Here is a 40,663-nt window from a genome sequence, read left to right as displayed (position 1 = left end):
TTCGGTGCAATGCCTCGTTGCTCTTGCTTGAGTTGCCGTACCCAGCGATCCATTGCTGATTGACTTACATTCATTGCTTTAGCGGCTTCGATAACCGAATAGCCATGCTCTGTTACTAATTGTGCTGCTTCAAGTTTGAATTCCGCACTAAAAGTGCGTCTTGTACGATTTGTCATAAAATCACCTGTTTGTCTCTGAGGTGTATCTTAACACCTCTATTCAGGTGGCCAAATTCACTGTACCACTACATATGAAACGCGCAACCCTTTCGACGGTCTGGAATCTAACCAAAAAGATCTGTTCGACAATATTCGTCTAAAGTTAGGTTCAGAATACGATAAGGTTTCACCTGATATATTGAAGCTGTCAGATGAACTGATCCAAAAGAATAGTTTGGTCAATCAATATCTTTCGGACTCAAGGACTAGTTTGTATATATCTATCGCTTCTTTAGCATTTGGTGTCGCCATTCCTATGGTCGGGGGGGTATTAAAGCGTCGTAACTCAAAACGCAAATTGCGATTTGAAACCTAACAAACTGTTTAAGAGTGATTCGCAACGCGTGGCATTTTCACTATGCGTTGCGTTTAGTGTTTAAGGTAGTATACGGCGGCTTCGGTATTGCGTTGCTCACACCTTAACAGGGCTACATGGATTCCCCCGGTTGTCAAACATCCGCTAAACTTCAAGTGATGGGTTTTGGACTGCCGCTCTACATTCGGTCTTTATATCGATGATTCGCAACATCGTGACCCTGATGACTTTGCGCGACAGCGGTGCCTTATTCGTTAGATGACATCATATGTGTCCGCCGCATTAACAGGCTCTCCGCTAGTGGTCTTAACCTATCTCCATCCATTGCGTCTGCTATGACCCGGTGGGTGAACTCTTGTTACGCTGCTTGGGTTATGGTTTCTTAAGCAGCGTAATTCTCATATTCCGTTTGGTTGTGTAATAGCGACCAGATAATTCGAGCATTCTTTGCTGCAAGAGCGACAATAGCTCGGTTCATTCCTCGTCGTTCCAATACGCCTCGACACCACTGGCTGAGCCTGTCTTGTTTATCACCTAGATTAGCAATGACCGTTCTAGCACCATGGACGAGTAAGGCGCGTAGATACTTGTCTCCGTGTTTGGTAATTCTGCCTAATCTGGGTTTGCCGCCTGTTGAATACTGCTTTGGTACTAACCCTAGCCAAGCGGAGAAGTCTCGGCTTTTATCAAATTGAGAGCCGTTACCAATAGAGGCAAGAATAGCAGTTGCTGTTTGTGGACCAATGCCTCTGACTTTCATAATTCGTTGAACATTTTCACTCACCCTTGAAAAAGCCTCGAACACTTGTTCAGTATCTACAATACGTTGGTTGAGTTGTTCAAGATGGTAGTATGCGTCAGCAATAACGGTTCGCGCTAAGTGTGGAAGCTCGTTTTCGGCATCTTCCAGCATAAGAGGTACTTGTTTCATTAAAGAAGAGCGTCCAACAGGAATAATGAGACCAAACTCAGAAAGCAAGGCGCGAATACGGTTCATTAGAGCAGTACGTTCACGAACCCAATGCTCACGCATTCGATGAACAGAGAGTATGGCTTGTTGCTCTGGAGACTTTACAGGAACAAAACGGGTCGATGCATGTTGGACTGCTTGGCAAATAGCTACTGCATCATTGAGGTCGTTTTTGCCTTTAGTTCTATGTGGAACAACATACTTAACCGCCATAATGCGAGCATCATGTCCTAATTTATTAAGCGTTCTTGCCCAATAATGTGCACCGCCACACGCTTCGAGTCCTATACGCATGGGTGGCATATTTGCTATTGTGGTTAGTAGCTTAGAGCGAGTAACCGATTTATGAAGAGTCACTTTACCTTGTGAGTCAACGACATGAATACTAAAGTGGTTTTTAGCTAAATCGATACCGCCAAAATAAGAATAATCAGACATGGTGCCTCCAGTGCTAATAAGTACCACGTAAGTGTGGCAGATCCTCGGGAGGGGGAATCCATGTCATTCGTTAACTGGCAGAAGTAAAAATGAGTAAAAATAGCAAACAAAAAAGAATGCAAAAGCAAGCTAAAGCGAAAAAGGTAGCGAACCAAAAGGCTGAAGCTAGTCGTAGAAAGCTAAGCTTAATTCCTACTATCTATTTCGATGAGTCGGGGAACACGGGTTCAAATCTACTGGATAATGACCAACCAGTATTTACGTTGGCTAGTTGTGATTTTCCCCAGAAAGAAGCCGATAGACTTCTTCAGTTGATAGGCTCCCGCGCAGAGAGTGAACTTCATTTCAAAAGGCTTAAACGAAACAAAGCAGGTCAAGATGGCATTATCCGAATGTTGCGTGATCCAGCGGTTAACCCTACTAGTGTGAAGATGAATGTTTTCTTAAAACGATTTATGGTCACATCAAAAATTGTAGATTTATTGATTGAACATATGTTGCACCTTAGAGGAATCGACTTATATGTAAACGGTCAAAATATCGCCTTGTCAAATATGTTGTTCATTTGTTTACAGTCATTCTGCTCCGAAGATTTGGTTGATGAAATGTATAAGCTATTTGTCAACATGATCAAGGAACAAACGCCAGCTTCAATTGAAGCATTTTACTCAAGCGTTGAATTGGTTAAGGCGTCCTCTTCAAGCGAAGGCTTTAAGTCTGATATTGATCAGATTCTTGAAACTAAACAGGTAATTGATAGCGCACTGGCGAACTTAGACAAATCAGCACTTGATCCGTCAATTCCCGCTTTATTTGCACAATGTATTCAATGGGGTAAAGAGTATCCTAAAGGCTTCCATTTAGTTCACGATGACTCTCATAGCGTTGAAAAACAAAGAGAGATGTTTGCTATGTTCATGGATTGGACTCAGGAAAATGTAGAACTGGGGTATGATCGCCGTAAGTTTGACTTGCCGCTAAAAGGTAAGTCCCTCAAGTTTGCTGACTCAAAGAAACACAAACAAGTACAAGTCGCGGACATTATTGCAAGCTCATTTGCGTATTGGGCTGCGGGTGTGTCTAGAGGTGAAACGGAGGATTACTTCTTTCTAGAGTTAGATAAATTGAATCTAGATCGCTTTATTGGACACAATAAAATTTGGCCAACTGCTGATGTTGACCCTAAAGATTTAGGCACAGTTCACGATGGTGGTCTAAATGCAGCAAATCATATGCCGGAGTTTTTAGCTCAAGCAACACCTAATCCAAGGGTTGCAGAAGCAGCCAGTTAACAAAGCATTTAAGAGTGATTTCTAACGCATGGCGTTTTTCATTCCATCGTTGGGTTTTGTGATTAAGGTGGTGTACGGCGGCATCGGTATTGCTTTGCTCCTCTCTTAGTGGGGCTTAGAATAATTAGGAGTAATTGTGAAAGAAGAAAGTGCTATGCGCCTTTTTGTTAGCGCAAATAGCTACAGAAAGGCAGGTGCAATACTTTTCAAAGACGGTGATCTTAACTTGTTCCTGCCTGCGACAGTAAACCAAGCATTGTCTCTTGAGTTACTTTTAAAGTGTTTGTGTCACGTGTCTGGTAAGGACCAAATTCAAACACATAGCCTCAAAAAACTGTTTGTTCAATTGGATCAACAAACAAAGAAATCGTTGACCAAAGACTTTTCAGATTTTATTTCACAACCTGAAACCCAACAACAAATAAAGAACATGGAAGTAGCATCGAACATGTCTATGCCAAAGTCCTTGGTTGATGCTTTAAAAACTTGGGGTGATATTTTTGTTAATGCAAGATATGAACATGAAATTGATGGTAAGCAACTGACAATGATGTTCTATGATTTTCTATTTGAGCTTTTTGCAAAAGAAGTGAAAAAGCTCAGAGAGGATTGGTAGAAAATTATTCTAACAACCGCTTTAAGACGGATTTGCAACGCTCGGCGGTTTTGGTCTGATTTGGCCGAAGTTTCCAATCACGCTATTGTTGATCTCAGTTTGAAATGACTCGGATAGATATCAAATGGAACGTTGTGGAAAGTGTAAGCAATTTACGCGAACGAAAGAAAATAATAAGGATTTGTGTGGTGCTTGGGAACAGCCAACCACAGCAGATAGACAAGCTTGTCAGTTTTACATTCCAAAGAATCTGAGCTTTTTTCAAAACAAAGAAAATTCAAAGTTGTAGTAAGCCAAAAGCACGGGCATAAAAAGCATAAACGTTGCCTCTTGACCATCGGACACTTTTCCCTTAATATTTCCCATACTAGCCGTTCTTATATAGAGCGGCTTTTTTATGCCTAATTTTTGGCATTTCTCCTATCAATACCTCTTTCCGAACCTAACCTAAACGGTCTACAAAATGAATATTGAAGTGTCTCAAGTAGCATTAGCTACTCGAGTAAACGCCTCTTTGTTTGATGGTTGCATGCGCGCCTCTCAACAAAGGGGCGTTTCTCGTTATATGGCAGTATGGTTACTGCTGAAATCTATGGGTGAACGAATCCCTGTTAGTTATCTAGCCTATACACTGGCGACGGTGTACCACGAAACAGCTTACAAGATGCAACCTGTTAGTGAGATAGGCAAAGGTGAGGGATATGACTACGGCATCCCCGATGAAGAGACAGGACAAACGTATTACGGTCGTGGTGATGTTCAGGTGACGTGGAAACGAAACTATGAACGTTTGAGTTCTCAGCTTTTTAACGTGGGAACATTGCAAAGAGGCATCGATTTAGTCACTCAACCCGATCGCCTACTCATTCCAGTTTATTCTACACAGGCTGCGATCATCGGGATGAAAAGTGGATTGTTTACAGGAAAACAGTATTCGGATTACTTAGATCAGGAAGAGCCTGATTATGTCGGTGCGAGACAAATCATTAATGGCCGAGATAAAGCGGAAGTGATTGCCGGCTATGCCAAAGAATTTGAACGTGCAGTTAAACTCGCCTTTGGTGGCTTTATCAATCGGGCAACACTTTCCCAAGGCTCTCGTGGTGCTGATGTGCGAGAGCTGCAACTCAATTTAAACCAACAACCTGACGGTATCTTTGGTGTGAAAACTAGAGATGCCGTTATTGCTTTTCAGGAGAAAAACGAATTGGAACCTGACGGGGTAGTTGGTCGCAATACGTGGAAGCAAATCGAAAATGAATATTACTGGGGCTGAGTATGGATAAGTACCTAACAGCATGGCGCTTTACTTTAATCTGGTTGGTATTTTTCCTTTTCGGGCTAGCTAGTTTTATTGATTCAATTAGATGGTGGTGAAAATGAAAACGATGACCATCGCACTGCTTGTATTCGCTATGAGTGGCTGCACATCGGTGGCTTATGTAGAAAATGGGGCTAATGGTAGTGAATGCGAGAATACCGTTAGTATTAACGAAACAGGGCTTAAGGCTGTGAGTATTTGCAAAGGAGATAGCCAATCAAAAGAATGAAAAAATCAATTTATATCTTAGTGCTGGTGGCAATCACTTTTGTAGGCTGCACTAACTACCATATTGAGCAAAACAGTCGAAATGGCACCACTTCTTGTGATGATAAGGATTCCAAAGGTGTGGTGCTGAGCGTTTGCAATATTAAGAAGTAAGAGAAGCCCATCGGTTGATGGGTTCTCTTTTGGGTTTAAACCAAAGTGCAAATTTAAGTTTTTGCGCTTTGTTTTAACTCTATGAAAAGTGGGCGACTGCAAGATGTTGGAGCATCTAACAGCCACCGTCCCACACGTTCGGTCATGGGATAGATTTAAAGCCCACTGCGCCTCTGCAGAGATGCGGTGAAAATTCTAGGTAGTCACCAGGAATCAAACCATGACAAAAATCGTAAAAAACGGAAAATCTGAAAAAGCGCACGAGTATATTCTCAAGCCAATTAATGAGTTAGTTGCAAACGAGAATAATCCCAACATTCATAGTGCTAAAAACATCGAAGAGTTATCCAAGTCAATTACCGAATGGGGTTTTACCAATCCTATCTTGGTTGATGAAGAAAACGAGATTGTTGCGGGTCACGGGCGTTGGGAAGCGGCAAAGCTTCTTAATATCGAAATTGTGCCGTGTATTGTGCTTAAAGGATTAACCAAAACGCAGAAACGAGCTTATGTCATTGCCGATAACGCACTGCCATATGGTTCTGTATGGGATGACGAACTTCTCAAATCAGAAATTGAAGCGTTAGAGTTGGAAGATTTCGATTTAGAGTTGATAGGTATCGATTATCTCAGCTTGGATGATTTTGACCCTGACGCATTATCGGATGGTCACGTTAGTGATCCAGATGGTGATATTGAAAAATCAGGGACCAAATTACAGATAGGGGAATACTCGGTAAAAATCCCTCGTGAGATTTACTTACAATGGCACGATGACATTCGTGGAGAAGTGGGATTTGAGAAATCAGATGTGATTGATGAAATTACGAAGAGGCTAGGACTATGCTTAGACTCGTAAACATCGATGACATTGAACCATCAACGTATAACCCACGTAAAGCCGACCCACGCAGACTTGAGATTCTAGAATTATCGATTCGTAAGCTTGGTTTCGTGCTTCCACTGTTCTGCTCTGAAAATGGTGAAATTCTCTCGGGGCACCAAAGGCATTATGTATCAAAAACAATGGGGATCGATAAGGTCCCCGTTTTCTTTACAGGACCTATGGATTTAGCCGACAGGAAAGCGATAAACATTGCGTTTAACCGTGGTACTAACGATTTAAGACCGGAAGATACCCCCGATAACATTACTGATGCGTTATCGAGAGTGGACTTGGTTCAGCTTAGTCAGGGTATCGAAGACAAAAGCGGTAAAGCGTTATATCGCTGTATGCACACAACCAAAGAATCGGTTTCAGAGTTGGTGAAGATTAATCGTGGCCACTGGATTAACTATTCCAGAAACATGGCTCGATTACTTCACGGTAAAGGAATCGATATGCCTTTAGTGTGTACACCGGATAAGCGAGTGGTTAACGGAATAGGACGATTACAGTATTTTGCTGAGAAAGGCTTTGAGCACATCGATGTGGTTTACATCAGTGACGCAGAAGCCAAACTCAGTGATGCCATGTTGAATCTTCTCAGTATGGATTTTGATATTCATAGCCGATATGAAGAGCTGCTTCGCTACAACTCATTTCGTCGCGCTCGTCGCCAGCGTTCTGAACTTGGGCAAGGTTTCGTTTTTGCGGTTGCACCGAATGCACGTTCTAAAGAGTTCGATATCCTTGAACCGAAAAACAGCAAGAAGTGGAAACGACAACACGGTACCTCAGTGGTTGATTTCGGAGCCGGGCATTTAACCGAAACGAACTTACTGCGTTCGGTTGGTGTATCTGTCAGCCCATTTGAGCCATTTCGTTTGGGTGAGAATGACACTATCAATATTCAAGAAAGTATCGAGATAGCTAAAGCGTTTATTCACGATATCAAATCGAAAAAACGCTATACCTCGATATTCATCAGTTCGGTGCTTAATAGTGTGCCTTTTGAACAAGACCGACAATACATTGCTTGTTTATGTGCTGCACTGTGTAGTGAGAAAACAAGGTTATACGCTTGTGCGGTTTCTGTAGATTGTGCCAGTTATCGGTTTGTTGAAGGTGCTGATGGATTAAGTCAAAGAGAATCCAAATACGCTACATTCAAACTGGATTACGAAAGCGGTATTACGATTGGTGATTTCAAAGAAAAGCCCAAAGTACAGAAATACCATTCACCGAGCGAGTTCTACGCCTTATTCAAGCGCTATTTCGATGTCGTGAAAGTCGATAACAAGCTCAACAACGTTCGGGCGATATGCGCGAAATCAAACCGCACTCGTATTTTGCGTGATTTAAAAGCGGCGATTGAGTTTGAATTTAATCTGCCGTATCCGGATGGCTCTCGTATGGGGCTAGCAAAACAAGCACTAGATGCTTACAGCCATCGTTTGGGGGTATCACTATGAATATTCCAGATGAATGGACGTTTAAAGATGAGCAGATAGCGAAGAGCTTTGATAACCACGTAAGAGAACAACTTCCTTGGTACAACATAGCAACGAGCATGACAGTACACTTCATTCGTAACTACTTACCACAAGGCGGTGTATTCGTAGATTTAGGTTGTGCAATTGGCAATGTGACTAACAGTGCTAGGGAAGTACTTCAATCAAGAAAAGCCCGGGTCATCAATATCGATAATTCTGCTGAAATGAAAAAGCAGTTTATCGGTGTGGGTGAGTTAACCGTTGAGGATATCGAGAATTTCAAAATTCCTCGTTTTGACGTCTGTGTTCTGTTCCTGAGCTTAATGTTTGTTAAACCCAGCTATAGAGAAACACTCATTATTGAATTGATGAAAAACGTCAATAAAGGCGGCTGCGTTCTCATCATGGACAAAGTGGAATCATCAATAGGTTATGCCGGTACCGTGATTAATCGGATGAGCCTACATAACAAATTAGCCGCTGGTTGTGATGCTGCAGAAATTCTCAAAAAGGAATTATCGCTTTCAGGAGTACAAAGGCCAATAAAACCAGAATTGCTGAAATCGTTTCAAAAGTGGTTTCAGATAGGTGAATTTTGCGGTTATTTGTTTGAAGGTTAGTAACACAAACGGTTAATGGGATAACAAAACAAGTAATTCTGGAAATAATCGAAAATAGAAAAATCGCTTTTCAGTCTCTTTTACCAAAGGGATTGTGGCGATTTTTTTTGTTTTCATTTCGGACAATTTGGATTCGATAGAATGGTTGAAAATACGATTTTAAAAATCGGGAGGTAGTAATGTCTCGCAGAACCAAAAGAACGCGAGCGCGAGACAAGAAGTTTTTTGAAGCTTTAGAAAACGGTGGGCTAACAATGACAGTTGCTAAAGCAGCAAAGTTAGCAGGGTATTCTCGTTCTAGCGTTTATGACTACAAAGATTCAGATCCAGCATTTGCCAAGCGTTTTAATGAAATTATGGAGGAACGCTATGACGAGCTAGAAGCCACTGCCTACGATATGGCTGTGAATGGGGATACTGACTATAAAGTCGTTGTGGATAACAATGGTCAAAAAAAGACAGTTCCAGTTAAAAAGCGTCATGCAGGAATTGTCATGTTTTTAATGTCTGCCAATCGTCCAGCGAGATATCGAGCAAACTATAAGGCTCCAGTTATTGATGAAAATATGTCAGAGGATGAAGTCGAAAGCAGACTGGAAGAAAAGTTATTAGCACTTCTTGAGGTAGGTCTGCATGACTCTGACGATAAAGAATAAAAATTTATATGATTGGGTATGCAATATCACCGAAAAAGACATTCAATTAATTTTGTCTAAATTGACTTCAGATGAAGAACGGAAGGAATTGGATTTTTTATTTACGCAATACGCAAAAAATTCATTTAAAAAGGTGGCGAATAAATTCAGCATACCACCGCTTTACCGAAAATTGTTTGGTGATGCAGCTGCTAAGTACATCGTTTTAAAAGGTGGCCGTGGTTCAGGTAAAACCTTTGCGATTATCTGCTACATGTTAGAGCAATCATTTGACGAGAAATACCGCGATTCACTCTTTTTGATCCTGCGTGAAATCCAGAACTCAATTGAGGATTCGGTATATTCGGTCGTTGTCGATTTGGTTAAACAGGCGGGACTCGAAGCGTATTTCAAAATCACCAACAACAAGGTGATAAACAAACTGACTAATGTTGAATTTGCTTTTACCGGATTACGAGCAACGGGTGGTAAAACGGCTTTTAGTCAGGTCAATAAAATCAAAGGTAAGCACAAAGTACGTATGGTGTTTATGGATGAGGCTCAAGATGCCTCTGAAGATTCGCTTAACGTGCTCTTTCCTACGGTTAACCGTTCTGGTCAGGTTTCCTTTACCGCTGAATATGAACGGCTGCTAAAACTAGCTTTCGGTGATGAAGAGGTTGATGTCACCGAGGCGCGATTCTTCTTTGCAATGAATCCCAACTTCGCAGAAGACCCGGTTATCACCAAAGTGCGAACTTTTGGCGAAAACGCTCGAATTGAGCATATCAACATCTTCGACTTACCCGTTCGTTATCAAGACCTGCAATTACTAGCTCAGGCAAAAGCGGAAATGGGTGAGGTGTATTACGACCACGTATGGCTAGGTAAACCATCACCCAAAATATCGGGTTACCCGTTTATGGATACTCCGGTAATTACTGCAGAAAGTAGTGATGAACCACCACCTTGTATTGCGTTCCTAGACCCGTCTTTCAAAGGCGGGGATTTTACTGCTTTAACGTTTATCGCCCAATTGCGTGGCTATGTGTTCGCATGGGGTTTCTGTTTCCATCAATCATGGAATGCAGCAATTGATCAACTTGCAGAACGGATAAACCAATTTCCGGTTGTTGAATTTTATTACGAGGACAACGGGGTAGGCACAGCACCTCAAGACTATTTCGCTGTTCGTGGTATCGATGCAACGCCAAGAACAACGTTAGGAGATAAGCATGACCGGATCTTTAGGGTAGGTGCATTTCTAGCAATGATGCGGCTCAGATTTGTTGAAAATTGGTCGAATCAAACATGGCTAACTCACTGCGTCAAATTCAACAAAGATGCTGAATACGATGATGGTCCCGACTCACTGACTAATGCAGCAGTCAGAGGCGGCATTGTTTCAGACAAAATAAAAATAAGAGGTAGACATTAATGGCCTTATTCCCAGAGGAAGAAGAGAAAGGCGCTGGTGGCTCTGAATCGCCTCCTGATAAAAAACAAGATTTCGAAGCGTATTACAAATTTCTTCGGGCTAAAGACCCGCGACTATTGCCCGTAATTACCGAGTTTGACCCGTTCTCAATGGCGAGGGCTCGATATATCGAAATCGCTATTCGTGAGCTCTACTCACGCATTATGTATGTGACATTAGAAATAGTGGCTATACCAGATGCCGTTGGAAATTCAGATTTTTCGAAAACGATTTTTGATACTCACTCGCCAAAGCTTCGACGTGGGCTTATGTATCACATTGTTGAGGCTATGGCGGATGAAACTAAGGTTGTTTTGCGGAAACGCCCGGTACCAGGACGAAACCATGCATTCTTTTTTGAAGAACGCACCTATACCGTTTTTGATAAAAAAGAGAACAAGCTTGATTTGGTTGAACTGGATTTTGAAGAGTTTCATCGTACTGAGTTATTAGAAGCCTATTTCGGAATGGTGTTTGATGCCATTGTCGGGGCTGCTAAGTTGATTCGTGTCGGTGGGGCTCTGTTATTCAAAATCGACAAATTGAATGAGCTGATTTCTGATCGAGAAGTGTTGCTTGCTGTTGAGACTCAGATCAATCAAATAAACACTGCATTAAAAGAAAGTCGTGGTGCGTATATCGATTCTCAATCTGATGTTGAGATGCCAAAAGTGGATATGAAGCCAACTAAAGAACAATTGGAATACGCTTACTCGCTTATTTGTAACGCAACGGGTCGTCCAATGTCGTTCATTAACGGTCAGTTGGTCGGTTCACTGAATTCAATCGGTGATGGTGACCGGAAACAAAATCGCCTTGCTTCAATCCGTGATTTTAATGAAGTGTTACGGGGCGTGTTTGAATCGGTATTCGGCTCTGATTTCCAAATCAAACCAGATATTGAGCAACTTCCAGAAATATCTAATTTCTTAAATTCGATCGAAATGAGTTCTCTATTTACTCAGGACGAAAAGCGAAAAATGGTTGAAACCGTTTTACCAATGGCTGAGTTGGGGATTAGCAAAAAACAGTAAGGAGGGCATATGTATCTGTTCCCTTACGTAATGGCTGAGAACCTGCTTGATTGGTTTGGGATTGACTTTGACCGCATTTATAACGAAAGAGGAGGAATGCAGCGTGAGCAATTAAAGCTCATCAACAAATATTCAGTTCTCATGGGCGCTAAATCTAATGCCTACATGACTATCAAACGGCTCGAAAATTCGAAAAACAGATCGAATATCGACTTCGCAGCCAATATCAAAAATACCATGACCGGCACACTCAGCAGCGAGATAACCAAAAGCCTTGCTGATTCTGAACATGCCGACGAAATGATCATTGAGTGGCAACCATCCTCAGCAGAGGAAGAGCGCGCCACACACGCTTTACACTACGGACAACGTATGACTATCAAACAGGCTGAAAAACTCGGGCTTGGGGTTGAGTACAACTGTCAGTGCGGAATGAAATTTATATCCGGGCAACAACACGCCCAACCCATTATCAACAAAATAAACCGAGGTAAATCATGAATCCCCAACAACTACTTGCGCTGCTATTGGGTGGTAACACACAAATGTTCGGTATGAACCAGCAAAACAACCAAAATCCACTTTTGCAGCTTTTGACTGGTAACCAACAACAAGACCCAACGCAACAACTCATTGCAATGTTAAGCGGCGTTACTGGTCAGCAGCAAAACGCTATCAATCCTCAAATACTGCAATTGCTCGCAGCCGTTGGTGGTCAACAACAGCAACAAAACGGGATTAACCCTCAGATGCTGCAATTACTTGCTGGTATGGCAGGTGGTCAGCAACAACAGCAAACAAGCGGTTTAGATATGGCTAAATTGCAAGAGCTTTTGCAAAAAGGCAGTGGTCAGAAAAAAGAGAAAACCATTGAAGATCAAATTGCTGAAATGCTAACGGGCAAAAAGCCAGAAGGTGATGGCGATGATGATGTTCTTGCTCGAATGCTTAACAACTTCAATAAGCAAAATGAAGCTAAGGACACGGAAGCGGATCTGACCGAAGCGATCGCGTTTGGTTATGAGTTCGACAAATTCATCGAAGAAAACGAAGAAATGCTTCCTGACTGGTTCAACATCAAAGAAGTAAAAGAAGATGTTGATAAGTGGGCTAAGACTCCGACTGAGCGTTCTCAGGGACTTGCGGCAGCGACAGTACGAGCGTTCTTTAAAGATGAGAAGATGCTTGATTTGCTAGAAGAACGTGACCGTACAGCGGTTAAAGACAAAATCCTAAAAGAAGGCATTAAGTCACACGAAATTGATCGCAAGTTAGCGTGGCCTTTAGTCGAGCGTGCACTTTTCAACAAAAACAAACTTGGTGAATCAGGTTCTGAAGTAACCGGCTCTAAAGAAAGCAAAGCCATGGAAGATTACGGCTCCATTTTCGAGCAGGGTAAGTTGCCAAATAATGCGGCAGCAGGCTCTCAAGCAGCGTAAACAACGCAATTCATTTTTAACAAAACAGAAATTTAGAAATATAAGGAGAGCATAATGGCTCGTAAAATTCCACTAGGTGCAACTCGTTATGCGGGCAATAGCGATGTTGTATCGGCTTGTGTGTTTGAAGGTGAACTTGTTGCTGGTGTGGCGGTATCTTCTGTAGCAGTTAGTGGTAGCCAACCAACGGTTACCACATATAACGGAACCGCGTTTGCAGGTTTCGCCGTTCATGACTTGTGTTCTGTCCGTAAAGTAACAGGAGTTATTGAACAAGGTAAAAGCATTTGTTTACGTGTGAAAGAGGGTGAAGCCTTATCGGTTGGTAACGCTTTTGCTGTCGATAACGTAACGGGTGAAGTTGTTGCTGCCGGTGCTGATGGTTCAACAACCATTATGGGTAAGGTTGATGAAATTGATGTCGTTGGTTTGGATGAAAACAGCGAGGAGGTAGAAAATTGCGTTTTGGTTACTGCTTATGGTGGTACCGCTCCGGCAGGTACTGGTGGCTCTACTGGAATTGAGGAAGCGCCAGTTGATGGCACTCCGTACAATCGACAAGATGCCAGTTGGGTTGCGGCCTCAGCTGCTGCCGCTGCCCCAACTCCTGAAAGTGCATCATCAAAAACAGCTAAAAAATAACTGATACCAAACTCCATGTTCTGCAGAACGTGGTCAACAACAAAATGATACTAAAAGGGCTATACCCAAATGACCGGTGTAGCCCTTTTTGATTCCAGAAGGAAATTGAAAATGGCAACGAACGTTGTATGTAAAACTAAAGAAGAACGCCGCTATAACGCAAAAATCATGGGTAGCAACAAGCGGACTTATATTCCGTATACCCCAAACTTAGCGGCAAATGATGAAAACTATTCTGACGGAAAGCTGCAACAAACTACGGTTACTGTCATTAGTTATGATGTAACAGGACGCTTCCCTGATGACAAGTTTGCCGAAGCGTTAACTCCATCCACTACTGAGCTTGCTCAAGCCCATGCGAAAGAAGTTGAATTTTCTTACCATCGCCAACCTACTCACATTGAGTTCCGTTTATCAAATATGCAGAGCGTCAATGATGTAAACATTAACGCAGGCATCTTAAATCGTCTTTTGATGCAGTATGACTATGAACAGTTCCATGGCTCACATGGCAACACAGGTATGATGCAAAATAAAAATGCGGTGGAATACGATTCTACGGTCGTAGCTGTTTCGGATATCAGTTCTGTGTTGACTGTGATTAACGCTCTGTATGAAGAGCAAACGACACGGTTGGGAACTGGTGAAGCTGAGCATATCAATATGACATTGAGTTATACCGCTGATATTGCCGCGATTATGCGTAAGCCGATCACATCTTCGGGTGGTGATGTTGTAACCGGTAAATCAGCAGTGCAACGTGCATATGAAAATGTGAAAATGGTTGAAGTACCTTCTATTCTTGGTACCGAATCTCACATTTCTTTAACGTTCCGTCCTTCCATCAATAACCACCATGGTTCTATGCCCGGTATTTATTCAAAGGAAACAGGCTCTCACGGTCTAACACAAAAGAGTTTGTTTACTTACGAAAGTGCGGCTAACGAACTTGAGTCAAAAGGCGCGTACTGTTACCAGTTAACAGAAACTGCCGCCTCTAAAGCATTAAAAGCTAAGACCTTGGCTAAGAAAAAATAAGAACCTACGGGGAGCGATACGCTCCCTTTGTTTTAAGGAGTTTTTATGATTTCAGAAGATGCACAAATCACCATTGATACGATTTTGCGAAATTGCGGAAGTCAGTCGATGACGCAGAAAGAAATCGATTTTGCTAATGCTGTGAACGCAAACCCAGACGGTGAAGAAGAATGCTATCAGTTTGCTCAAAAGGTGTTACTTGAGCGAGTGTCGCAAGATAGCAATAAGCGCTTCATGTTGGTTCGCTTAAAAGCCTTGGCTGAGGCAAATGGTTATTCTCTCTCGGATAAACAGCCAACCGTTAAGCCTGCTCGAATTCCTATAATCGGGGGTGGCTTATGATTGAGTTAGATATCGAGCTTGATTTCACTGATTTGGAAGAAGAGGTGAAAAAATTCAATTCACATCATATTCGTATTGGTGTTTTGGACAAAAACAAAACGGCAAAAAAAACGGATAGAACGGAGCCTCTTAAATCATTTCAGGGAAAAGAAGCATCAAGGGTCAAAAAGGGCAATGCTGGTAAGTCCACTCTTAAACTAACCAAGCTTGCCGAGTACATGGATACTCGTTACGGGGTATTCACGAAAGCGGAAAGTCATTTTCTTAACCAAGATGTTGTTCGAGTAACTAACGAATTAATCAAAGTGTTCGGAGTTGATCATCCAAGTCCGCAAATGATTAGGCGTATCGAGAGTGGCGCAAGGGCTTTGATTCGAAACCCAATCATGCGAAAGGATTACGGTAGTAACTCTACAGCTACGATTAAGGGCGGCATTGGTTACAACGGACATCAAGTTCAAGGCAAAGGCTTTGACTGGCCGATGGTGGACACCGGAACGTTCTTTAACTCGATAAAGGCTCAATATGTTTAGACAAGCGTTACACGCTGAGATTAACAACATATTTAATCTTAAGGCTGTTGATTGGGCAGGGGCGTTACACGATGGGGCTGATATCGTTTATGTCGAATACCTAAGTGTGCGTGAACAATATTTTTCTGAATCACATATTCGTTTTTTTGGAACCATTCGATTATCGCTAGCTGATATGGGGCGAGATAAACCTGTATTTGGCGTATTGGGGAGTCGTTTTGATAAATACAAAAAGCGGAGTGATAACAAAAACTCTCTTGCGTCAGTGAGTATGGAGGCTGAATCGGATTGGCTCTCCGTGGGCGTTCTTTCTGTGTCTAAGGAATTTCATTTTGCGTGTGAAATCGAGTTCGATAAAACGCGCGAAACAGTTAAATATTTCAAGTGGGTAGATTATGAGTAATACACTTATTTTTGATTATGCGGTGGGGATTAGTGAAGCCCAAACCGCGACTGAAGTGGACTATAGCTTTTTGAAAAAATGCTTGGTCATGGTGGCGGGGAATTATATTAAAGGCGAGCCTAAAACTGCGAAAGCGGAGAATGCAAAAGCTATCACTAAGGTCAAATTAAAGAACGTCAAAAAACAAGTTGAAGTTAAAAACTTAAAAACGGGGAAATCTGCGATAGCGACTCGTGAATTTACGGATCCAACGCAGTTTAAAGTTGCGCCAATTTATGATGCTACAGATTTTGCTAAATATACGGATAACACAGACGTTTCATTCTTTATGACTGGTGGTCTGTCTAAAGTGTATCTTTTGGTTCTTGCGACAGAAGTCGATCCGGCAGATGAAAACGTTATTGATTTTGACCCTACGGATTACTTCACACTGTGTTTTTCTAGCGATATCGATATTGCAGATGCACAGTCGGTTGATTTCGCAGATTTCAGTGGTGTTAAAGCCTATGCGACAGCCGATAAAGCGTTAGCTGAAACTTTGGCAAAATCAGACACTGTATTTCTGGATGATAATGGTTGTTATGCGGGGTGCTATGAGGCGTTTGGTCGACTCTTGTCTCAAATGTACTGGCGCAACTGTCAGTACTACGTGCTTGATAGTGATAATCCGACCACGACGATTAAAACAGTTAGTGAAGGTAGTGATTTATTCGACAAGCGTATTTCGTTTTTCTTAAATGGCTCCGCAGGTCCAACTCTCGGTTTTTTCGGTAATACTGGTAATGCGATCACTACCGCCTATGTAAAACGACTAATTCGCTTGCAAACTCAAGAAGCGATCACTTCATATATTCAGGTTAACCAACCAAACAATACTTCGGTTCAGCGTATCAATATTGAAGAAGCAGCAGCAGACGTTATTTTGCAATACGAAGGCTACCCATATTTCTATCTTGATAGTGACGTTGATAACTATATCAACATTGTGAAATCGGATGAAACGTATTACGTGAACGGTGAGGCAGCGGTGAAAGATGCAGAACCGATTTGGCGTGCAAAAATTGAAGTTAGTGAGGCTCAATAATGTCTGGAAGTGCTTTTCGAATCGGTGAAATGGAAACCACCGTTGTTTATGACGGTGAGGAGTACAGCTATATTTCTGTATTAGAGTTGGGGCGCAATAACCCCAAAGTGGTTCAAATGTTCTGCGATCCTAACGGATACGGTGACGGTGAAATTGTTGGCTCTGGTCTAACGCAACCTATTGAGCTAAACGTAAAACTACGCAATGTTTCTCAGCAGCATCTTGATTTGTATTCAAAAATTTTTGAAAACGAAGAACGCTTCCAGTTCACCTCGTTTAACAAAAAAAATGGACGAACCCTAACTGCTAAGAAAGCTATCTTAAAAAATGATCCGCACAACGGTACTGCTAATGAATCTGAATCAACGCTTGATGTCACCCTCGTTATTCAGGTTGCTCCTAAAAACTTCAAAGATTCATTTAAATCGGTGGCGTAAATGATTAATAAATTTAAAGGCACGAAAGCTTGGAATGCATATATGGCTTACTGTGGGTTTGTTCTTCATCTTTATCGTGCTCGAACAATGCGGCAAAACGAATTAGTCACTGAAGAGCAATGCAAAAATTATTTCTTATCTCTCGATACGGATGGGCGTAAGAAAATTCTCATTGAGCTAATGGGTGTTCAGCGAATCGATTATTACGACATGTTGGCTTTAGTCAGTGTTCATGAAAACAAACATGGTATGTCAATTGATGCATCGTCTATCGATAACTATGAGCTGCCAAGACTTGCCGAAATGGTTGTTGAAACATTGCTTCACTGCTCTGGCATGAAAGACGCAGGTCTTTTTTTTTAAGTTCCAGTGAATTGGACGAATTGGCGCGATATCGAATCGTCGGTGATGGGTTTGCTGCTGAAATTATCGAAAATACACCCGATATTGACGGCAGCGATCTGATCGCCCTCGTACTACGAAAAGCATATAGAGCAGTAAAGCAACATCAGGAGGCACAGCAAAATGACTGCTAGTTCAGAGTTTATTCTCGCCCCCCGTATCGATGAACAGAAAATGCGAAAAGAAGCCGAGAAGATGGAAGTTGAACTGCAACGGACATCACGACAGGCTGCTGATGATTTTGAGTATTGGTTTGGTAAAGGTTTTGAAGACGGTGCGGATAAGGGGATTCGTGGGGTAAAGCGGAAGTTAACCGACTTACAAGCCTTTCTGAAAAAGATGGGATTTGACTCAATGTCTAAAGGTGTGGGGGATGTAATCGCCACTCCTGCGAAAGGAGCCATTGCAGCAGCCGCAGCCGCGCTTGGGGTAAGTTTAGCCGCCGAAAAAAAAATACTGGAAGATCCGGTTGGTTATGCTCAGATTGCGCGTGAGCGCATTAATGATAATTCAGAACTCAGTGACAACGCCGATGCTTTAGGTATCGATAGAGGCCGTTATGCTGCACTGAGCTCTGCTGGTATCGCTGCTCGATTAGATCAGTCTGATATTAGAGGGATAATGTCAGGGTTCATCGGTGCGTTAGAACGTCCGGAAATGGCGTTATACAAAAAGGCCGCAGAGGAAAAAGGTGTTGAAAATTCATTTTTGGATTTTGTGGGTACCATGGCGAAAATGAAGCCAGAAATCGCGGCTCAATACATGAACCAAACTTTCGGTGATGAAGATGCATTGAAAGTGTCACGCTTTATGAAGCCATTTCAGAAAATCATTAAAAATGGTGGTGATCTAACTCTTCAAACTGTTGTCGATACGATGTTAGGGCGGCACGTAAGAACGCAGGAAATGGGGGATGCTCTAAATAGAAATGACAAGGCAGCCAATACCTTGGCTAGGGGGGCGTCTGACCAGTTTGAGGATAAGGTTATTAATGGTCCTAATGTCGCTCAAGCAGAAACCGTTGTTGCTTCAGATAAATCCTCTGAGGCTGTTACACAAAAACATCTTGAGGTTTTAGATCTAAAGGTCAAAGGGCAAGTTATCGCCGATAAAGCTGAAATCGCTGTAATTAGTGGTGGTGAAGCCGTTGTTCGTGATGTTTCAACATACTCAGAAGGAGCGTCCAGGCGATGGCGTGAACTGGTAGATGCTGGAAACTTGCCAATAAACAAGCTCGACTCATGGAAACAATTTGGTCAAAAAACGTGGGATTTTGGTACGTATAACCCGGTCACAGCCGCCACTGGTAAAAATGCTTGGCGACATATGTTGGATTTTTTTGATGCAAAAGGCGCTGAGATTAACCAAACAATGATTTCGATTGTTGAGCAAGATGCCGAAAACAATAAAAACCGTGGCGACACGGGTGCAAAAGCGATGAAATGAGGACATATGCCAAAGCTATTCCCTGATTTATTAAAAAAAGCGCCTCCGGTTTTTGTGTTCTATTTGGATCGGACTTTATCTGATGAAGAAACACAAAAGCTCATGGAGTTAAAAGTAAAAGCAGATCCTTCAGATGAGGAAAAGGCGACAATAGCTGAGCTTACAGAAAAGCTTCATGATCTACGCTCAACCACTCCTATACCTGTTCCTTTGGTTGGTGATTTAATCGGAGCCATACCTGACGGATATAAGCAAGGGATGGTCAAGAGCATTGATGTCATAGGTGATGGTGAAATCGTCTTAAAAGGCAACGTCAATTCAGTAACTATCACACTAAAAACTAGTGATAGCACTTTCATTAACGCGCTTTTCGGTTTTGCTAGTTTGATGTTTTCCAGAAAAGACGCATTGCCCAGAGTTTCATTTTTTAGCAAAGAAATGGTCATCATTGGCGGCACGTTGATCAATATGGCTAAAGCGTCGAAAGCAGACACGACAGAGCAAGTTATAACTCTTGAGATGCAACGGAAGGAGCGTGCTTTAGTAAAGAAAAAAGAGGCACCCAAAGAAGCTGAACCGATACCCAAAGACACGAATATAACGGAGTAAGTATGCTTGGAGATTTAAACCAAAGTGATTTCGACTGGTATCGTGTGGAGAGTGTTGATGCATTAGTTGAACGTGGTCTGCCTCAAATCATCAATGAATACACAGTAGACGGTGACAATATAACTATCAACGTTATTGATAATGAAGTTGTGCCGGATTATGACACGATGAAAGTCGCTTTTGTTTTCAGAAACCAGTTTTTGCCTGTTTATGAAAACGGTGAATTTTACGTAAAACCGGATGGCTCATACGCGACGCTAAAGCGCAGTAACGGCTATGCGTTATTAGGTATTAGAAATGAGAGTTAGAGCTACGTTAGATAGTGACTATCTGTTTTCGATGGAATACTGGGAACGGCAGCATTTGAATGCAGCGTCACTTCCGGTACTTGTGCCAACGTCACTGGGTTACTCGTTTGCCAAATATGCAGAAGTACCAAAGCAAATGATAGAAGGGGCTGCGTTCTTAGATGAAGTACAACCCCGAACGCGAGCGGTTTCTTGTGCTAATGATTTTCTTGAAGAGCTTGGTTATACGTTTGACGTGAATTGCGGTGAATTTGTGAATACTGAAAAAATCACAGAACGTGCAGATAGAACCATTCAATTAGATGTGTATCGATACGTGTGCAACCATATCCCCCAGTTGAATTACCCGCATAACGGTCGGCGTATCGTTGCTATAGATGGGGATTTTGACTTGGCAACCGGAATATTCAAAGGTGTGCTTTCTTTAGAGTGATACCATTTTCGTCGGTAGCATTTCTGCAGCAACGGCAGCTTGATACCAAAAGTAAACTTTTCTTTTAGGGCGAAAGCCACATTTTGATACCAACCACCATCACGGTGGTTTTTTTTATAATGGGTGGATCATGACAACATTAGCAAAACAAGTGTCGGTGTTTGGGGAATGGACTGATGCAGATGTTCCTGACGGTTCAAATGTGTTGGTTCAAAACCAAAGTACCACAGGTTTAGATATCTATATTTATACAGGAACTGAAGCCCCGACCGATTATGAAGGGATTCTGGTGAGGGATTGGATTTCATTCCAGATGAAGGTTGGCGATAAGTTGTTTCATACTCCAGCGGTAGAGCCTCATAAAGCCTTTAACCAAGCGTCGGTAAGGATTGATGTTTCATGACTTACTATGTACACAATCCACACCGCCAAGGCATCGTCGTGTCATCACTCAGTCAGGAGGGGAGTGAGCATCCTAGAATACTTAAACAGCCAGAGTCTATTACAGCTATTGTCGATGAGAGTATTTCGTTCTCTGTTGTGGCAGAAAATTATGTTTCGATATATTGGCAAGAATCCAGTTGTGCACTGACACCATGTTGGTATGACGCTGACTTTTTACCCAATTGGCAGACAGAAACATTAGGACCATGGCACGCAGCATTGGACTCGTCTGGATTCCAATACAGGACAGTAATCATTGGACGGGATGGGTGTGAGGTTTATTCAGATGCCGCTGTATTAACGGTTACAGAATAGAATTCAACGTCTGAGGTTAAAATGAAATTACTCAAAGCGAGAATTAAAGATACACAGCTTGAAGTTGATATCGAAGAGGAAACCCAAAAGCCCAAAGATGTGATCAACGTATCTGCGGGTCAGGAAGACAGTGAAGGCTTTCTTTTAATGGGGCATGAATTCTCAATCTATCTAACCAACACACAGCTAGATGCTCAAATCATTGTAAACAAGGCTATCAGCATAGCCGAACAAGCGATAAGCATTGCAGGACAACAAGTTGTTGTTGCCGTTTCCGGTGGTTCGGGTTCGCCAGCCGTTGGTACAAAACAAACGTTGGATGCCGGCGCTAAAAGTGAATTAGAAAATCTTAAATCTGAATTAGAAGAGTTGAAACTGAGGTAATCATGACTTCATTAACTGGTTTTCTCGGAAAAGCGCGTAACGTTGCCCGTTTTGAAAATGAGCTGCAGACGCAGCAGGGTAGTTTGTATTACGCCCTTGATGTTGGGTTCGATTATCAGTACTGGGATATACCCGGAGCAGAATTCAGCGTTGATGCTTTTAATACGTGGATTATTGATGAATCCATTAAACGTTCAATTTTTATCTTGAAAAGCTCAATTGATGTTAGCGATTTTACCTTAAAACTCAGCTACTCAATTGCTGGTACCGAAGGGCAGCAAACATTTTCTAGCGCATACGTTTAAGTAGCAAAATAGGAAATGATACCAATCTCAGTGGTACCAGTTACTGCAGCAATGACAGCTTGATACTAAATAACATAAGGCAAATTTAATGAAGTGGGACTCAACAAGCGGGGCAACCCCCGAAGACTTTGATACTCATATTGGGCGCTATTACAGCGCCTTTATTAATTCTAGGGACGAATACAAAAACATAGCGTTCAACACGTTCGTTGCTAGCGATGAATACAAGGTTTATTACGCTGCCGCACAGATCGATATGTATGCCGACACCGTAATGGCTGAAACGTTTTTAAAGATGTCGGAGTTTATCCAAACTGCGAACTTAAAAATTGAAAATCCGACAACGACGCCTAACGCACTGATCGCAGGGCTACGTGAGAAGTTTGGGCTACGTTCTTCGGTTAAGCAGATGATTGAAGCTGATTCAGGAAAGATGCACGTTGCGATTGATTACACACCTAGCGCACAACTCAACTTGAAAATAGCGCAATACATGGAAAGTTCTTGTGTTGTTGCGAGTACCTACATGGTTGGCGATATTGAACAGGATATTGTTCTTAGTGAGGGCGGAGTAGAAACTTATCGTTGGGTTAAGGCGACAGAGCAGGAAATTCTTTTTCGGATCAGGATTCGACTATCCAGAAACTCCACGTCCATAGTCGATACACCAGAAACAGTAGTGCGTTTGTTTTTGGAAAACTTTGATTCGTATTACTGGGTTGGAATGGATGTAGAGCCCGAACGTTATCTTGAGATAAATCGAGATGCGCCTTACGCATCGGAAATCATCACCGAATACACTCTGGATGGTGGGGATACGTGGCAAACAGATCCTTATATTTCACCATATAACATCAAGTTTACGCCCTCACTTAATATCTCCAATGTTACGTTTGAGTAATCGCTATGACTCAATTATTTAGAAACGATGAAATGAGTGAATTGTTTTATGGTATTTCGTTAACCGCAAAGCAAGAATCACTAATTAACGAATTGGTTAAGATGAACCAAGAAGTCATAGGATCAAAAGTCTTCGGCTACGTTCTCTATGACAATGGCACATTTCCTGTGATGAACAATATTGATCGGGATTTTTTTGCAGAAAACTATATGGCGATATTGGACGCAATGGCCACAGCTGGGGTTTATGACTCATACACTTTTTTAATTAGGCAGGTTCTCGGAAATGGGGTTGTCATTGAGTATAAAAAACCTAATCCAAGGCACTTAGTTATTAATATTGCAAACATTGAACAAACAACGACAAAACTTACAACCGCCTCTGGATTATGGATCGCTACATTCAGTGGGCTTGGCATTATAGCCACACAATCCAATTCTGAATTTACGATTAATCAATTGCTCAAAGTGTTAAGTATTTTGGCGAATCCTTCCGGGACTTACTTAGATGTGAGATTCGGAGATACCAAATTCATGCTAACTACAGCAGACAACCAGTGGTTAGTTACAAATGAATCAAAAGGTATTGTGGCCACAAGTGAAATCCCCATGTAATCACCCGAAGTGCAGCTAAAAAGCGGCAGCTTCCCTTCATACAGTTCTGTATAAACAGACATACGACAGTAGGAAAATATAATGGCTCAAGATGAGATGACCCAACTTAAAGAAATGGTAAGCAACCTTTCACGAGACCTTTCCATTGTAAAACAGGCAATAGCCAGAAGTTCAACGGAGCCTACAGGTTCTACGACAATTTCTGATTTACCCGCTGCATCTGCAGAAGAATTGGGCGAAAATCCACAATTGATATTTGAGCATGCCACGGGTACGAAGCGTGGTTATCTTTCACAGTTATTTGAGCAGGCTCCGGATTTGGATGTGACGGATATCCCCGCAGCAAACAACAATTCGTCTTCAGGTACTGGTTTTGGTGGCATTCGCTATGTCAAAGATGGTGCAACATTAAAAATATTTGTGAGTTAATCATGGCTTTGTATTTTGAAAATAATGAAATTTTGGCGTTGGAATTCGAAGGTGAAAACATCGAAACACTTGAATTTGAGGGCGTAGTTGTAGCTAGGAAACCAACGATAACAACACAGCCAGTTAGTAGCTCGATCAAAGATAATGAGAGTGTAACACTTTCAGTTGTTGCGGATGGTCTCGGCTCAACAATGACGTATCAGTGGTATAAATCGGACGGAACTGTAATTTCTGGAGCAACAGGAACGAGTTATACATTCAATCCAACAGCAACAGGATCGTTTGGTTTTTATTGTCGTGTTACTGGGTTTGGGGGATACACGCAAACAAATACGGTAACGGTTACTGTGTCTGAACCATTAATCAGTGAAACTGTGTTTACAGCTAACGGGACATTAACGCTTGCTGCTGATTGTGTTCGTATCGAAGCGCAAGGTTGTGGCGGTGGTGGAGGTGGTGGTAACGCTGTAAGTAATGGTTCGTCAGGCGGTGGTGGTGGTGGCGGTGGCGGTGCGTCAGTCATATCAACATTGTTATCAAGTGCTGTTGGGGGGCAATCAATCACAGTAAATATCGGTACTGGTGGTACTGGTGGCATTGGTTCTAATGTCGGAACTAGTGCCGGCGGTAATGGCGGTGATGGTGGTGCATCTTCTATTTCTGGAACCGGTACGTCAGGTTTGAGTTGGCTTGGCGGCAAAGGTGGAATCGGTGGTGGTCAATCAGTATCTGGAAGCCGAGGGGGTAATGGTGGTTCTGGCGGCAATAGTTCAAGTGGTTCTGGTGCCGGCGCTGGTGGCTCTGGTGGTACATCTTCAACAGGAGCTACGGCAGGAAAAGCTGCCGCAGCACTATTAAGCGCTGGTGGCGGTGGTTGCGGTTCAATAGCCTTTACAACTGGAGGTGCTCTAAGCGGTGGGCATGGTTCTGACTCTGAATATTCGGATAGCAGATATGGCGGCAATGGCGGTGTTGGTGATAGTAGTGGCGGTGGCGGCGGTGGTTCAAATGCCATTTCTACAGGTTGGACCGACTGGTTAAACCGCGGTGGTGCTGGTGGTTATAGAAACAGTGATGGTAGCGTCACTAATGGCGCTGCTGGAGGCATTGGCTGTGGCGGTGGTAATGGTGGCTTTGTTACTTCTACAAAATCTTCAGGCAATGGTGGCAAAGGGGGTAATGGTAAAATTATCATTCGTCAGTATCGGAGTTAAATCATCCCTGATCTAACTCATAACGTTAGTTAAATTTGTAGCCAACTGAGATGTTGGCTTTTGTTTCTCTTGTATCGAGATAATTGTAGTCAGTTATTCCAATTCCATATGCTAATGATTTATATAAAAACATAAAATCTATTCCGTAAGCGAACCCGTATTCATCTTTGGATGACATCCCCATGTAATCGACTACTTCCCCCTTTTCATTAGTTAGTGAGTCTTTGAAGTTGTCTTCACGCTTTGTATATGTAAAGCCTACTTTGGGCATGACGTAGAATTGGTCTGTAACACCATAGCTTAACCCTCCCATGATGCTTTGATACTCGTATATTTCCTTTTCCTGACCAACATTTTCAATGTACTCACCGTTTACGTCAAAATTTTGAACGTCAGCGGATAGGGTAAATCCATACTCACCTGCGCCCCTAATATTTGTAAATCCAATGCCGTATGTGGCATGGTTATTTGCGTCAGAATAACGAAGTGACAACACTTCACTATCAACTGTATTAGCAGCCACAGCATGAGTAGATAATAAGAGTGTTGTTAGGATTAATGCTTTTTTCATGAAAAATTCCTTCTGTTAATTAATTATATTTGTATCTTTCTGGATTATCGAATCTATCCCTTGCAGCGAGAATTCCCTTTTTCGCTGCAAATCTTATTTTATATGCTCCCCATCGTTCACCATCTGCTATATTTTCCTTGATGATGTCCCTCATCATTTGAGGGCATGTTGTCAAGGCACGTTTTACAGCGTCATTCATCAATATGTTCCTTTAGTTAATCATGGGGGGGATCGTGTTGTATAAAATACAGTAAGATGTTTCCCTTGCTTGTCGGATTTTTCCTATTTGTTGAAATGTTTAACGAGAATATTCAAGGGGGTGTGAATTAAATTGGCTATATGTCAATCTTTGTTTTATTGAGGTCGTTATCATGGAAAAATAATTGTAATTTCCGTGATAAATTTTGAATTGTACGTAATTAATTTTTTAATAAATATTGGTCTTGAAATAGAAACGTGTAGTGAAATATCAAGCAGAAAGTAAATCATAGGTTTCATCATTGATAACGACTCGGGATATACCATCGATAATCGTGAGTCTTTGATGGTGCGAATGTTGGGCTAAATAACTGAGGAGCTCTGAACGTGAAGTTTCAGTTTTTGCGTCAGAGCAATGCTTGATGATTTCTTTGGCTTCCTTAACTATTCGAGTTGTTTCCGATTCTGGTCGTTCTTGTCCGATGACTTCTTTTATTGCCCAACCACCAAGATGATACATTGGTGTAACCATTGTTCTTGAGAACTGCATCGTTAATGTATTGCCGATGGTCACGCGCGCAGGAATACCAAATAATGCTAGCTGGATATAACACATCATGGCCGACGTTTGATCTACATCGACACAATGAGCGAGTAACTGTTGTTGGGGGTTATAACCTTCAGAGTGCATCGCATCTGCGAGCGCTACCACCATACCTCCAGAACCTGATGCCGGTTCATGAACAGTGATATACCGCTGCCTTTCAATTTTATCCTTATCCATCGATAACAACGCACAGACTTTAGATACCGAGTAGGGTGTAAAAAATTGCCCTAGGTTCTTCGAGCTAATTTCCATTTTCATGTAAAGCTCCCCCAGTAAGTCACAATATCCCGATTCCTCAAAAGCCATGACCAGCAAGCCAGCCAACTTAGCGAATTTGAAACGATCGTCTCGCTCATATTGATTGATGATTGCTAAGTATTTTTCTTCGAGATAAGTGTCTGGTGCTACGGAGTTATTGAGGGAAATTGCAAAGCAGGTAATGAAATCATCCCAGACTTTATATCGATGATGATAAGGTGCAAGGTGTTTGAACTCGTATTCAAGCTCTTTTTGATATTGCATGTGTATTTATCCAGTGGTTTGTGTGGCAAGTATACTAAAACATGCTCAGCGGAGATCAATGAAGTTAAACATAAATTGAGGTGGTCACGAATATAATCTAGTTATGGTCATTTTAGTTTATTTTTTAAATCTTAAATTAAAACAAATACTTGTAGTTATTTTGTTTTAATATGTGCAGTATTTATTCTGAATTTAATGTCGTATTTCTTCCTGTGATGTAATACTTGTATTATACTTAGTGTCACTGTTTTAGGAGGTTTCGATGACTGCTGTTGATCGTATTAATCAAATGATAAAACGCTCAAGACGTTATGTTTTTGAGCGTAAAGACTTTGAAGGAGTCGCAAGCTACGATCAAATTGGTCGTGCTCTAAATCAGTTGATCGAACGAGGTGAGTTATTGAAGCTTGGTTACGGTTTGTATACTAAAGCGAGATTAAATAGTCTCACTGGTAAATCAATGCCTGCCAATCCTGGTGGAACAGATGCGATCATGCGTGAAATATTGAGGATGAAAGGCATAGATTTCGAAATGGATAACTTGTCTCTGCAAAGCTTTTCTGGAACAAGTACACAAATCCCATCTTCCGTACATTATTCTTGGAACCCCAAGTTGTTTAATCGCAAGCTAGTGGTTGGGAATAGGGTACTTAGCTCTTCAAGTCGCTAATGAAAAATTTAAAACTGCAATTCTTAGAGGTTTCCGATGTTTTAGAGCTCGGTAACCCTGCGATTATTGAAAAAGATTTTTGGGTTGTAGCGTTGTTAGCCGAACTAGAGAAAATGAAATTTGATACCCATCAGATGGTTTTCTCTGGCGGTACCGCTCTGGCTAAATCAAACATCAAAATATTACGAATGTCAGAAGATGTTGATATCAAATTGATACCCTCAGATTCTTTCAGAGAGCTTAGTCGAGCTAAAAAGAAAACAGCACGCAAGGCTCTTATCGATAGTCTTGAAACTGCTGTTGCTCAAACAGATAATTTTTCCGTAGAGCAGCGTTTGGTTCGTGATGAATACCGATATGTTGAGTTTGAGCTAAAATACCCACAACAATTCAGCCAAGCTCCGTGCTTACGTCCAATAATCAAACTGGAATTGATGGAGACAATCTCTCTTCATGGAACGGAACTGCGTAGCATTCAATCGTTAGTTGCGGAATTATATAAGCAACCGCAAGAAGTTGAAGCTTTTGATTGTATCGCTATTAATGCTACTTTAGTGGAAAAAATACTGTCAATGCTTAGACGAACGGCTTCGGTAATAAGAGATCCGACTCGTAATGATGATACGGCTTTAGTTCGACATATATACGACGTGCATTGTATTACCATTTCTAGTGAACCCGATTTGTCTGTATTGGTTCCGCTGTTTCAAACAGCATTAAAAGAAGACTTGGAGCGTTTTGGAAATCAGCATCATGAGTTTGTGGAAGATCCAACAGGTGAACTTTTGATGGCAGTATATGAACTAGAAGATAATCCGATTTTTCGCCAACGTTTTGATGATTTTGTTACACCTATGGTGTTTAATTCAGCGCCTCATGACTTTGACACTTGTTTTTCGTCATTTAAATCGGTCGCAGTATCATTAATTGAAGCAGTTAATAAAAAGCTGCGTTTAGCTGTGCTTAATGAGTTATCTGAGCTAGACCAAGATTTGGGTATGGGCTATTGATAGTAATTCCATAGCCATGAGCAGATTTTTTCAATTTCTAGAGACCGGAATTTCGTTTCAACTAGCACTTATGAAAATCACCCATATTCGGTTTATAGATAAATTAAATCTAATTAACTAGCTGATTGTTAAATAAAATGTAGAAAGAGGCGCAGGTAGCCCATTGCGCCCCGATTCTAGGTTTTATCAGTGGAACTATAAATTATCTAGACTCTAATGGGTATGAACGGTAACTCCACATCCCATAGGTTCTGAGTGCATCGCGATAGATACCTAACATTTCTGAATCAGAAGGTGTTTTAAGTTCTGATAGAGGTTTGTCAGGATAAGCCACTGTATCAAAAGTTATGTTTTTCGGTCCTGTCTGCCAACTTGCGATTTCAAATAAAGACTGACCACGTCTTACGTGGCTAGCTGAACTTATAATAGTTGCGTGTGAGATATTGTGTCTTGCCAAAGCGTAGCTGCTATATAAAGCGTTATCTACGGTACTGGTTGCGTAGTTTTCCTCAATAATACGATCTGGGCTTACTCCTTTTTCTATCAACCAGTCAGCCATTAAACGCCCTTCGGTTTTGTGGTTTTTAGGTACGCCACCAGTTAGTACGATTAATGCCGTCGGGTTAGCCTTTGCTAACTCTAGAGTTGTTTCTAAGCGCTGAATTAAAATTTCATGCATAGACCCATCAGGATTAAGCGCATATCCAAGAGTAACGATTGCATTATTCCCTTCGCTAGGTATAGATGCTGTCTGCTTTAATGGAGTTTTGACGATGCGATCAACTGTAGAAATAATTTTTTCTATATCAGCCTTTCGACTAGGATTAAGTTGCGACAAAGCATCCATATGCTTCTTAAAGCTAGTTTCATCTGATTTGAAACGAGACCAAACAGCAAGGTAAGAATGTAGGTCTACATCGTCAGGAGCTACAGACAATGCTTGTTTAAATAACTCAATCGCTTGGTTGACATTACTATTATAGATTTGCGCATTTGCCGCTGAGATAAGTAAATCAGTGCGGTATGGTTCAAGTTTGTAAGCATCTAGTAGCTTACTGGTTACAACTTCCATGTTACTTGGCATCTTTGCGGTAAAGCCAGCATGTGATACTCGAGCTGGAGACTTGAATGCGACGACTGCATCTTCTAATAGTTGGTCAACAACTTGACGTTTAGTCGTGTATTGAGAGTAATCAATTGTTGAGTGAACACTTGATTGGTCTTGAGAAATAGCCGGCGTTGGTAATGAGATAGCAATCAAGCCAGATAAGGCAATTGCTAATAAATTCTTAGTCATTGAAATGCTCCTTTTTGATATGGCCCTTATTTTCTACATCAAAATAACTAAGAGTTCAACAGTGGGTTTTATATCAGATTTCATTAATATAATGATTAATGACAGAGAATTTATGTTTTCTTTTTAATGGTTTTCTATAAAAAAAACTAGTAATTTCACATAGTAAAATTACTAGGGTCGTAGTGCTAATAAGGGATACATTTATGGAGTGATAATCATATGTTACAAATTTTAATGTTTATATCAAACCGCCCCATTTTCGCCCCATAGATAAATTTAATTTTTATAACTTGTTGATTATAAACGAAAATATACCTGTTGTGCCTGACATGTTCGAAACTTGGTACAAGATGGCAAGCCTGATCCAATCTGGCCTCGATTTGTCACCAATCATCACTCACCACTACAAGGTTGATGATTTTCAAAAAGGCTTCGACGCTATGCGTAGCGGGGCTTCCGGTAAAGTTATTCTTGATTGGGAATAAGATTGAAAGCGCTCCGGTTGGGGCGCTTTTTGTTGTATAAAGAAAAATGCCAATCAGTTTAACTGACTGGTATTCCATCGTTCGGTGGGTTTTATTCTTGGGTTTAAACCAAAATGCAAGTATGAATTTTGGTTTTTGGTTTAAATCTGTGAAAAGTGGGCGACTAATAGATGTGGAGCACCTAACAGCCGCCTTCCCATACGCCCGTAATGGGGTAGCTTTCAGCCCACTGCTCTCGTTAAGTAAGAGAAGCACTGAAAATTCTAGTTAGTCATCAGTAGTTAAACTAAGACAAAAACTATACAAATCAAAAAATCTGAAAAAGCGTACAAATAATTGTTTTTGTGTGCTTTTGCTTAAGTCTATGAAAAGTGGGCGATTGAAAGATGTTGGAGCATCTAACAGCCACCGTCCCACACGTTCGGTCATGGGATAGATTTAATCGTAAGTTAGTCGCTGGGGAAAGAGCACTTAACCCCCCCGAATCAATCATTACTACAAAATTGACACTTTCCCTACATCACTATCAGATAGCGCTTAAATCAACTCGCAATGGTTTTCTATGACTGGCTGCTGATTTACTGTTCAATACTTAGGCTGCCACATTTATAGGATGAACTATGTGCGTGTATTCAATTAGTTATGAAACAGAATCTGCTGTAGAGGTGAGAGCAGTTATTGAAGAAGTATTAAGTGGTTCTAAAGCTATTCAGTTTAATGATGACTGCTGGTTTTTGGAGACCTCGCTTTCTAAAAGTGAGGTGACCGATACTCTTCGCTATATAGCTGAACTCAATGAGCCGTTTTGTACTGTTACACGAATGAACTTTGGAGACTGGTTACAGAAAGCCTATACCCCAGAAGTTATTGCATGGCTTACTCATCCGTTAAGAAATTGGTAGGAAGAGTGCAGAGTCGCCAACCTAATCGAAACTCTTTGAGTTAAAGACATTTTGGTATTCTGCGGGATTAGACAGATACAGTTGAGCCAACGAATAATTTGGGTTCAGCTTTTATTGCGGTGTTGTATGGAAAATGACATTCGAGCGTTGATAGAAGAAAGACTTATTCTGAGCAATGTTGAACTTTGCCACTTGTTTGATGGGAAATCGTTTAACCGTGATCTTCTAATGCGTATATTTCCAATGTTGCCGAGCAAGATGTTCAATGATACAGATAATTCGATCGGTACAATGTTAACTGAAGCGGCTATCACCGCGTGCCAAAAAATAACGTCAGCAGAAGCCTATAAACAGCTTATTTTGGCTAATACTGACAGTGAACGGTTAAAGCAAATTGATTTGTCGCTGCAACAGGGCGAGATGAGCCGAGAGCAGTGTTACCTCGTTGTTAGAGAGATTCTACCGACAGAGACCGAACTTCATGAAAAAATTAATCCTAGAGGGAATCGATTTTTAAAGAATATGATTGTTTCATACGTGTTAAATACATTTCTCCATCTGTTGCTAAAGAATGACCCCCTTATCACCATCACTTGGGGGACATCTATCAGGGGGGATGTCTGTGAGTTAAATAATCTATGGTATGGAAAGAATATCGTCATGAGTCAAGCCACGTTTGATGGTTTTGAGGTTGTCAGTGGAGCCCGATGTGGAATGATCGAATGCTATACCAATAAAACTAATCAAAAACTGATTGGTGAACTGAAGAGTTCGTATAATGCTTCCGTTATTCAGCAGCTCAAGCGAAAATTTTTTAAATAACTTGGCGTGCTCAGTTGTCCATTTGTGCGGAGAGTTTTAACAGATAATCTTCAGCGGGCAGAGGCTCTGAATAGTAGAAACCTTGAATATAACGTACCCCTAAATCTCGAAGCTGTTCTACTTGTTCATGGGTTTCGACACCTTCTGCGATTACGCGCATTTGAAGCTGTTTTGCTAGTTTAATCATAGAGGTGATAACTGACTCAATCGCAGAGTTTTGCGCAAGTCCTTTGATAAATACCTGATCAATTTTAATGATGTCGAACGCGTGTTGATGGATAAAGTTCAAACCGGAGTAACCTGTGCCAAAATCGTCCATCGCAATCTTATATCCGAGATGCTTTAGATGACTAAGGTTGGCTCTTACTATTTGTAACTCTTCTGGTGAGAAGTCATTGTCTTCGGTAATTTCAAGCAGCAATAAAGAAAGTACTCTCGGGTTTTTCTTCGCATAGTTATCCAAATAATCGACAAATTTCGACTTGATAATCAGCGTCCTGCTAACGTTGATACTGATGTATTGGTTTTGAATCAAATGTGGGTTCACGTTGACGAATTCGGTTACCAGTTTGAATACCTGATGGGTAATTTGCTCTATGACTTGAATACGTTCAGCAAGCGGAATAAAGATGGTCGGGGGAATAACACCATGATGCGGATTATTCCAACGAATTAACGCTTCACTACCAACGATTTTAGGTTGATGAATATCGACGATCGGCTGAAAGTGCAGTTCTAACTCTTGATTGTTGATGGCTTCTTTAAGTGAGAACGCAAGGCTATTGCGAGTGAGTTTGTAGGTTCTAATCGCTTGGTAGAGAACGGCGATAATGCTTGCCAGTAAAATGACGCGCCAGATGTGTTGGCTAAAATGCGTGAAGTAAGACTGAGGCGTAAGTTGAATGCGAAGTGAAATGGGATAACGTTGTGACTGAAAATCATAGCTACGATAAGCGGTATTCTTTAAATCAGCTCTGCGTTCGAGAGGATGCTGCAATATGTTGACTTGATAATCGTAATATTGTTGCTCAAATTTTGATGTAATGAGTTCGAGAAAGAGGTTCGGGGGCAGCAACGCATTAATTCCACTAAGGTCTTCATTAGCCGAATAGATAAAAATGGCTTGGTCATGGTTGCGGGTTGGAGCAAAAGTTATGGCGGTTAGTGTTGGGGTTTGAGCTAGCTGTCTGATAACGTTTTCCCCAACTCTGAAGTTGGTTTTACCTTCATTGCTGGAGCAGTACATTCGACCATTGGCATTAAATAACCCCACTTCTTTTGCCATAGGTGATTGAAACACGTATTGACGTAAACGTTGAAGGTCACTGACATTGCATGTTTCACCCACTTGACTATTGAGTTGAGAAAGCTCTCTGGTGGTGGTGTCTATGTAGTTTTCCAGCGTTATGATGGCGTTATGACCAAAAGTTTTTGCGTGCATGCTAGTGTCGTAGATGTTCTTGACAGCGGAGAGAGCAAAAACAGTGACGAAGATGATGAGCACAGGTGTAACAACATTTATACGATCAAATAAAGATTGTCGAGAACGGGGCATAGAAGTTTCACGCAGAGCGATATTGTTCATAAGGAAAATTGATTACACAGGGATTAGTTACTGATTGAGTTATCACTATATGCGATTCAAGTGAGTGAGTTAACGCCCTATCAGACATAAAGGTGTATTAAAAATGAGACGAACGCAAAGCAGTTATTAAAAGCTATAGAAGCAGTTATTCAAAGCGATAAAAGTAAGATTTTTCGTTGTAGAAAACAGAGAAATAAAAAGACCAAGCGATTTGCTTGGTCTTTTACCCTAATGACCAACCCAGTGATCAATCATAAATCGTTGGGGTTGGTTGACGTTTATGTTGTGTCGCTTGGTAGATAGCCACTAAGCGATCCGATGCTTCTTTAGATACAGGTTTGCCTTCTAGGAAGTCATCGATTTGCTCATAACTCAGATTCAGTGCGTCTTCATCCGCTTTTTGTGGCGCAAGCTCTTCCAAATCTGCGGTTGGTGTTTTGTGAACAAGTAAGTCTGGAGCACCAAGAGTCGCCGCAACTTGACGAACTTGACGCTTACTCAAACCAAATAATGGTGCCATATCACACGCGCCGTCACCGAACTTGGTGTAGAAACCCGTGATGTTTTCTGCTGAATGATCGGTCCCTAACACTAAGCCGCCGACGTAGCCTGCGATTTCATATTGAGCAACCATACGAGCACGCGCTTTGACGTTACCTTTTACAAAATCAAGCTTTTCTGCGTTAGCTGGAAGTAGCCCAGTGTGCGCTAATGCTTGATGTGAAGCCGCATGCAGGCCATCAACGCCAGCTTTAATGTTCACTGAAACAGAGTGCGTTGGTTTGATAAAAGATAATGCCAGTTGGGCTTCGTCTTCATCTTTTTGCGTACCGTAAGGTAGACGAACAGCGATAAACTGGTAGTCATTTGAATTGCTTTCTTTGTTCAACGCCTCTACAGCAAGCTGAGCCAAACGCCCGCACGTTGTAGAGTCGATACCTCCGCTGATACCAAGTACTAGAGATTTGCAGCCAGACTCCAGTAGTTTACGTTTTACAAAAGAGATACGACGTTCAATTTCGAACGCAGGATCGATGCTAGGAAGTACTCGCATCTCATCTCGAATCATTTGTTCCATTGGGTTTCCTTTTCCTGCAAGCATTAACAAACTTTCGTAGTATCATACCTCAATCATACAATTAGAAAACCGAGAATAGAGATTTCATTGTCAGTAGGGGTAAAGATGGAAAAAATTGCTGTGTTTGGCAGTGCATTTAATCCACCGAGTTTGGGGCACAAGAGTGTCATTGATTCTTTGGATCACTTTGACCGTATTTTGTTAGTACCGAGTATTTCACATGCTTGGGGTAAGGATATGCTGGATTACGAGATCCGTTGTCAGCTTATTGAAGCCTTCATTGAAGATATTGGTTCAAGTAAAGTTACTTTGTGCAAAATAGAACAGGAGTTGGTCACACCAGGCAACAGTGTTACCACTTTTGCAGTATTAACAAAAGTGGAAGAAATTTTTCCTCAAGCTGACATCACGTTCGTTATTGGCCCAGATAATCTGCTCAATTTCGACAAATTCTATAAATCTGCAGAGATTCTACAACGTTGGTCAATCATGGTTTGTCCAGAAAGAATACCTGTTCGTAGTACTGAGATTAGACGACGTTTGTCAGATAACGCTGAAATCAGCGATTTAACCACGCCAAATGTTGAGAGTTTATTGCAGCGTTTAAAAGTCTATTAGAAAATCAGCGACCCAAGAGGTCGGAGCTGTTGTTTAATGAAATCTTTTGCTGCAAGTATGTTGCTGTTATTGGTTTCAAGTTTGGCAAATGCGTGTGAGTCTTTTGCTTATAAAGACCCTTCGTATGAACCTTTTGAAACTGTAGAGCTACCAGAAAGTCGTATGCTTTGCATCTCGTTTATTCACGGGGTTGAGTATGCTTCTAACCAACTCTTTGAATTGAATTTTTTTAAAGATAAAGAAAACATTAGTGATTACTGGGAACAGTGGGGATTTGAACAGGAAGAGGAACCTTTCTATACCCACAAAGTTGCCCAAAGTTACATCGGTGTCGGTGTATGGATGCCCACAGAGCTTTTGGAAGAGCAGGCAGAGATGTCGACGGAAGAGTGGTTAAAAAGCCATGGTTTATTATTGAGTTTAGGTTTCGGCAGTAAGAGAAAAGGCGAGCCACGTATGCGAATGGATTACCGTTGGCATGATGATTACCAAGTCGACTTAATGATGCACATAGAAGTGCCATTTTAATTTGAAGTTTTGCGGAAAAGAGTCATCTATGGATGACTCTTTTTTACTCCCCGAGATCTCTCAACTTTATTTCTGTGATCTCTCAACACCTAACTCAACCTAACTCAATTTAAACTCGTTAAGTGCTTGCTTAACCGTTTCCGCTTCTTGGTTATAGCTGCCGACTATCTTATTTAGCTCATCGGCAAGGGCCCCTGTGTTTTGCGCGATTTCAGCCAGCACATCCACATCTTTGTCGACGTCTTCGCTAGCCTTGGACTGTTCAATGGTGGAGTTAGCAATGCTGGTAATATGAGTGTTGACTTCCTCGATAACATTTTCCAATTCGGCCACACTGGTATTCACCGCTGAAACTGATTCAAAAGTCGTATGGGTTGCTTGACGGCTTTTTTCCATAAAGCTGACCGCAGTGTTGGTGTTGTTCGACATATTACTGAGCAACTGACTGATATGTTCGGTCGCTTCTTTGCTGCGTTGTGCCAAATCGCGAACTTCCGATGAAACAACTGCGAAACCTCTACCGTGTTCTCCTGCTCGTGCAGCTTCAATAGCGGCGTTGAGTGCTAACAGGTTAGTTTGCTCTGAAATGCCACTGATGGTATCGACAATCTTACTCACGCTCATCGCGTCTTTTTCTAAGTTTTGCATACAAACTTGGGTTTGTTCGATTTGTTCGACTAAGGCTTCTACTGCTTTGAACGAAGACTGGCTCTGAGTTTGGCAAGCAATAACTCTGGACGTCATGGTATTGGTTTCGTCAAGTGCTCGCTCGGAAGCTTGCGCAATTTCAACGCTGGATTGAGAGAGCTCCGTCATGGCCGCTGCAATATTTTCACATTTCGCGGTGGTTGCTTGACTGCTTTGAGTGAGATCTTTAGAACTTTGAATGAGATGTTTCAAGCGTTGAGAGCTGTGATCATTAGCATTCGTCACATTGGCGAGTAAATTCCTAATGCTGGTCGTTAAGCCGTTTAGGCTCTGTGATATCTGTGAAATCTCATCCCGTCCTTCGGAAGCCAGTGAAATACTGAGATCGCTATCGCGCGACATCAAAGCGAGCTGTTGGGTCAGGCTACCTACACGTGCTCTCAATGTATGAACTGAAGAATAAAGACCAAAGATCAAAATAAAGCCAATAACCGCACTGAATGTGATGATGATGGTTTCGTTTGTTTTGGCGCGTTCAGACTGCAGGACAGAGGCCGATATCATCTGACTCTGAATACTGTTTCTTAGTTGATTCAGTAAGCCGATGCGTTCTGTTGCAGCGGCAAACCATTCTGTTGGTTTAGGCCCTTGCAAATTATCCAGTTGATTTATTTGGCTCAGATAATTTTGTTGTATTTGCTCAACATTTTTCCAAATAGTAGAATTTTTCGCATTATTAAGTTGTTGCAAAAATTGTGCAGGTATCGTCAGAAGCAGTGAACGTTCCGCATAGCTGCCTGATGATATGTAGTCATTGATGGACGTGTATTGAGCGGAGTTCGATTTCTGACTGGCAAATGCACCATTTAGTGCCCCACGGACCTGTCCTGCACGTTCTTTCATGATTACCACTGAAATTAAAGAGCTTCCTAGTTCCGATACGTTAGCATCGTCAATGGTGCTTAGTAGTATACGCGCATTATCAATGGAAAGTTGGTTTAAGTTGGAGTAGTAGGCAAACGGTGAAATTTTAGGTTGAAGAGCGTCTACTTGTTTTCGCACTTCGGCCAAAGATTGTAGTTGAGTGTTGATGTCTGTTTTAATTTTGTCAGCGAATGCTTTGGCAATATTCGTCGCAGCGAAATTCTGTAGGGCTTGAATCTGGGCATCCGACTGAGTGCGTTGCTTTTTCAGTGCCTCAACTTGAGCGCCTTGACCTTTTGAACCTAATACACCGGCGGTTAAACCGCGTTCAAGCGCCAAATTGTGGGCGAGATTATCATATAAGAGTATAAGTTGAACGGATTCTTGGTCATGCTCAGCGATGGTAACACGCTTGTTTAAATCTAAAATGTTAGAGATTGCCAGTGCCAGCGCTATCAATATCGGAACACCTGCGAGAACGGATACAACTAAGTACAAAGGAAAAAGTCTTAGCAGTTTTTTCATTGTTTGCCCTTAAAGTGTGTAATTTTAATTGTTACAACTATTCATTCTAGATGACCAAAAATTTTTTGCTGTGCACTCACGTGCATTTCTAACGCTGTACGGTAAAGAGCGACGCTGAACAGAGTTCAGCAAAATGGTGTCATAACTAACATTGCAAATATATGGAATGTGCTACGCTAAAAGTGATATCTATATGATTATAAATGAGGCTGTAAATGGATTTGTTTGCTGACATGCGCAGTGGCTCGGTGATTAAGAAAAAAGAGCCAAAAGTTGCTGTTAACACATGGAAAGTTTTGTTGGTGGATGATGATAAAGAAATGCATCAAGTCACCAAGCTCGCCCTTAGTGGATTCTTATTTCAGGATCGCCCTCTTGAATTGATCTCAGCCTTATCTGGCGATGAAGCTCGTAAAGTGATGGAAGAGCGCGACGATGTGGCGTTAGCTTTGATCGACGTGGTCATGGAAAGTGAACACGCTGGCCTCGAATTAGTTCGGTATATACGTGAACATCTTAATAATAAAATGACCCGCTTAGTTCTTCGGACAGGTCAGGCAGGACAGGCTCCTGAAGACAAAGTCATCCAAGAATATGAGATTGATGACTACAAAGAAAAAACCGAACTGACTACTCAGAAACTACGTACACTTTTGTATTCAATGCTCAGGTCGTATCGTGATTTGTGTTTGATAGAAGAGCAAAAGCAAGGTTTAAGTCGCGTTATCGAAGCATCGGCAAGAGTACAAAATACTACCACTCTGAAAACTTATGCTTCGTCTGTTTTGAGCCAAATGACCTCGCTTTTGAAATTGAACGCTTCAGCGTTTTATTGCATCGTAAAGCCTCGTAACGAGGGAGAAGAAGCGCGCCCGTTTACCTTGGCAGCTACTGGTGAATATGTAGACTGTTACCAAGACTGCGTATTTGAAGTGTTACCTGCGGAAGTCGTTAAGCGTTGCAAGCGAGTACTCGAAACTCGCCAATCTGAAGATTTTGGTATCGCCTATATTTGCTACCTGCATGATGAGCGTGGTGCAGATAACCTTCTTTATGTGAATTTAAATGAAGAATTGTCTGAGCTGGATAAACAGTTACTACAAATTTATATGTACAACATAGGGTTAACTTTCGAAAAAATTAACCTTATGGAGGACTTAAAAGAGACTTCGAAAGAGCTGGTCTATAACTTGGCCAATGCGGTGGAAGCTCGCAGTAAAGAAACCGGAGCTCACGTACAACGGGTTTCTCTGTTCTGTGAAAAGCTTGCACTTTTGTATGGTTTGAGTGATTCAGAAGCCGTTTTAATTCGTAATGCTTCACCGCTACATGATGTGGGCAAGGTAGCTATTCCAGATCGTATCTTACATAAACCGGGCAAATTAGATGCGCAAGAGTGGGCTGAAATGCAAAAGCATGTCGAATATGGTGTTGATATTCTGAGCAAATCCAAGCGTCCATTGATGCTGATTGCTAAAGAAATTGCCGCAACGCACCATGAAAAATGGAATGGTGAAGGTTATCCCAAACAACTTAAAGGGGAAGATATTCCAATTTGTGGCCGCATCACTGCGTTGGCAGACGTGTTTGATGCGCTAGGTGCCAAACGGGTCTATAAAAACGCTTGGTCGGATGAGGATATTAAGCAGGAATTGCTGGCACAAAGAGGCCAGCATTTTGAACCAAAACTGGTTGATTTGCTTCTTGAACACTGGGATGAATTTATCAAAATAAGATCGGCTTGGCCTGATTAAGGTTGCGATTCTTGAACCAGTACTTTGGGCATGGTGATCGTGTAATATACGCCTTGCCCAATTTCCGATTTGAACACGAGTTCGCCATTAAGTTTTTTCTTCAAAAGGTTAAATACCAGATTTAATCCCAGCCCAGAACCGCCAACTCCTCGCTTAGTGGTAAAAAAGGGTTCGAAAATCGTCTGATGCAGCTCTTTTGCTACGCCACAGCCATTGTCTTTATATTCCAAAACAATATTGTCACCTTGCTCGTAGAAATCAATGATGATGTTTGCTTGTAACGTCTCTTTGAACGCGTGATTGACACTGTTCATAATCAGATTAGTCAAAATTTGGGTGAGCACGCCAGGCAGGCTAGTCATCATAAGTTGTTTATCGCCTTGAATTTGCGGTTCAACGGGTATTTTACGTGTTTCTGAGTGCAACCTGGCAATCAACGCTTCAATAACTTGGTGTATACGGAACTGGCTGCGTTGCTCTGAAACTTGATCTACTGCTGTTTG

At 41.6% G+C, this 40,663-nt stretch carries 49 protein-coding genes and 1 pseudogene; 40 read left to right on the top strand and 10 right to left on the bottom strand.

Features of this window, described 5'->3' with window-relative positions; translation table 11 throughout:
• Together ACK5MF_RS06455 and ACK5MF_RS06450 are read right to left on the bottom strand one after the other, a co-directional pair.
• On the bottom strand, positions 1-176 hold a 176-nt coding region (locus tag ACK5MF_RS06455; protein WP_416920255.1), incomplete at its 3' end, for a transposase.
• 740 nt (positions 177-916) lie between these two features.
• On the bottom strand, positions 917-1,942 hold the full coding sequence (locus ACK5MF_RS06450; RefSeq protein WP_416920492.1) for an IS110 family transposase: 1,026 nt from the start codon (positions 1,940-1,942) through the stop codon (positions 917-919).
• Between the two features lie 89 nt (positions 1,943-2,031).
• Between ACK5MF_RS06450 and ACK5MF_RS06445 the strand changes: the two genes are divergently transcribed.
• From ACK5MF_RS06445 to ACK5MF_RS06290, 32 genes are all read left to right on the top strand, one after another.
• Entirely contained in the window at positions 2,032-3,234 is a 1,203-nt protein-coding gene (locus tag ACK5MF_RS06445) for a DUF3800 domain-containing protein (RefSeq protein ID WP_416920490.1), read from the top strand.
• A 136-nt stretch (positions 3,235-3,370) separates the two neighbouring features.
• The gene (locus tag ACK5MF_RS06440) at positions 3,371-3,850 is read left to right on the top strand and encodes a hypothetical protein (protein ID WP_416920488.1); all 480 of its coding nucleotides are present in this window, start codon (positions 3,371-3,373) and stop codon (positions 3,848-3,850) included.
• A gap of 463 nt (positions 3,851-4,313) precedes the next feature.
• Positions 4,314-5,126 carry a peptidoglycan-binding protein gene (locus tag ACK5MF_RS06435; RefSeq protein WP_416920487.1) on the top strand — a complete coding sequence of 271 codons (813 nt, stop codon included), beginning with the start codon at positions 4,314-4,316 and terminating at the stop codon, positions 5,124-5,126.
• Positions 5,127-5,229: 103 nt separating this feature from the next.
• Entirely contained in the window at positions 5,230-5,400 is a 171-nt protein-coding gene (locus tag ACK5MF_RS06430; RefSeq protein ID WP_416920485.1) for a hypothetical protein, read from the top strand.
• Between the two features lie 372 nt (positions 5,401-5,772).
• Entirely contained in the window at positions 5,773-6,411 is a 639-nt protein-coding gene (locus tag ACK5MF_RS06425) for a ParB/Srx family N-terminal domain-containing protein (protein WP_416920483.1), read from the top strand.
• Positions 6,396-7,907, top strand: a complete 1,512-nt coding sequence (locus tag ACK5MF_RS06420; RefSeq protein ID WP_416920482.1) for a ParB N-terminal domain-containing protein — start codon at positions 6,396-6,398, stop codon at positions 7,905-7,907. The genes ACK5MF_RS06425 and ACK5MF_RS06420 overlap by 16 nt, the downstream gene beginning before the upstream one ends.
• The gene (locus ACK5MF_RS06415; RefSeq protein WP_416920480.1) at positions 7,904-8,548 is read left to right on the top strand and encodes a methyltransferase domain-containing protein; all 645 of its coding nucleotides are present in this window, start codon (positions 7,904-7,906) and stop codon (positions 8,546-8,548) included. Before ACK5MF_RS06420 ends, ACK5MF_RS06415 begins: the two co-directional genes overlap by 4 nt.
• A gap of 179 nt (positions 8,549-8,727) precedes the next feature.
• Complete coding sequence (locus ACK5MF_RS06410) at positions 8,728-9,204, top strand: hypothetical protein (RefSeq protein ID WP_416920478.1); 477 nt, start codon at positions 8,728-8,730, stop codon at positions 9,202-9,204.
• On the top strand, positions 9,182-10,621 hold the full coding sequence (locus ACK5MF_RS06405; protein WP_416920476.1) for a phage terminase large subunit: 1,440 nt from the start codon (positions 9,182-9,184) through the stop codon (positions 10,619-10,621). Before ACK5MF_RS06410 ends, ACK5MF_RS06405 begins: the two co-directional genes overlap by 23 nt.
• Positions 10,621-11,694, top strand: coding sequence for a hypothetical protein (locus ACK5MF_RS06400; RefSeq protein ID WP_416920474.1), 1,074 nt, complete (start codon positions 10,621-10,623; stop codon positions 11,692-11,694). Before ACK5MF_RS06405 ends, ACK5MF_RS06400 begins: the two co-directional genes overlap by 1 nt.
• A 9-nt stretch (positions 11,695-11,703) precedes the next feature.
• Positions 11,704-12,195: a hypothetical protein gene (locus ACK5MF_RS06395; protein ID WP_416920472.1), complete on the top strand. Its 492-nt coding sequence runs from the start codon at positions 11,704-11,706 to the stop codon at positions 12,193-12,195.
• Positions 12,192-13,133, top strand: a complete 942-nt coding sequence (locus ACK5MF_RS06390) for a hypothetical protein (RefSeq protein ID WP_416920470.1) — start codon at positions 12,192-12,194, stop codon at positions 13,131-13,133. The genes ACK5MF_RS06395 and ACK5MF_RS06390 overlap by 4 nt, the downstream gene beginning before the upstream one ends.
• Positions 13,134-13,187: 54 nt before the next feature.
• Entirely contained in the window at positions 13,188-13,775 is a 588-nt protein-coding gene (locus tag ACK5MF_RS06385; RefSeq protein ID WP_416920468.1) for a hypothetical protein, read from the top strand.
• A 111-nt stretch (positions 13,776-13,886) separates the two neighbouring features.
• Positions 13,887-14,813 carry a hypothetical protein gene (locus ACK5MF_RS06380; protein WP_416920467.1) on the top strand — a complete coding sequence of 309 codons (927 nt, stop codon included), beginning with the start codon at positions 13,887-13,889 and terminating at the stop codon, positions 14,811-14,813.
• 45 nt (positions 14,814-14,858) lie between these two features.
• Positions 14,859-15,155: a hypothetical protein gene (locus tag ACK5MF_RS06375; RefSeq protein WP_416920465.1), complete on the top strand. Its 297-nt coding sequence runs from the start codon at positions 14,859-14,861 to the stop codon at positions 15,153-15,155.
• Positions 15,152-15,688, top strand: a complete 537-nt coding sequence (locus ACK5MF_RS06370; RefSeq protein ID WP_416920463.1) for a hypothetical protein — start codon at positions 15,152-15,154, stop codon at positions 15,686-15,688. Before ACK5MF_RS06375 ends, ACK5MF_RS06370 begins: the two co-directional genes overlap by 4 nt.
• Positions 15,681-16,091: a hypothetical protein gene (locus ACK5MF_RS06365; RefSeq protein WP_416920461.1), complete on the top strand. Its 411-nt coding sequence runs from the start codon at positions 15,681-15,683 to the stop codon at positions 16,089-16,091. Before ACK5MF_RS06370 ends, ACK5MF_RS06365 begins: the two co-directional genes overlap by 8 nt.
• A complete protein-coding gene (locus ACK5MF_RS06360) occupies positions 16,084-17,175 on the top strand; it encodes a hypothetical protein (RefSeq protein ID WP_416920459.1) in 1,092 nt (363 codons plus the stop codon). Before ACK5MF_RS06365 ends, ACK5MF_RS06360 begins: the two co-directional genes overlap by 8 nt.
• Positions 17,175-17,612: a hypothetical protein gene (locus ACK5MF_RS06355; protein ID WP_416920457.1), complete on the top strand. Its 438-nt coding sequence runs from the start codon at positions 17,175-17,177 to the stop codon at positions 17,610-17,612. The genes ACK5MF_RS06360 and ACK5MF_RS06355 overlap by 1 nt, the downstream gene beginning before the upstream one ends.
• Positions 17,613-17,975: a hypothetical protein gene (locus tag ACK5MF_RS06350; RefSeq protein WP_416920455.1), complete on the top strand. Its 363-nt coding sequence runs from the start codon at positions 17,613-17,615 to the stop codon at positions 17,973-17,975. It begins immediately after the preceding gene.
• A 162-nt stretch (positions 17,976-18,137) separates the two neighbouring features.
• Positions 18,138-19,460, top strand: a complete 1,323-nt coding sequence (locus tag ACK5MF_RS06345) for a hypothetical protein (protein ID WP_416920454.1) — start codon at positions 18,138-18,140, stop codon at positions 19,458-19,460.
• Between the two features lie 6 nt (positions 19,461-19,466).
• The gene (locus ACK5MF_RS06340; RefSeq protein WP_416920453.1) at positions 19,467-20,069 is read left to right on the top strand and encodes a hypothetical protein; all 603 of its coding nucleotides are present in this window, start codon (positions 19,467-19,469) and stop codon (positions 20,067-20,069) included.
• Positions 20,070-20,071: 2 nt separating this feature from the next.
• Positions 20,072-20,377, top strand: a complete 306-nt coding sequence (locus ACK5MF_RS06335; protein ID WP_416920451.1) for a hypothetical protein — start codon at positions 20,072-20,074, stop codon at positions 20,375-20,377.
• The gene (locus ACK5MF_RS06330) at positions 20,367-20,810 is read left to right on the top strand and encodes a hypothetical protein (RefSeq protein WP_416920449.1); all 444 of its coding nucleotides are present in this window, start codon (positions 20,367-20,369) and stop codon (positions 20,808-20,810) included. The genes ACK5MF_RS06335 and ACK5MF_RS06330 overlap by 11 nt, the downstream gene beginning before the upstream one ends.
• A 130-nt stretch (positions 20,811-20,940) precedes the next feature.
• A complete protein-coding gene (locus tag ACK5MF_RS06325; RefSeq protein WP_416920447.1) occupies positions 20,941-21,213 on the top strand; it encodes a hypothetical protein in 273 nt (90 codons plus the stop codon).
• On the top strand, positions 21,210-21,569 hold the full coding sequence (locus ACK5MF_RS06320; RefSeq protein ID WP_416920445.1) for a hypothetical protein: 360 nt from the start codon (positions 21,210-21,212) through the stop codon (positions 21,567-21,569). The genes ACK5MF_RS06325 and ACK5MF_RS06320 overlap by 4 nt, the downstream gene beginning before the upstream one ends.
• 21 nt (positions 21,570-21,590) lie before the next feature.
• Complete coding sequence (locus tag ACK5MF_RS06315; RefSeq protein WP_416920444.1) at positions 21,591-21,953, top strand: hypothetical protein; 363 nt, start codon at positions 21,591-21,593, stop codon at positions 21,951-21,953.
• Between the two features lie 2 nt (positions 21,954-21,955).
• The gene (locus ACK5MF_RS06310) at positions 21,956-22,258 is read left to right on the top strand and encodes a hypothetical protein (RefSeq protein ID WP_416920442.1); all 303 of its coding nucleotides are present in this window, start codon (positions 21,956-21,958) and stop codon (positions 22,256-22,258) included.
• 88 nt (positions 22,259-22,346) lie between these two features.
• Positions 22,347-23,159 carry a hypothetical protein gene (locus tag ACK5MF_RS06305; protein ID WP_416920440.1) on the top strand — a complete coding sequence of 271 codons (813 nt, stop codon included), beginning with the start codon at positions 22,347-22,349 and terminating at the stop codon, positions 23,157-23,159.
• A 5-nt stretch (positions 23,160-23,164) separates the two neighbouring features.
• Complete coding sequence (locus tag ACK5MF_RS06300; RefSeq protein WP_416920438.1) at positions 23,165-23,773, top strand: hypothetical protein; 609 nt, start codon at positions 23,165-23,167, stop codon at positions 23,771-23,773.
• Positions 23,774-23,854: 81 nt separating this feature from the next.
• Entirely contained in the window at positions 23,855-24,202 is a 348-nt protein-coding gene (locus ACK5MF_RS06295; RefSeq protein ID WP_416920437.1) for a hypothetical protein, read from the top strand.
• Positions 24,203-24,204: 2 nt separating this feature from the next.
• Positions 24,205-25,416 carry an immunoglobulin domain-containing protein gene (locus ACK5MF_RS06290; protein WP_416920435.1) on the top strand — a complete coding sequence of 404 codons (1,212 nt, stop codon included), beginning with the start codon at positions 24,205-24,207 and terminating at the stop codon, positions 25,414-25,416.
• 25 nt (positions 25,417-25,441) lie between these two features.
• On the opposite strand, the gene ACK5MF_RS06285 is transcribed toward ACK5MF_RS06290, so the two are convergent.
• The 3 genes from ACK5MF_RS06285 to ACK5MF_RS06275 form a co-directional block, all read right to left on the bottom strand.
• Positions 25,442-25,987 (bottom strand): hypothetical protein, encoded by a 546-nt coding sequence (locus tag ACK5MF_RS06285; protein WP_416920433.1) that lies wholly within the window; start codon positions 25,985-25,987, stop codon positions 25,442-25,444.
• 19 nt (positions 25,988-26,006) lie between these two features.
• Positions 26,007-26,186 (bottom strand): hypothetical protein, encoded by a 180-nt coding sequence (locus ACK5MF_RS06280; protein WP_416920431.1) that lies wholly within the window; start codon positions 26,184-26,186, stop codon positions 26,007-26,009.
• A 270-nt stretch (positions 26,187-26,456) separates the two neighbouring features.
• Positions 26,457-27,314, bottom strand: a complete 858-nt coding sequence (locus ACK5MF_RS06275; RefSeq protein WP_416920430.1) for an N-6 DNA methylase — start codon at positions 27,312-27,314, stop codon at positions 26,457-26,459.
• A gap of 262 nt (positions 27,315-27,576) precedes the next feature.
• Here ACK5MF_RS06275 and ACK5MF_RS06270 point away from each other — a divergent pair, with 262 nt between their 5' ends.
• Both ACK5MF_RS06270 and ACK5MF_RS06265 read left to right on the top strand, forming a co-directional pair.
• Positions 27,577-27,984, top strand: coding sequence for a DUF6088 family protein (locus ACK5MF_RS06270; protein ID WP_416920428.1), 408 nt, complete (start codon positions 27,577-27,579; stop codon positions 27,982-27,984).
• Complete coding sequence (locus ACK5MF_RS06265; protein ID WP_416920426.1) at positions 27,984-28,994, top strand: nucleotidyl transferase AbiEii/AbiGii toxin family protein; 1,011 nt, start codon at positions 27,984-27,986, stop codon at positions 28,992-28,994. The genes ACK5MF_RS06270 and ACK5MF_RS06265 overlap by 1 nt, the downstream gene beginning before the upstream one ends.
• 202 nt (positions 28,995-29,196) lie before the next feature.
• On the opposite strand, the gene ACK5MF_RS06260 is transcribed toward ACK5MF_RS06265, so the two are convergent.
• Complete coding sequence (locus tag ACK5MF_RS06260) at positions 29,197-30,291, bottom strand: ElyC/SanA/YdcF family protein (RefSeq protein ID WP_416920424.1); 1,095 nt, start codon at positions 30,289-30,291, stop codon at positions 29,197-29,199.
• A gap of 326 nt (positions 30,292-30,617) precedes the next feature.
• Here ACK5MF_RS06260 and ACK5MF_RS06255 point away from each other — a divergent pair.
• From ACK5MF_RS06255 to ACK5MF_RS06245, 3 genes and pseudogenes are all read left to right on the top strand, one after another.
• Positions 30,618-30,776 (top strand): annotated as a pseudogene (locus tag ACK5MF_RS06255) (L-threonine 3-dehydrogenase); the annotation flags it as partial.
• 626 nt (positions 30,777-31,402) lie between these two features.
• On the top strand, positions 31,403-31,678 hold the full coding sequence (locus ACK5MF_RS06250; RefSeq protein WP_416920423.1) for a hypothetical protein: 276 nt from the start codon (positions 31,403-31,405) through the stop codon (positions 31,676-31,678).
• A gap of 126 nt (positions 31,679-31,804) precedes the next feature.
• Positions 31,805-32,500 carry a hypothetical protein gene (locus tag ACK5MF_RS06245; protein ID WP_416920421.1) on the top strand — a complete coding sequence of 232 codons (696 nt, stop codon included), beginning with the start codon at positions 31,805-31,807 and terminating at the stop codon, positions 32,498-32,500.
• A gap of 10 nt (positions 32,501-32,510) precedes the next feature.
• Here the strand turns inward: ACK5MF_RS06245 and ACK5MF_RS06240 are convergent, their stop codons facing one another.
• Complete coding sequence (locus tag ACK5MF_RS06240) at positions 32,511-34,085, bottom strand: EAL domain-containing protein (protein ID WP_416920419.1); 1,575 nt, start codon at positions 34,083-34,085, stop codon at positions 32,511-32,513.
• 247 nt (positions 34,086-34,332) lie between these two features.
• Complete coding sequence (gene nadE, locus ACK5MF_RS06235) at positions 34,333-35,163, bottom strand: ammonia-dependent NAD(+) synthetase (RefSeq protein WP_416920417.1); 831 nt, start codon at positions 35,161-35,163, stop codon at positions 34,333-34,335.
• Between the two features lie 105 nt (positions 35,164-35,268).
• Here nadE and ACK5MF_RS06230 point away from each other — a divergent pair, with 105 nt between their 5' ends.
• Together ACK5MF_RS06230 and ACK5MF_RS06225 are read left to right on the top strand one after the other, a co-directional pair.
• Positions 35,269-35,781, top strand: a complete 513-nt coding sequence (locus tag ACK5MF_RS06230; protein WP_416920415.1) for a nicotinate-nicotinamide nucleotide adenylyltransferase — start codon at positions 35,269-35,271, stop codon at positions 35,779-35,781.
• A gap of 36 nt (positions 35,782-35,817) precedes the next feature.
• A complete protein-coding gene (locus tag ACK5MF_RS06225; RefSeq protein ID WP_416920413.1) occupies positions 35,818-36,309 on the top strand; it encodes a hypothetical protein in 492 nt (163 codons plus the stop codon).
• A gap of 99 nt (positions 36,310-36,408) precedes the next feature.
• On the opposite strand, the gene ACK5MF_RS06220 is transcribed toward ACK5MF_RS06225, so the two are convergent.
• Positions 36,409-38,406, bottom strand: a complete 1,998-nt coding sequence (locus ACK5MF_RS06220; protein ID WP_416920411.1) for a methyl-accepting chemotaxis protein — start codon at positions 38,404-38,406, stop codon at positions 36,409-36,411.
• Positions 38,407-38,621: 215 nt separating this feature from the next.
• On the opposite strand from ACK5MF_RS06220, the gene ACK5MF_RS06215 reads away from it, so the two are divergent.
• Entirely contained in the window at positions 38,622-40,160 is a 1,539-nt protein-coding gene (locus tag ACK5MF_RS06215; protein ID WP_416920409.1) for a DUF3369 domain-containing protein, read from the top strand.
• On the opposite strand, the gene ACK5MF_RS06210 is transcribed toward ACK5MF_RS06215, so the two are convergent.
• A partial coding sequence (locus tag ACK5MF_RS06210) for a sensor histidine kinase (protein WP_416920407.1) occupies positions 40,157-40,663 on the bottom strand: 507 nt, incomplete at its 5' end. The two genes, ACK5MF_RS06215 and ACK5MF_RS06210, sit on opposite strands and share 4 nt — an antisense overlap.

Origin of the sequence: Vibrio sp. (genome assembly GCF_047973365.1) — a bacterium.
Classification (GTDB): domain Bacteria; phylum Pseudomonadota; class Gammaproteobacteria; order Enterobacterales; family Vibrionaceae; genus Vibrio.
Note: the sequence above shows the minus strand (reverse complement) of the source record. Positions and strands in the feature narration are given on the sequence as shown.

Bases quoted from the DNA above. Each gene is read 5' to 3' on its own strand.
- ACK5MF_RS06450 (WP_416920492.1), bottom strand. From the start codon at position 1,942: ATGTCTGATTATTCTTATTTTGGCGGTATCGATTTAGCTAAAAACCAC.
- ACK5MF_RS06445 (WP_416920490.1), top strand. From the start codon at position 2,032: ATGAGTAAAAATAGCAAACAAAAAAGAATGCAAAAGCAAGCTAAAGCG.
- ACK5MF_RS06435 (WP_416920487.1), top strand. From the start codon at position 4,314: ATGAATATTGAAGTGTCTCAAGTAGCATTAGCTACTCGAGTAAACGCC.
- ACK5MF_RS06430 (WP_416920485.1), top strand. From the start codon at position 5,230: ATGAAAACGATGACCATCGCACTGCTTGTATTCGCTATGAGTGGCTGC.
- ACK5MF_RS06425 (WP_416920483.1), top strand. From the start codon at position 5,773: ATGACAAAAATCGTAAAAAACGGAAAATCTGAAAAAGCGCACGAGTAT.
- ACK5MF_RS06420 (WP_416920482.1), top strand. From the start codon at position 6,396: ATGCTTAGACTCGTAAACATCGATGACATTGAACCATCAACGTATAAC.
- ACK5MF_RS06415 (WP_416920480.1), top strand. From the start codon at position 7,904: ATGAATATTCCAGATGAATGGACGTTTAAAGATGAGCAGATAGCGAAG.
- ACK5MF_RS06410 (WP_416920478.1), top strand. From the start codon at position 8,728: ATGTCTCGCAGAACCAAAAGAACGCGAGCGCGAGACAAGAAGTTTTTT.
- ACK5MF_RS06405 (WP_416920476.1), top strand. From the start codon at position 9,182: ATGACTCTGACGATAAAGAATAAAAATTTATATGATTGGGTATGCAAT.
- ACK5MF_RS06400 (WP_416920474.1), top strand. From the start codon at position 10,621: ATGGCCTTATTCCCAGAGGAAGAAGAGAAAGGCGCTGGTGGCTCTGAA.
- ACK5MF_RS06395 (WP_416920472.1), top strand. From the start codon at position 11,704: ATGTATCTGTTCCCTTACGTAATGGCTGAGAACCTGCTTGATTGGTTT.
- ACK5MF_RS06390 (WP_416920470.1), top strand. From the start codon at position 12,192: ATGAATCCCCAACAACTACTTGCGCTGCTATTGGGTGGTAACACACAA.
- ACK5MF_RS06385 (WP_416920468.1), top strand. From the start codon at position 13,188: ATGGCTCGTAAAATTCCACTAGGTGCAACTCGTTATGCGGGCAATAGC.
- ACK5MF_RS06380 (WP_416920467.1), top strand. From the start codon at position 13,887: ATGGCAACGAACGTTGTATGTAAAACTAAAGAAGAACGCCGCTATAAC.
- ACK5MF_RS06375 (WP_416920465.1), top strand. From the start codon at position 14,859: ATGATTTCAGAAGATGCACAAATCACCATTGATACGATTTTGCGAAAT.
- ACK5MF_RS06370 (WP_416920463.1), top strand. From the start codon at position 15,152: ATGATTGAGTTAGATATCGAGCTTGATTTCACTGATTTGGAAGAAGAG.
- ACK5MF_RS06365 (WP_416920461.1), top strand. From the start codon at position 15,681: ATGTTTAGACAAGCGTTACACGCTGAGATTAACAACATATTTAATCTT.
- ACK5MF_RS06360 (WP_416920459.1), top strand. From the start codon at position 16,084: ATGAGTAATACACTTATTTTTGATTATGCGGTGGGGATTAGTGAAGCC.
- ACK5MF_RS06355 (WP_416920457.1), top strand. From the start codon at position 17,175: ATGTCTGGAAGTGCTTTTCGAATCGGTGAAATGGAAACCACCGTTGTT.
- ACK5MF_RS06350 (WP_416920455.1), top strand. From the start codon at position 17,613: ATGATTAATAAATTTAAAGGCACGAAAGCTTGGAATGCATATATGGCT.
- ACK5MF_RS06345 (WP_416920454.1), top strand. From the start codon at position 18,138: ATGACTGCTAGTTCAGAGTTTATTCTCGCCCCCCGTATCGATGAACAG.
- ACK5MF_RS06340 (WP_416920453.1), top strand. From the start codon at position 19,467: ATGCCAAAGCTATTCCCTGATTTATTAAAAAAAGCGCCTCCGGTTTTT.
- ACK5MF_RS06335 (WP_416920451.1), top strand. From the start codon at position 20,072: ATGCTTGGAGATTTAAACCAAAGTGATTTCGACTGGTATCGTGTGGAG.
- ACK5MF_RS06330 (WP_416920449.1), top strand. From the start codon at position 20,367: ATGAGAGTTAGAGCTACGTTAGATAGTGACTATCTGTTTTCGATGGAA.
- ACK5MF_RS06325 (WP_416920447.1), top strand. From the start codon at position 20,941: ATGACAACATTAGCAAAACAAGTGTCGGTGTTTGGGGAATGGACTGAT.
- ACK5MF_RS06320 (WP_416920445.1), top strand. From the start codon at position 21,210: ATGACTTACTATGTACACAATCCACACCGCCAAGGCATCGTCGTGTCA.
- ACK5MF_RS06315 (WP_416920444.1), top strand. From the start codon at position 21,591: ATGAAATTACTCAAAGCGAGAATTAAAGATACACAGCTTGAAGTTGAT.
- ACK5MF_RS06310 (WP_416920442.1), top strand. From the start codon at position 21,956: ATGACTTCATTAACTGGTTTTCTCGGAAAAGCGCGTAACGTTGCCCGT.
- ACK5MF_RS06305 (WP_416920440.1), top strand. From the start codon at position 22,347: ATGAAGTGGGACTCAACAAGCGGGGCAACCCCCGAAGACTTTGATACT.
- ACK5MF_RS06300 (WP_416920438.1), top strand. From the start codon at position 23,165: ATGACTCAATTATTTAGAAACGATGAAATGAGTGAATTGTTTTATGGT.
- ACK5MF_RS06295 (WP_416920437.1), top strand. From the start codon at position 23,855: ATGGCTCAAGATGAGATGACCCAACTTAAAGAAATGGTAAGCAACCTT.
- ACK5MF_RS06290 (WP_416920435.1), top strand. From the start codon at position 24,205: ATGGCTTTGTATTTTGAAAATAATGAAATTTTGGCGTTGGAATTCGAA.
- ACK5MF_RS06285 (WP_416920433.1), bottom strand. From the start codon at position 25,987: ATGAAAAAAGCATTAATCCTAACAACACTCTTATTATCTACTCATGCT.
- ACK5MF_RS06280 (WP_416920431.1), bottom strand. From the start codon at position 26,186: ATGAATGACGCTGTAAAACGTGCCTTGACAACATGCCCTCAAATGATG.
- ACK5MF_RS06275 (WP_416920430.1), bottom strand. From the start codon at position 27,314: ATGCAATATCAAAAAGAGCTTGAATACGAGTTCAAACACCTTGCACCT.
- ACK5MF_RS06270 (WP_416920428.1), top strand. From the start codon at position 27,577: ATGACTGCTGTTGATCGTATTAATCAAATGATAAAACGCTCAAGACGT.
- ACK5MF_RS06265 (WP_416920426.1), top strand. From the start codon at position 27,984: ATGAAAAATTTAAAACTGCAATTCTTAGAGGTTTCCGATGTTTTAGAG.
- ACK5MF_RS06260 (WP_416920424.1), bottom strand. From the start codon at position 30,291: ATGACTAAGAATTTATTAGCAATTGCCTTATCTGGCTTGATTGCTATC.
- ACK5MF_RS06245 (WP_416920421.1), top strand. From the start codon at position 31,805: ATGGAAAATGACATTCGAGCGTTGATAGAAGAAAGACTTATTCTGAGC.
- ACK5MF_RS06240 (WP_416920419.1), bottom strand. From the start codon at position 34,085: ATGAACAATATCGCTCTGCGTGAAACTTCTATGCCCCGTTCTCGACAA.
- nadE (WP_416920417.1), bottom strand. From the start codon at position 35,163: ATGGAACAAATGATTCGAGATGAGATGCGAGTACTTCCTAGCATCGAT.
- ACK5MF_RS06230 (WP_416920415.1), top strand. From the start codon at position 35,269: ATGGAAAAAATTGCTGTGTTTGGCAGTGCATTTAATCCACCGAGTTTG.
- ACK5MF_RS06225 (WP_416920413.1), top strand. From the start codon at position 35,818: ATGAAATCTTTTGCTGCAAGTATGTTGCTGTTATTGGTTTCAAGTTTG.
- ACK5MF_RS06220 (WP_416920411.1), bottom strand. From the start codon at position 38,406: ATGAAAAAACTGCTAAGACTTTTTCCTTTGTACTTAGTTGTATCCGTT.
- ACK5MF_RS06215 (WP_416920409.1), top strand. From the start codon at position 38,622: ATGGATTTGTTTGCTGACATGCGCAGTGGCTCGGTGATTAAGAAAAAA.